This is a genomic window from Teichococcus wenyumeiae (genome assembly GCF_003696345.1).
Taxonomy (GTDB): Bacteria; Pseudomonadota; Alphaproteobacteria; order Acetobacterales; family Acetobacteraceae; genus Pseudoroseomonas; species Pseudoroseomonas wenyumeiae.
Map to the genome: position 1 here is coordinate 108123 of NZ_RFLX01000013.1, position 55364 is coordinate 163486.

Here is a 55364-nt window from a genome sequence, read left to right on the forward strand (position 1 = left end):
CGCTGGTGCCGGAGATCCCCACCATCGCGGAATCCGGCCTGCCGGGCTTCGAGTGCTCCTCGCAATTCGCGCTGCTGGCCCCGGCCGGCACGCCGGAGCCGATCGTGCGCAAGCTGCACGCGGCCCTGACCGCCGCGATGAAGGATGAAGGGGTGCTGGCCCGCCTGCGGCAGGCCTCCAACTTCCCGACCCCCAGCGCGCCCGAGGAATTCCCCGCCTATCTGGCGGCCGAGAGCGCCAAGTGGGGCGAGGTCATCCGCACCCGCGGCATCACCGCGGAGTAAGCCGCGTGGCGCCGGCGCGACAGCCAGCGTCCCCGGTGGTATCCTGCGGCTTTGTGCCCGCCGCAGGATACCCCCCGTTGCCGCCAGAGCAGGACCCCCCGCCCCCTTCCCGCCGCTCCCGGAAAATGGACGCGGAGCGGACGCGGCAGGAGATCCTGCGGGTGGCGCGGGAGGAATTCGCCGAGCACGGGCTCAGCGGCGCCCGCGTGGATGCCATCGCCGCGCGCACCCAGACCTCCAAGCGGATGATCTACTACTACTTCGGCAGCAAGGAGGGCCTGTACCTGGAGGTGCTGGGCCAGGCCTATGCCGGCATCCGCGCGCTGGAGCGGGAGCTGGACCTGCAATCCCTCTCCCCGCTGGATGCCATCCGGCGCATCGCCGAATTCACCCTCGACTACCATGACGAGCACCCGGATTTCGTGCGCCTCGTCAGCATCGAGAATATCCACCACGGCCGCTACATCGCGCAGTCCGAGATCATCCGGAACCTCAACAGCACGGTGATCGAGGTGCTGGGCGCCATCCTGCGGCGCGGGGAGCGGGAGGGGCTGTTCAAGCCCGGCATTGACCCGGTGGACGTGCACCTGATGATGAGCGCGGTGAGCTTCTACCGCGTCTCCAACCGCCACACCTTCGGCCGCCTCTTCGGGCGCGACCTGGAGGATGCCGGCCTCAAGCAGCGCCACAAGCAGATGCTGGGGGATGCGGTGCTGGGCTATGTGCTGCGCGGGGCGGGCTGAAGCGCGCCGTCAGACCATCCGGCTCAGCGCGCGCGCCGCTTCCAGCACCGGGCCGATGAAGGCCTCCTGGTAGCGGTTGCCCGGCATGGTCAGCGTCACGGCGGCGGCCAGGGTGCCATCGGCGTGGAAGACGGGGGCGGAGATGCCGGCCACTTCCGCGAGCCGGTCCCCCACCGCGGCGTGGTAGCCGCGCTGGCGGATCTGGGCGAGCAGCTCCCGCTCCTCCGGCTCCAGCGGCAGCAAGGGCGCGGAGAAGGCCAGCAGGACCCGCCCGCCGGTGCCGCTGCGCAGCGGCAGGATGTCGCCGGCCCGGATATGGTCGCGGATGGGATGCGGCGAATCCACCCGGTAGAGGCAGACCCGCACCGCCTCCGCCCCGCTGCCCTTCAGCACATGGTAGGCGGCGCTTTCCCCGGTGCGCCGCACCAGTTCCTCCAGCACCGGCAGCACCGCGCGGTCCAGCCGGAAGGAGGCAGCATAGGCGGCATGGAGCCGGCCGCAGGCGGCCCCCAGGCAATAGGTGCCATCCGGCAGGCGCTGCACGAATTGCGCATGTTCCAGCGAGGCCAGGAGCCGCAGCGTGGTGCTCTTGTAGAGGCCGGTGCGCGCGGCCAGCTCGGCCAGGCCCTGCTGCGGCCTCTCCGGGGTAAAGGCGTTCAGGATGCTGAGCGCGCGGTCCACCGCCGCCGTGCCGCCGGGGGCGGCATTCGCCTCGGCACTGGATTGGCGCTGGGATTTCTTCGGCATGGCGAAGGGGCGGTGCCTAGACCACGCCGTCCTGGCGCAGCCGCGCGATCTCGGCCGCGTCATAGCCAAGCTGCGCGAGCCAGCGGTCCGTATCGGCCGAGAGCTGCGGCGCCGGCGCCTGCGGGGCCGGATTGGCATCGCCGAAGCGGAAGCCGGCGCGAGTGACGCGCTGCACCCCATCCGGGGCCTGGAATTCCGTCACGAAGCCCCGCTCCCGCAGCTGCGGCTGTTGCATCACCTCCGGCACGCTCAGCACACGCCCGGCAGGCACGCCGGCGGCGACCAGCAGCGCCTCCCATTCCGCGGCGCCGCGGGCGGCCAGGGCCGCCTCCACCGCCTCGGTCAGCGCGGCGCGGTTGACCTTGCGCGCCTGCCGCGCCGCGAAGCGCGGATCGGTGACCAGATCTTCCCGCCCGATCAGGCCGCACAGGGCGGCGTATTGCCGGTCCTCGTTGGCGGCGATGTTCAGCAGCCCGTCGCCGGTGCGGAAGGTGCCGGAAGGGGCGGCGGTGAAATTGTCGTTGCCCATGGGCACCGGGTCGACGCCGGCATTCAGATGGTTCGAGACCACCCAGCCCATGCTGGCCAGGGTCGCCTCCAGCATCGAGACATCCAGATACCGCCCCTGCCCCGTGGCGCGCGCGCCGAACAACGCCGAGACGACCGCGAAGGCGGCGGTCAGGCCCCCGGTGGTGTCGCTGACGGGGTAGCCCACGCGCAGCGGAGCGGATTGCGCGTCGCCGGTGACGCTCATCACCCCCGAGATGCCCTGGACGATCTGGTCATAGGCCGGGCGCCCCGCCATCGGCCCATCGGCGCCGAAGCCGGAGATGGCGCAATAGACCAGGGAAGGCCGCCATTCCGACAGCACGCCCCAGCCGAGGCCCAGGCGGTCCATGACGCCGGGGCGGAAATTCTCCACCACCGCATCGGCGGTGCCGACGAAGCGGCGGAAGGCTTCCTTGCCCTGCGGATGCTTCAGGTCGAGCGTCACCGACTGCTTGCCCGCATTCACCGCCACGAAGGAGGCGCCCATGCCGCGCGCCGCGGACTCGGGGTCGGCGCCCAGGCGGCGCGCCAGGTCGCCACGGCCGGGCTGCTCGATCTTCACCACCTCTGCGCCCGTCAGGGAGAGCAGGTAGGTGCAGAAGGGACCGGCCAGCACATTGGTCAGGTCCAGCACGCGCAGGCCGGAAAGCGGCAGGGCGGCGGGTTCGGAGCGTTCGTTCATAGCCTTGGTCCCTGCACCGGGAGGCGGCGCCACAGGCCTATCCGCTCCCATCCATCGCTGTTCTGTTGTTCAGAACGGCGTTGCATGCATGAGAACCGAAAGGCCTGTGAGGGTCAAGGCGGGCAGAGCAACGGCGGAGAGGCCATCTCCCGGGACCGCCGTGCCCGCTATCCCTGTGCGGGGCGGCTCGTGTGGCAGATCAGCACCCCGCAAGGCCCAAGCCTTATCTGGCCGCGGCCACCATCATCCCGCAGTTGCGCCGCATGGCTCCAGGCCGGTTCCAGCCTTTCCTCGAAGGACAGTTCCAGTTCCTGCGGCTCCATGCTCAGGTTGAAGATGCAGAGCAGGGCCTCGTCGCCCAGCAGGCGCCGGAAACACACCAGCGGCGCCGGCGTCTCGACATGCTCCACCGTGCCCTGGACCATCGCGGGGTGGTTCTGCCGGAACTGCAGGAAAGCCCGCCAGGCATTCAGTGTCGAGCCGGCCTCCCCTGCCTGGGCATCGACGGCGAGGGTCCGGTGCGCTTCCGGCAGGGGCAGCCAGGGCCGTGTTTCGGAGAAGCCGAGATGCGCGCCATGCCGCCGCCAGGGCATGGGGGTGCGGCTGCCGTCGCGCCCCTTATAATCCGGCCAGAAGGCGATGCCGAAGGGGTCCCGCAGGTCCTCCTGGCGGAGTTCCGCTTCCGGCAGGCCGAGTTCCTCGCCCTGATAGATGCAGATGCTGCCGCGCAGGCTCAGCAGCAGGGCCATCAGCAGGCGCAGGAATTCCGGCCGGGGCTGGCCCGGCGGCTCCCCGGCAGGGCCCCAGCGGGAGGCCACCCGCTCCACGTCATGATTGCTGAAGGACCAGCAGGGCCAGCTATCCTGATGCTCCGTCATCCAGCGCAGCGTGGAGATGACGGTCTCATGGCTCAGGTTGCCCTTCATGAAGCGAAGGGTATAGGCCATGTCGAACATGCCCTCGCCGGTGTAGCGCCGCAGCCGGTCGAAGGCGCCATCCTGGCTTGAGACCTCGGCCAGCGTCGTCGTGCCCGGATATTCGTCCTGCAGGCCGCGGATGCTGCGGATGACCTCCAGCGTGTGCGGATGCAGCAGGTCGTGCTGGTGTAACTGCATGCCGAAGGGCTTGGCGGGGATGGGCTGGCCCGGCTGATGGGCGCTGGGATTGTTCCGCAGCTCCGGGTCGTGGCACATCCAGTCCACGGCATCGAGGCGGAAGCCATCCACGCCCCGGTCCAGCCAGAAGCGGCCGGCCTCCAGCAGCGCCTCCACGACCACCGGGTTGTGCAGGTTGAAGGCGGGCTGGCTGCTGAGGAAATGGTGCAGGTAATACTGGCGGCGGCGGGGCTCCCAGCTCCAGGCCGGGCCGCCGAAGACCGATAGCCAGTTGGTCGGCGCCGTGCCGTCCGGCGCGGGGTCGGCCCAGACATACCAGTCGGCCCTGGAATTGTGGCGGGAGGCGCGGCTTTCCAGGAACCACGGGTGCTGGTTGCTGGAATGCGACCAGACCTGGTCCATCAGCACCTTCAGCCCAAGCTGGTGCGCCCGGGCCAGGACGCGGTCGAAATCCTCCAGCGTGCCGAAGAGCGGATCGACGTCGCAGTAATCGGAGACATCGTAGCCATAGTCTTCCTGCGGCGAGCGCTGGAAGGGCGAGATCCAGATGGCATCGACACCCAGATCGGCGATGTAATCCAGCTTTCCGAGCAGGCCGGGCAGGTCGCCGATGCCGTCGCCATTCCCGTCGGCGAAGCTGCGGGGATAGACCTGATAGATCACCGCCCCGCGCCACCAATCCGCCGAAAGTCCGGGCCGGGAGAGAAGCTGGTCAGCCTGCAGCAAGCGGAATTCAGGCGTATCGAAGCCAACGGTGGCGTGGTTCAAAAGACGGTTCCTCACCCCTGCCCAAGAATCACTGGCGACTTGGCCGAGGGGCAGCCTTGTCGGTTTAGGGAAACGGACGCGTCAGGGTCAATCACATTCTCACGGTTTCGTGAGCGTTAGGAAATCAGCCACTGCGGGATAAAGGAGGCCCTTTGGCGGCAACGCGTTAGCATCTGCCGGGCGGCACCGCGATCTGCTATGGCAGATCTTCTCAGGACGGCGCAGCTCGCCTAGCCTGCAAGGCATAATCACGGGAGAAACGCGCCATGCTGCGCCTCGCGGCCTTGCTCTTCTGCGGGCTGATCAGCGTCGCCCAGGCCCAATTGCCGGACCGACCCGTCCGCATCGTCCTGCCCTCGCCGCCCGGCGGTACGGCGGATATCGTCGCCCGCCTGCTCGCCGAGACCGCCGCGCCGCATCTCGCCAAAGGCGTGGTGGTGGACAACAAGCCCGGCGCCAATGGCAATATCGCCCTGGCCGAGGCCGCGCGCGCGGCACCGGACGGCAGCACCCTCTTCCTGTGCGCCTTCGGCCCCTGCGGCGCCAATCCCTCGTTGTATCCGCAGCAAGGCTTCGACCTGCGGAAGGATTTCGCCGGGCTCATCCTGGTCGGCACCGTGCAGAATGTCATGACCGTGCGGCCCGGCCTGCCGGCGGCGACGCTGCAGGAGGTGCTGGCGCTGGTGAAGGCGCGGCCAGGGGCGGTCAGCTTCGCTTCCTCCGGCGTCGGGGCCTCGAACCACCTGGGGCCCGAGATGCTGCGCGGCCGCTTCGGGCTGGACTGGGTGCATGTGCCCTATCGCGGCTCCGGCCCCGCGACCACCGACCTGATCGCGGGCAATGTCGATGTCTTCTTCGACAATGTCCCCTCCATCCTGCCGCATCTGCGCAGCGGCGCGGTGCGGCCCATCGCCGTGCTGTCGGCGCAGCGCGCGCCGGAACTGCCGGAGGTCCCGACCTTCGCCGAAGCCGGCGTGCCGGGCGTGGTGATCGAAAGCTGGTTCGGCCTGATCGCGCCGGCGCAGGTGCCCGCCGGCACCCTGGCCAGCCTCAACGCCGCCTTCGGCAAGGCGCTGGCCAACCCGGCGCTCCGCCGCCGCTTCACCGAGCTGGGCGTGGCGCCGCTGGGCGGCAGCACGCAACAGGCCACCGACCACATGCATGCGGAGATCGCCCGCTGGGCCGAGGTGATCCGCCAGAACGGCATCCGCGCGGAGTGACGAAGATGAGCCGCATCACCAAACTCCGCACCATCCGGCTGCCGGAGCGGCCCAACCTGATCTGGGTGGAGATCGAGACCGAGGACGGGCTGACCGGCCTGGGCGAGGCCTTCCGCGGCGCCCAGGCGGTCGAGGCCGTGCTGCATGAGCAGGTGGCCCCCTGGCTGCTGGGCCGCGACGCGCGGCGCATCGAGCAGGTCTCGCGCCACCTGCTGACGCCCTATGTCGGCTTCGGCGCCTCGGGCGCCGAGACGCGGGCGGCGGCGGCGGTGGATATCGCGCTCTGGGACCTCGCCGGGCAGCGCCACGGCATTCCGCTGCACGAGGCACTGGGCGGCGCCAGCCGCGATGCCATCCGCGCCTACAACACCTGCGCCGGCTACGACTACAACAGCCGCGGCGCCCAGCGCGTCATCGGCGCCGGGGACGCCCTGGCCGGCCCCTATGACGACCAGGTGGCTTTCAACCGCGATGCCGGCGTGCTGGCCGAATCCCTCCTCTCGGAGGGCTATTGCGCCATGAAGATCTGGCCCTTCGACCCTTTCGCCGCCGCGACGCAGGGCCAGTCCATCGGGCTGGAGGAATTGAAGAAAGGCCTTGAGCCCTTCGAGAAGGTTCGCAAGGCGGTGGGCGGCCGCATCGAGATCATGTGCGAGATGCACTCGATGTGGTCCGCCCCCGCCGCCGAGCGCATCTGCCAGGCGCTGGAACCCTTCGGCATCTACTGGGCCGAGGACCCCATCGGGAAGATGGACGACATCAAGGCCCTGGCCGAGCTGCGCCGCCGCACCCGCGTGCCGATCTGCGCCAGCGAGACGCTGGGCGGCAAGCGCGCCTTCCGCGACCTGCTGGCGGCGGAGGCGACGGATATTGTGATGCTCGACCTGTCCTGGTGCGGCGGGCTGACCGAGGCGCGCAAGATCGCCGCCCTGGCCGAGGCCCATGCCAAGCCGCTGGCGCCGCATGACTGCACCGGGCCCGTGGCGCTCTGGGCCGGGCTGCATTTGGCGCTGCATGCGCCCACGGCGATCTTCCAGGAAGTGGTGCGGGCGGCGATCAGCACCTGGTACCGCGACCTCGTCACCGACCTGCCGACGCTGCACCAGGGCATGATCGCGGCGCCCGATGCCCCTGGCCTGGGCACGAGGCTGGCGCCGGGGCTGAAGGAGCGCCCCGGCACCATCACGCGGGAAGCCGCCGCGAGCTAGCCGGCCGGATGCGCCGTGGCCCACTGGCGCCACGGCGCCTCAGGAAGGCAGATCCGCCCTCCGGCGGTCGGCGAAGGACCAGGGCGCCATGCGCTCCTCATGCGGGTCCAGGGCCAGCCGGTGTTCCAGGGGTGGAAAGGCCCGGCTGCGGCAATCGGCGCGGTCGCACAGGCGGCAGGACAGGCCGATGCCGACGCGGCATGTCGCCAGATCCATCCCATCCGCATAGACCACCTCCGCCGCATGCGAGATGTCGCAGCCGAGCGTGACCACATGCCTCGGCTGCGGCTCTCCCCAACGCATCGCGGGGCCGGTGATGGCGCGGGCAAAGCACAGAAAGCTGGCGCCATCCGGCAGTTCCGCGATCTGGACCTGCAGCCGCTCCGAACTGGCGAAGGCGGTATGCGGCAGCCAGCGTGGGCAGGAGCCGCCGAAGCGCGCGAAAGGAAAGCCCGCCGCCGAAAAACGCTTGTCCACATTGCCCGCCGGGTCGGTGCGCAGGAAGAAGAAGGGCAGGCCGCGCTGGCCTTCCCGCTGCAGCGTGCACAGGCGATGCGCCACCTGCTCGAACCCCTGCCCGAAGCGGGCGCGGAGACGGTCGAGGTCGTGGCGGACGTCTCGCGCGGCAGCCAGGAAAGGCGCATAGGGCATCAGGAGTGCCGCGGCGCCGTAATTCAGCAGGCCGATGCGGATCAAGGCGGCAGCCTCGGGCGATGACGGGGCGGCGGGCGCCAGTATCTCCTCCACAACGCCACGTGCTTCCAGCAGCATCAATTGGAAGGCCATCTGGAAGCCACGGCTGCCGCGCGGCAGGGATTCGGAAAGTTCCAGCAGACGAGAGGAAGGATCGAAACGCCGCAGGCTTCCCTCCAACGGCGTCACCCGCACCACCAGGCCGTGCCGCTGCCGCAGCCGCTGGGCGATGGCATGGTTCACCTCGGCCGGCGCCGCGGCCATCTCGGCGCCGATCTGCTCCGCCACGCTTTCCAGCGCCGGGAAATGATTGGCGCGGTCCTGGAAGAAATCGCGGGCTTCCTCGGCCGGCAATTGCAGGCGGCGGCCGCTTGGCAGCGCCAGGCCGCTGGCATCCTCGCGCGCCACTCGCCAGGCACGGTAAAGCGCGAGAACCGCCCGTGACGCATTCGGCGCGCTGCCGGCCATGGCCTGCAACTCGGCCTCCGGCACATCTTCCAGCCCCAGCATCGGGTCGGTCATCACCTCCCGCAACCCGGCCTCGAGTTGCCGCTCGGACTGGCCCGAGAGGATCGCCAGCTCGACCTGCAACACGGCGGTCAGCTTCAGCAGGAGCGAGGCCGTGACGCCGCGCTGATCGGCCTCGATCAGGTTCAGGTAGCTGGCGGAGATGCCCAGGCGCTGTGCCAGTGCCTGCTGCGTCAGCCCCCTGTCCTGCCGCAGCCGGCGGATCGTGCGGCCGATCAGCGGGCGGGACATTTACAAGCTTTACACATTGACGATCTCCGCAGTCAAAGACTGCACATCATTGCAATGACTTAGGGAGAATGGGCCGTGCAAGCCGGGGGTGCAATGTGAATATTTGACTCGTCGAAGCCGCCGAAGGAGAGCCTCATGCGCCCTGTCCCAACCCCCACCCTGCAGCCGGACGGAAGCACCGCCGGCACGCCGGGCCCCGACCGTTTCGCCGGCATCCGGCGCGACTATGCTCCGGAGGAAGTGGAGCGCCTCGCCGGGTCGTTCCGCGTAAAGCACACGCTGGCCGAGATGGGCGCCCGCCGGCTGTGGCACCTGCTGCAGACCGAGCCTTTCGTGAATACGCTGGGCGCGCTGACCGGCAACCAGGCGCTGCAACAGGTCAAGGCCGGCCTGAAAGCCATCTATCTCTCGGGCTGGCAGGTCGCGGCGGATGCCAATTCGGCCGGGCAGATGTATCCGGACCAATCGCTCTATCCGGTTGATTCCGTGCCCAAGGTGATCAGCCGCATCAATGCCGCGCTGCGCCGCGCCGACCAGATCGCGCATCTGGAGAATGCCGGCGACACCACGCATTGGATGGCGCCGGTCATCGCCGATGCCGAGGCCGGCTTCGGCGGCCCGCTGAATGCCTATGAGTTGATGCGCGCCATGATCGAGGTCGGCGCCGCCGGCGTGCATTTCGAGGACCAGCTGGCCAGCGAGAAGAAATGCGGCCATCTCGGCGGCAAGGTGCTGGTGCCGATCTCGCAGCATATCCGCACGCTGAATGCCGCGCGCCTGGCCGCCGATGTGGAAGGCGTACCTACTCTCTTGCTGTGCCGCACCGACGCCGAAAGCGCGCAGCTGCTGACCAGCGACGTGGACGAACGCGACCATCGCTTCATCAGCGGCGAGCGCACGCCTGAGGGCTTCTTCCGCATCAAGCCTGGTGTCGGCAAGCAATATGCCATCGCGCGCGGGTTGGCCTACGCGCCTTACGCCGATCTGCTGTGGTGGGAAACCTCCGACCCCGACCTGGACGATGCCCGTGCCTTCGCGGAGGCCATCCACCGGGAATTTCCTGGCAAGCTGCTGGCCTATAACTGCTCGCCTTCCTTCAACTGGAAGCGGAAGATGGGCGTGGAGGCCGCGGCGAGGTTCCAGCGCGAGATCGGCGCCATGGGCTACAAGTTCCAGTTCATCACCCTGGCCGGTTTCCACAGCCTGAACCATTCCATGTTCCAGCTCGCGCGCGGCTACAAGGAACGCGGCATGGCGGCCTATTCTGAGTTGCAGCAGGCGGAGTTCGCCGCCGAGGCCGAGGGCTACACCGCCACGCGGCATCAGCGGGAAGTCGGCGTCAGTTATTTCGACGCCGTGGCCACCACGGCCTCCGGCGGCCGCTCCAGCACCACCGCCATGGCCCATAGCACCGAGACCGCGCAGTTCCACGAAGCCCCGGCCGCGCCCGAGACGGCGGCGGCGAAGTAAGGAGAGCAGTCATGTCCGAAGACGATTTCGACGACGGCCTCGTGCACAACCACATCTGGGCGCAGGAGCCGGCGGTGATGCCAACCGGCCTGGTGCCAGTGGCCCAGGCCGCCAGCGTACCCACCCCGAGCACCGTGCTGCACGATGACCGGATGGAGCAGCAGGGCTGATCGCCCCCGCTGGCGCCGGCGAGAACCGGGCAGCGATGGAGGCAGATGCCGCGCAGGGGCAGGCTGGCCCGCCATCATCCCGTTGATGGCAGCGCCTGCCTAGAGATCCTGAAGCCGCTGTGAAAGATCAGCGGCTTCCCTGCGCAGCACGGTGCCGATGTCGGTCAGGCCCTGCCGGCGAAGTTGCTCGCTGACGCCAACAACAACAATGGAATGCGAGACGCGGCCGCGCAGCATCACCGGCGCCGCGATCACCGTGACGCCCGCGATATAGCGCCCTTCATCGACGGCATAGCCGCTCTGCTGCGTCGCATGCACGTCGGCGCGCCACTGGTCCAGGCTGGGCGGATCTTCCCAGCGCAGCGTGTGGAAGCGCCGTTCCATCTCCAGCCAGGAATGGCCGCCAAAAGCCGCGACGCAGCGGCCGGTGGCGCTGATCAGCGCCGGGTAGCGGCTGCCCACGTCCACCTGCAGGCGTAGCGCCTGGCTGGGCCGGGCGATGGCGAGAACCACGATGTGGTCCAGCCCCGCCGCCTCCACGCCGATGGCGGTGGTGCCGTATTCCGCGGCCAGCCGGTCCAGCACGGGCTGGGCGAGGTTGCTGAACGGGTCGTTCCGCAGCATCCCACGCGCCAGCGCGACGACGCCGCTGGCCAGCGCGTAGCGCTTGGTGGCGGGGTCCACCATCAGCATCTCCTCCGCGACCAGGGCCCGCAGGATATGCAGGCAGGTGCTGGGCACAATGCCGAGCGCCCGTGCGATGGCCTGCACGCCAAGCGGGGTCTCGCTGCGTGACAGCATCCGCAGGATGGCCATGGCCCTCGTCACAGCAGGAACGGCACGGGTGGCCTCCGCCCTTGAGGAAGACGAAGGCTGATCTGCGCGGGGGTTCATGTTGTATCTATACAACAGATAATTCTATTTGACAACACGGCACCCCATTGGCCTGAATGTGCCAACGGCCCAAAAGCCGAGGGAGACAACGTCCGATGACACGGCTCGCCGATAGCTGTGACTATGCCTTCGCGCAGGCCCACTACACGCCGCAGCGGCTTTGGGACTTCTTCGATGGCGACCGGGCGCGCTTCAACATCGCCCATGAATGCATCGACCGGCACGCGGCGGAGCCTGCCCGACTGGCGGTGCGCGTGGCGCATGCCGATGGCCGCGACGAGTTCATCACCTTCCGCGCCATTGCCGAGGCATCCTCCCGTATCGCGCATTGGCTGCGGGCCCGAGGCGTCCAGCCAGGAGACCGCGTGGCGGTGATGCTGGACCCTTCCCTGCCCTTCTATGCCGCCATGTTCGGCGCCATGAAATGCGGCGCCATCGCGGTGCCGCTGTTCACTTTGTTCGGGCCGGATGGCGTGCGGCTGCGGGTGGCCGACTGCGCGCCCCGCGTGCTGCTGACCAATGCCGAGAAGGCCCCGGCGGGCGCGGGCATCGCAGGCACCGAGACGGTGATCGCCGATGCAAGCTTCATGGAGGCGCTCGCGGCCTTCCCCGGTACCTACAAGCCGGAAACCGGCGCCGATGACTTGGCGCTGTTCCAGTACACCTCCGGCACCACGCGGGAACTGCCGGCGGCGGTGAAGCACACGCATCGCTCGGTGGTGGTGCTGATGCTGGCGGCGCTCTACGGCACCGGCGTCCGGCCGGGGGACGAGTTCTTCTGCCCTTCCTCCCCCGCCTGGGGGCATGGGCTGGCCCATGGCACCCTGGCGCCGCTGGCGATGGGCGTCACCACCGGCACCTATGCCGGCCGCTTCGACCCCGTGCGGCTGATGCAGGCGCTGCAGGATTACGGCATCACCAACCTCTCCTCCGCCTCCACGCATTACCGCATGATGCGCACCAGCGGCGCCGCAGGCCGCTTCCGCTTCGCCATCCGCAAGCTCTCCTACACAGGCGAGCCGATCGATGCCGAGACGCTGCGCTTCATCGACGAGACCTTCGGCGTGCCGGCCTGCAGCATGTACGGCACCACCGAGGTCGGCGTGGCACTGGTCAATTATCCAGGTGCCAGCGACTTCACGGTCAAGCCCGGCTCCTTGGGCAAGGCGGTGCCGGGGCTGGAAGTGCAGGTGCAGCGGCCGGACGGCAGCCCCGCCGCGCCGGGCGAGATCGGCGAGATCCGCCTGCTGCGCCGGGGCGAATGGGTGCCCACCAAGGATCTCGGCCGCATCGACGAGGAAGGCTATTTCTACCATGCCGGCCGCGCCGACGATGTCATCATCTCCGCCGGCTGGACCATGAGCGCAGTGGAGATCGAGGATGTGCTGATGCAGCACCCCGATGTCCGTGAGGCCGCCGCCATCGGCGTGCCGGACCCGGTGCGCGGCCAGGTGGTGAAGGCCTTCGTGGTCAGCCCGCGCCAGGGCGACGAGGATTTCGCGCGGGAGCTGCAGGATTTCACCCGCGCCCGCCTCAGCCAGCACGAATATCCGCGTCAGGTCGCCTTCACGGCGGAACTGCCGAAGACGCCGGCTGGCAAGATCAATCGCAAGGCCATCCGCGACGCCGAAGCGGCGCGCCGCGTGACCGCCTGAACAGCAAGAACCCAGAGAGGAACACGCATGTCTGCCTCAGTGCTGGAGCAGCCGGGGACCCGGCTCTTCCCCAAGATCACCCAGCAGGCGCTCGACGACCTGCGCGCCCGCATCGGCAAGCCGATCGAGAACACCGTCGAGCCCTGGAACCATGAGGCGACGCGGGACAATATCCGCCACTACGCCCATGGCATCGGTGACGACAATCCGCTGTGGTGCGACCCGGCCTATGCCGAACGCAGCAGCCAGGGCGGCATCGTCGCGCTGCCGAGCTTCCTCTTCACCACCAGCCGCATCATCTCCGGCTATGTAGGCGGCTTGCCGGGCGTGCATGCCATGTGGTCGGGCGCCGATTGGCGCTGGCACCGCTGGGTGCGCCGCAACGAGACCATCCGCACCGAGGCGCATCTGGCCGACCTCGTGGAGCATGACACCGGCTTCGCCGGCCGCGCCATCCGCCAGGTCTACCATGTCGATTTTTATGGCGATGGCGGCGACAAGGTGGCCGAGGCCGAGAGCTGGTGCTTCCGCACCGACCGCGACGCGGCGCGCGAGCAGGGCACCAAGTATCGCGATGTGAAGAACAAGCCGCCCCGCGTCTATACCGAGGAAGAGCTGCAACGCGTCTACAAGCTCTATGAGGCCGAGGAAGTGCGTGGTGCCACGCCCCGCTACTGGGAGGACGTGCAGGTCGGCGAGGCCCTGCCGACCATGGCCAAGGGCCCGATGACGGTGACCGGCTTCGTCGCCTTCGCCCAGGGCTGGGGCGGGCTGTATATTCGCGCCAACAAGCTGGCCTGGCGGCAGATCCGCAACCATCCTGGCCTCGGCATCAAGAACCGCTTCGGTATCCCCGATTGCCCCGAGCGCGTGCATTGGGAGCCGGAGATGGCGCTGATGGTCGGCGCGCCCGGCGCTTACGACTACGGGCCGGAGCGTTGCTCCTGGCTGACCCACCAGATGACCAACTGGATGGGCGACGACGGCTTCCTGGTGCGCGCCACCAGCAAGCTGCGCCGCCACAATCCCGAGGGTGACCTGCTGTTCATCGACGGCAAGGTGACCGGCAAGCGCCAGGAAGGCGGCCGTCACCTCGTCGATATCGAGCAGCAGGCCGTCAACCAGGATGGCGAGCTTTCGGTGCTGGGCACCGGCACCGTGGCGCTGCCGAGCCGCGGCCACTGACGCGGCGGCGCCCGGGCAGCGGGCGCGGGCCCTGACCAGCCGGGGGCGGCGCACCGCCCCCGGCCTCGCGACCGTCCAAGAACCAGAAGAAAACACAGGGAAGGACACGTCATGCACAGGAGGACCATGCTTGCTGGCCCGCTGGCACTTTTGGCGTGAGCGAGTGTCATGGCGCGCGGGGCCAGCGCGCAGAATTTCCCCAGCCGGCCGGTCAGGCTGATCGTGCCCTATGCCGCTGGCCAGGGTTCAGACCTCTTCGCCCGGCGCTTCGCCGAATACTTCCAGAAGCATCTCGGCCAGCCCTTCGTGGTCGAGAACCGGGCCGGCGCGGGCGGCAATATCGGCACGGCCGCCGCGGCGCGCATGGAGCCGGACGGCTATTCGCTGCTCTGGGGCACCAATGGCACCCATGCGGGCAATGAGTTCATGTATGCCTCGCTGGGCTTTGACCCGGTGAAGGATTTCGCACCCATCGCCGGCGTGCTGCGCTTCGGCATGGTGCTCAACACCAACAGGAACAGCCGCTACACCAGCGTGTCTGAGCTGATCGCGGCGGCGAAGCAGCGGCCGGGGCAGGTCTCGGTCGGCTGCCCCAGCACCACGGCGCGCGTGCTGGTGCAGATGATCCGCGACAAGGCGGGCGTGGACCTGCTGGCGGTGCCCTATAACGGCAGCGGCCAGGCGCTGACGGGCCTGCTGCGCAATGACGTGCAGGCATCCATCGACACCATCACCGCCGCCCTGGGCCCGATCCGCCAGGGCCAGGTCAGCGCCATCGCGATTTCCACCGACAAGCGCTCAGAATCCCTGCCGGAGGTGCCGACGCTCAAGGAATCCGGCGTGGATGTGACGCTGGAGGCCTGGAACGCGCTCTATGGCCCGCGCGGCACACCCGCCCCTGTGGTGCAGATGCTGAACCGTGCCGTCAATGCGGCGCTGGGCGACGAGGTGATCCGGGCCGGGATGGTGCAGGATGGCGCGGACCCGCTGGGCGGCTCGCCCGCCGACCTCGCGGCGCTGATGCGGCGTGACCGCGCCATCTGGGAGCCCATCGTGCGAGACCTTGGGCTGACAGCGCAGTAGCCTGAAGCCGGGAGGAAGCCGCCATGGATCAAGTGACGCAGCCATCCGCCACCACGGCACCGGAGGCCACCGCCTGGAAGGGCCCCTTGGCCGGATTGCGGGTGCTGGACCTGACGCGGGTGCTGGCCGGCCCCCTGGCCACCCAGTTCCTGGCGGACCTGGGGGCCGAGGTCCTGAAGCTGGAGGCGCCGGAGCGTGGCGACGAGACCCGTGGCTTCGCCCCCTTTGTCGAGGGCGAGAGCCACTACTTCCTGGCGCTGAACCGCGGCAAGCGCAGCATGGTGGTGGACTTGCGCGAGGCTGAAGGGGCTGAGATCCTGCGCGGGCTGGTGGCCGGCGCGGATGTGCTGATCGAGAACTTCCGCCCCGGCGTGATGGAGCGCCTCGGCCTCGGCGCCGAGGCGCTGATGGCGATCAACCCCCGGCTGATCTACTGCGCCATCAGCGGCTTCGGGCTGACCGGCCCGCTGGCCGGCGCCCCTTCCTTCGACATCGTGACCCAGGCCATGACCGGCGTCATGAGCGTGAACGGCGCGCAGGGCGGGCCGCCGGTGAAGCTCGGCCTGCCGATCGGCGACATGTCGGGCGGCATCTTCGGCGCCCTCGGCATCCTCTCCGCCCTGCATGAGCGTTCGGTGACGGGACGCGGGCGGCTGGTCGATGCCAGCCTCTACGACGGCACCATGTCGCTGCTGGGCTATCTGTCGCAGCTCGCCTTCATCACCGGGCAGGACCCGCAGCCGATGGGCTCGGCGCATCCCAGCGTGGTGCCTTACGACGCCTTTCCGGCCTCGGACGGCTCCATCGTCATCGCCTGCCTGGCCGACCATTTCTGGCCGCGCCTCTGCCGGGCGCTGGACTGCCCGGACCTCGGCGCCGATCCCGGCCTTGCCACAATGGCCCAGCGGCGGGCGCGGCGGGACGAGATCGAGCCCCGCATCGCTGCCATCACCCGCAGCCGCAGCGTCGCGGAATGGCGGCGCATCCTGGAAGCGCATGATGTGCCCCATGCCCCGGTGCTGAGCGTGCGGGAGGCGCTGGCCCACCCCCATGCCCAGGCGCGGGACATGGTGGTGGAGGTGGAGCATGAGCGGCTGGGCACGATCCCGGTGCTGGGACGCCCCATCAAATTCCCCGGCAGCGCGCAGGTGCCGCTGACAGCGCCACCGGTGCTGGGGCAGCACACGGCCGAGATCCTGCGGCGCGAGCTGAATTATTCCGAGGAAACGATCCGTGACCTCCGCGAACGGGGCGTCATCGACAGGGGCGCCGCGCGTTGATGGCGGATGATCCCGTCCGGCGGGCAGTGCCGGGAAAGGCTTGCTGGGTCATGGCGGAGAAGAACTGATGGCGGTGCTGCAAACAGCCCTGGATGCCCGCTCTCCGGAGGGTATGCGGAATGCGGCCGAGATGCGCCTGCTGGTCGAGGACCTGCGCGCGCAGGCCGAGGCGGTTCGCCTCGGCGGCGGGCAGGCATTGCGGGATCGGCATGTCGGGCGCGGCAAGCTGCTGCCCCGCGACCGCATCCGGGCACTGATCGACCCGGTCTCCCCCTTTCTGGAGGTGGGGCAACTGGCGGCGCATGGGATGTATGGCGGCGAGGTTCCCTCGGCCGGCATCATCACCGGCATCGGCCGCGTTTCCGGCCGCGAATGCATGATCGTGGCGAATGACGCCACGGTGAAGGGCGGCACCTATTTCCCGCTGACGGTGAAGAAGCACCTGCGCGCGCAGGAGATCGCCGAGCAGAACCGCCTGCCCTGTCTCTATCTCGTGGATTCCGGCGGCGCCAACCTGCCGAACCAGGACGAGGTCTTCCCCGACCGCGACCATTTCGGCCGCATCTTCTTCAACCAGGCCAATATGTCCGCCAAAGGCATCCCACAGATCGCGGTGGTGATGGGAAGCTGCACCGCCGGCGGCGCCTATGTGCCGGCGATGTGCGACGAAAGCATCATCGTCCGCAACCAGGGCACGATCTTCCTGGCCGGCCCGCCGCTGGTGAAGGCGGCCACGGGCGAGATCGTCTCCGCCGAGGAACTGGGCGGCGCCGATGTGCATAGCCGCATCTCCGGCGTCACCGACCATTTCGCGGAGAATGATGCCCATGCGCTCGGCATCGCCCGCCGGGCGGTGGCCAGCCTGAACGGCATGAAGCAGCCGTCCCTCGCGCTCCGCCAACCCGCGCCGCCGCTCTACGACGCGGAGGAGCTTTACGCGGTGGTGCCGGCTGACCGCCGCACGCCCTACGAAGTGCGGGAAGTCATCGCGCGCCTCGTGGATGGCAGCGAATTCGACGAGTTCAAGCGCCTCTACGGCCCCACCCTGGTCTGCGGTTTTGCTCATATCTGGGGCTATCCGGTCGGCATCGTCGCCAATAACGGCATCCTCTTCTCGGAATCGGCGCAGAAAGGCGCGCATTTCATCGAGCTTTGCGCCCAGCGCGGCATTCCGCTGGTCTTTTTGCAGAACATCACCGGCTTCATGGTCGGCAAGAAATATGAGGCGGGCGGCATCGCCAAGGACGGCGCCAAGATGGTCACCGCCGTCGCCACGGCCGCCGTGCCGAAATTCACCGTCATCATCGGCGGCAGCTTCGGCGCCGGCAATTACGGCATGTGTGGCCGCGCCTATTCCCCGCGCTTCCTGTGGATGTGGCCTAATGCCCGTATTGGCGTGATGGGCGGGGAGCAGGCAGCCTCCGTGCTGGCGACGGTGCGGCGCGATGGCATCGAGGGCCGTGGCGGCACCTGGCCAGCGGAGGAGGAGGAAGCCTTCAAGGCGCCGCTCCGGGAGCAGTATGAGCGCCAGGGCCATCCCTATTATTCCAGTGCCCGGCTGTGGGATGACGGGGTGATCGACCCGGCGGATACGCGGCGCGTGCTCGCGCTCGGCCTGTCCGCCAGCCTGAACGCACCGATCGAGGAGACACGCTTCGGCGTGTTCCGCATGTGAGGGCAGGCCGATGAGCAGCACCTTCCTGGAAGCGGTGGACGCGCGCGGCATCGCCACGCTCACCCTGAACCGCCCCGACCGCCACAATGCCTTCGACGACAGCCTGATCGCGGAACTGACCGTCGCCCTGAAGCGGCTGGGTGAGGATGGCGCGGTGCGCGCCGTGGTGCTGGCCAGTAGCGGCCGCAGCTTCTCGGCCGGGGCCGACCTGGGTTGGATGCGGCGGATGGCCGGCCATTCCTTCGAGGACAACCTTGCCGATGCGGCCGGCCTAGCCGGGCTGCTACATACCCTGGACCGGCTACGGAAGCCGACCATTGCTCTGGTGCAGGGTGCCGCCTATGGCGGCGGCGTGGGGCTGGTCGCCTGCTGCGATATCGCTCTGGCCACCGAGGGCGCCAGCTTCTGCCTCAGCGAGGTGAAGCTCGGGCTCACCCCTGCCACCATCAGTCCCTATGTGGTCAATGCCATCGGGCCGCGCTGGGCCCGCCGCCTCTTCCAGACCGCCGAGGTCTTTGATGCCCTGCGCGCGCGGGAGATCGGGCTGGTGCATGAGGTGCTGCCGCCGGAAGGGCTCGCGGCGCGGGGCGAGGAGATCATCCAGGCGCTGTTGCAGGGCGCGCCGGGCGCCCAGGCCGATGCCAAGGATCTGGTCTTCCTCTGCGAAGGGCGCCCGGTGGATGCCGCGCTTTCCGCCGAGACGGGGCGGCGCATCGCGCAGCGGCGCGCCTCCACCGAGGGGCAGGAAGGGATCGGCGCCTTTCTCGACAAGCGCGCGCCCGCGTGGCGGCACCAGGGCTGAGGGAGACCATGATGTTCCGCAAGATCCTGGTGGCCAATCGCGGTGAGATCGCCTGCCGGGTGATCGCCACGGCCAGGCGGCTCGGCATCGCCACGGTGGCCGTCTATTCCGAAGCCGATGCCGGTGCGCGCCATACGAGGCTGGCCGACGAAGCCTGGCCCATCGGCCCCGCCCCCGCGCGCCAGAGCTATCTGGTAGGCGAGCGCATCCTGGAGGTCGCCCGCCGCTCCGGTGCCGAGGCGATCCATCCCGGCTATGGCTTCCTTTCGGAAAATGCCGATTTTGCGGCGGCCTGTGCCGAGGCCGGCATCGTGTTCATCGGCCCGCCGGCCTCGGCCATCCGCGCCATGGGTTCCAAGGCGGAATCCAAGGCGCTGATGGAACGTTCCGGCGTACCCCTGGTGCCGGGCTATCATGGCGAGGCGCAGGACCTGCCGCTGCTGAGGGCGGAGGCGGCGCGGATCGGCTATCCCGTGCTGATCAAGGCTTCGGCTGGCGGCGGCGGCAAGGGAATGCGCGTCGTCACGGAGCCAACGGAGTTTGAGGCTGCGATCGAGGGTGCCAGGCGCGAGGCGCTCGCCTCCTTCGGCGATGATCGCGTACTGATCGAGAGGTACCTCACCAGGCCAAGGCATATCGAGATCCAGGTCTTCGCTGATAGCCTCGGCCAGACCGTCTCGCTCTTCGAGCGCGATTGCTCCATCCAGCGGCGGCACCAGAAGGTGATCGAGGAAGCGCCAGCCCCGGGCATGGACCCGGCGCGACGCAAGGCGATGGGCGAGGCTGCCGTCGCCGCCGCGCGGGCCGTGGGCTATGTCGGCGCTGGCACGGTGGAATTCATCGCGGAAGGCGATGCCTTCTACTTCATGGAAATGAACACCCGCCTGCAGGTCGAGCATCCCGTGACGGAGATGGTGACGGGGCTGGATCTGGTGGAATGGCAGCTCCGCGTCGCCGCGGGCGAACCCCTGCCGCTGCCGGAGGAGAAGCTCGCCCTCCATGGCCATGCCATCGAGGCGCGCGTCTATGCCGAGGACCCGGCGCGCGACTTCATGCCCGCCGTGGGCACCCTGGCCCATCTGCGCCAGCCGCGCGAGGTGCTGGGCCATGTGCGGGTGGATACCGGCATCCGCCAGGGCGACACCATCACGCCGAACTACGACCCCATGATCGCCAAGCTGGTCGTCTGGGGCGAGGACCGCGCCGCCGCCGTGCGGCGCCTCGCTACGGCCCTGGCGGAATACGAGGTCGTCGGGCCGCAGACCAATCTGGACCTGTTGCGCACCATTGCCGGCCACCCGGCCTTCGCGGCGGCGGAACTGGATACCGGCTTCATCGCCCGCCATGCCGGGAGCCTCATGGGCAGCCCGCCGCCGGAAGCCGATGCGGCGGTGGTCTGGGCGGCGGCAGCCCTGGCCGCGTTGCGGGAGCAGCAAGGGCAGGTGGCGGCGGAGATGCGGGAGACAGGCGACCGCTGGTCCCCCTGGGCGCAGGCCGATGCCTGGCGCATGAACGGTGAAGGCTACCAGGACCTGCATTTCCGCCGGGCGGAGGAAGAGCCCGTCACCATCCGCGCGCATCCGCTGGGCCAGGGGCGCTTCCGCCTCCGCCTGCCGGGCGGCACGGTGGAGGCGGAACTGGCCGAGGACGAGGCCGGTCCGCTCCTGCTGCTGGATGGCGTCTCCCGCCGCCTGCGGCTGGTGCGGCGGGGGGATGAACTGACGGTGGTGCTGGGCGGGCGGAACCATGCCTTGCATCGCATCGACCCGCTGGCGCCGCCCCGGACGGAAACGGCGGGCAACGACCGCGTCCGCGCCCCCGTGCCCGGCCGGGTCAGCCGCGTGCTGGTGCGGCCCGGCGAGGTGGTGGCCAAGAACGCGCCGCTGGTGGTCATCGAGGCCATGAAGATGGAACTGACGCTGCGCGCCCCCATGGACGGGCGGGTCGAGAGCGTGCCCCACCAGGTGGAAGAGATGGTGGAGGAAGGCACGGAACTCGTGACCTTCGAGATGGAGGCCGCCGCGCCATGAGCTATCCCGCGCGGGTGCGTGTGGTCGAGGTCGGGCCGCGCGACGGCTTGCAGAACGAGAAGGGCGCCATTCCCGTCGGCATCAAGGCGGCGTTGATCGAGCGGCTGCTGGCGGCCGGGCTGACCACCATCGAGGCCGGCAGCTTCGTCTCACCCAAATGGGTGCCGCAGATGGCGGATACGGCGGAACTGCTCGCCATGCTGCCCGCCCGGCAGGGTGTCAGCTATCCCGTGCTGGTGCCGAACCTGCGCGGGCTGGAACAGGCCCTGGCCACCGGCCGGGTGGAGGAGATCGCGGTCTTCGGCGCGGCCTCGGAGGCCTTTTCCCAGCGGAACATCAACTGCTCCATCGACGAGAGCCTGCGGCGCTTCGAGCCGGTGGTGGCGCGGGCGCTGGAACATGGCCTGCGGGTGCGCGGCTATGTCTCCTGCGTGCTGGGTTGCCCCTATGAGGGCGAGGTCGATGCCGCTGCGGTTACGCGGGTGGCGGCGGCCCTGGCAGAGATGGGCTGCTACGAGATTTCCCTGGGCGACACCATCGGCACGGGCACGCCGCTGAAGGCCCGCCGGATGGTGCAAGCCGTGGCCGCGAAGGTGCCGGTCGGCCATCTGGCGCTGCATTTCCACGACACCTATGGGCAGGCCCTGGCCAGTATCCTGGCCTGCCTCGAGCTCGGCGTCTCGGTGGTGGATAGCGCGGTGGCCGGGCTGGGCGGCTGTCCCTATGCCCAGGGCGCCACGGGCAATGTGGCGACCGAGGACGTGGTCTATATGCTCCACGGCATGGGCATCGAGACAGGGCTGGATCTCGACCGGCTCTGCGAGGCCGGGGCCCTGATCTCCTCGGCCCTGGGGCGGGAGACGGCCTCACGGGTGGCCCGGGCGCGCGGGGCTGTGGGAGCCGGCTGACAGCCGCCGCGCCGCTGCACTACATCACGGCCCACCTGACGCCTGCCGGCGCTATGATGCCCGAACCAGGGCAGCAGAGGGCCACGATGCTCAGATCCGTTGATGCCGGCGTGCTGAAGATCGCATTCGAGGAGAATGGAAGGCCGGATGGATGGCCCGTGCTGCTGATGCACGGCTTTCCCTATGACGTGCATGCCTATGACGCGGTGACGCCGATCCTGGTATCCGCGGGCGCGCGGGTCATCGTGCCCTGGCTGCGCGGCTACGGGCCCACCCGCTTCCTGTCGCCGGAAACGCCGCGCTCCGGCGAGCAGGCGGCGCTGGGCAAGGACCTGCTCGACCTGCTGGATGCGCTCCAGATCCGCTCCGCCCTGCTGGCCGGGTATGACTGGGGCGGGCGCGCGGCCTGCATCGTTTCTGCCTTGTGGCCGCAGCGCGTGCAGGGGCTGGTCTCGCAGAACAGCTACAACATCCAGGACATCGCCCGCTCCGGCCAGCCGCAGGCCCCGGAAAACGAGATGCGCCTTTGGTACCAGTATTACTTCCATTCCGAGCGCGGGCGTAGGGGATTGGCGCAGGACCGGCGCGCCTTCTGCCGCCTGCTGTGGCGCCTCTGGTCGCCGGAGTGGCAGTTCGATGACGCGGCTTTCGAGAGAACGGCCGAGAGCTTCGACAATCCGGATTTCGTGGAGGTTGTCATCCACTCCTACCGGCACCGGTTCGGATTGGTAGCCGGTGATCCCTTGCTGGCGCCGATTGAGCGCCAACTGGCCGCGCAGCCGCCGATCACCGTGCCGGCCGTCACCCTGGACGGTGATGCGGACGGGGTGCTGGCGCTGGGCGGCACCGCGAAGCACGCCCCGCATTTCACCGGGCCACATGAGCACCGGGTTCTGCGAGGCGGCGGGCACAACCTGCCACAGGAGAGGCCGGAAGCCTTCGCGGCGGCGGTTCTGGACCTCCATTCCCGGCTGCCATCGGGGTAACCGCATGGAGGCAGGCGGGCCCTCGCGGCTCGCGGGACCTGGCGCTGGAATTCAGGCGCCGTGCAGGGACTTTCCTTCAGGCTGCGGCAGAATAGCCGCCGGCCGACCGCAGTCGCTCGACATCGCGGCCTGGTGGCAGCCCGAAAGCGCGCGCGTAGTCACGGCTGAACTGGGAGGGGCTGCCATAGCCCACCTCGAAGCCCGCACTCGCCGCATCCAGTCCCCCCGCGATCATCAGCCGCCGCGCCTCCTGCAAGCGGAGCTGCACGCGGTAGCGTAACGGGCTGAGGCCGGTGACGGTCTTGAAGTGCTGGTGAAAGGCCGAGGGGCTCATGCCTGCAAGGTCCGCGAGCTGCTCAACCGAGACCGGGTCGGCAAAGTGGCTGCGCAGCCAGCGCACCGCGCGGTGCACCTGCTCGCCCCGGCCATCAGCACGCGCCATCTGGCACAGCATCCGCCCCGCCGGCCCCCGTAGCAGCCGCCACAGCAGCTCGCGCTCGATCAGCGGCGCGAGGGGCCCGGCATCCTCGGGCGTATCGAGCAGCGAGAGCAGGCGACAGGCGGCATCCACCAGGGATGGCGTCGTGCCGCCCAGCATGAGGCCCAGCGACGGACGCTCATCGGCGCCAGCCGGCAGCGGGTGCTCCGCCAGCAGATCCGCCAGCGCGGCGAGGTCAAGGAACAGGCAGAGGCACAGATAGGGTGCATCGCTGCTCGCCTGCGTCACGGTGCCTGTCACCGGCAGATCGAGCGCCCCGAGCAGGAAGTTGGCGGCGTCGTAGCGAAAGCGGCGCTCGCCGAGCTGCGCCTCCTTGGCGCCCTGGGCGACCAGACAAAGGGAGGGCGCATAGACCGTCGGCACGGGCGTCGTGACGATGCCGGATCGTATAAGCCTGACACGCGGCAATGCGGTGTCGTGAAAGCCATCCGCCGGCGCATGACGCTCGATCAGTCCGGCGAGATCGGTGATTCCATGCATGGCTTTCCCATCCCACGTCCTCATGCCCCATTCAAGCCGAAGGCGGGGTTCAGGAGGATCGTGCAATCATCGCGGATTACGCGTCTACCACTCCGGCGGCGCGGGCGGGCACAAGCTCTGGCGATCAGTCGTCACCTCAGAAGGAGCTTCCGGCATGTCCGACCTGAACAACCGCGTTATCCTCATCACCGGCGCCAGCAGCGGGATCGGTGAAGCCACCGCCCGCCTGCTTGGCGCGGCCGGCGCCCGCCTCATGCTGGGCGCCCGGCGGACGGAGCGGCTGGAGCAGCTCGCCGCCGATATTGCAGCCAGCGGAGGACAGGCCGCCTGGCAGCGGCTGGACGTCACCGACCGGGCCAGCGTCAGCCAGTTCGTCGATGCTGCGGCGCAGCGCTTCGGCCGGATCGACGTGATGGTGAACAATGCCGGCGTGATGCCGCTCTCGCCCCTGGCCGCGCTCAAGACCGAGGAATGGGACCGGATGATCGACGTCAACCTGCGCGGCCTGCTGCATGGCGTGGCGGCTGCCTTGCCGCGCTTCCTGGCGCAGGGCGGCGGCCAGTTCGTCAATATCGCCTCGCTCGGCGCGCATTACGTCGTGCCGACCGCCGCAGTCTATTGCGCCACCAAATTCGCGGTCTGGGCCATCACCGACGGCATCCGGCGCGAGCACGACAATATCCGCGCGACCATCATCTCGCCGGGCACGGTTGAATCGGAACTGGCGGATAGCATCACTGACCCGGGCACCATCGAGGCCATGGCCGCGTTCCGGGCGGCGGCAATCAAGGCGGATGCGATCGCGCGCGCGATCTTCTACGCCGTCAGCCAGCCCGCTGATGTCGATGTCAGTGAGATCATCGTGCGGCCCACTGCCAGTGACGTGATCTGAGCATCGACATCGCCAGGGCAAAAAGCTCAGCCGGAACAATGCTGATGCTACTGGTGCCCTTCCGCGCAGGAGAAGGCGGATACGTCCGAGGCGCCGGGGCGGAGGGGGCGGCGGCTGGCTCAAACGCGTCGAGGGCCAGCGGCGCTGGTATGCGGTGACGTAGCGTCGATGGGAAAGTGCAGCGCCGCAGCCACGAGCCCAGCCATGGCGGCGGCCACCCAGACCAGGCTGTAGGAGCCGGTGAGATCGAAGATGAGGCCACCGGACCAGGAGCCGAGAAAGGAGCCGACCTGGTGGCTGAGGAAGCACAGGCCGAAGAGCGTCCCGAGGTGCCGCGTGCCGAAAAGCTTCGCCACCAGCCCGCTCGTCAGCGGCACGGTGCCGAGCCACATCAGGCCCATGGCGGCGGCGAAGGCGAAGACCACCGGGCCTGTCTTCGGCGCAAGAAAGAAGGCGAGAATCACGGCGCTACGCAGCAGGTAGAGCCAGCCCAATGCCCACTGCTGGGGGAAGCGCCCGCCCAGCCAGCCGCAGAGCGCGCTGCCAATCATGTTGAACAGCCCGATCAGTGCCAGCGCCGAGGCGCCCGCGCTCGCCGGCATCCCGCACAGCGTCAGGTACGCGGGCAGATGCGTGCCGATGAAGGCCAGCTGGAAGCCGCAGGTGAAGAAGCCGAGCGTCAGGAGGCAATAGCCACGATGCCCGAAGGCCTGGCTCACCGCCTCGCGCAGCGGCATGGACGGCTCGGCCATCTCGCCGGGGCCAGGGGCTTGGTGCAGCAGGACCCCCAGCGGCGCCGCGGCCACCAGGCAACTGGCCAGAACCAGCAGGGAGGCCGCCATGCCGGATTGCTGCGCGACCCCCTGCGCCAGCGGCACGAACAGCGCCTGCCCCAGCGAGCCGCCCGCGCTGGCGAGGCCCATGGCCATGCTGCGCCGCCCGGCCGGCACGGCGCGGCCCAGGGCCGCCATCACGACGCCGAAGCTGGTGCAACTGATACCCAGCCCCACCAGGACACCCATGCCGAGGATCAGCGCGGCGCCTGAGGCGGAGAGCGCGACAAGCGACAGGCCGCCGGCATAGAGCAGCGCGCCCGCCGCCACGACCGGCGCGGGCCCGAAGCGGTCCGCGGCCGCGCCGGCGAAAGGCTGGGCGATCCCCCAGGTGAGGTTGTGCAGCGCGATGGCGAAGGCGATCAGGCCAAGGGAATGCCCGTAGCCGCCGGCCAGCGGTTCGAGATAAAGCCCGAAGCTCTGCCTCGTGCCCATGGCCACGCTCATGATGGCGCCGCCGGCCAGGACAACCACCATCGCGTGGCGTGAGGGCCGCCCGGTCATCTCCGTCCTCCCTGCAGCAGGCGGTCCAGCAGTTCCATGATGCGCGGGTCCGTGCTGCGCCCGATGTTGAAGCGGAGATGGCGGCTGGGTTGCCGGCAGGGGCGGAACAACGCGCCGCCCGCCAGCACCAGCCCATGGTCGCGCGCGGCGAGAACAAGGTCGTCCCGCGCTTCCAGCGGCGCCTCGGCCCAGAGGAACATCCCGTCCTCCCCACCCGCCACGGTGAAGCCGAGCCCGCGCAGCCGCCCCGCCACCAGGCCGCGCGCGGCGGAAAGCCGCGCCCGCAGCGTCTCCAGGTGCCGGCGGTACTGGCCGGAGCAGAGCATCTCCAGCACCAGTTGCTCCTCCACGCCCGAGCCGGTCAGGGCGGTGGTGATCCTGGTGCGCAGCAATGCCTGCACACGCTCCGCCGATGCCGCCAGGAAGCCGACCCGCGTGCCCTGGCCGATCAGCTTGGTGAAGCTGCCGACATGGATGACGGAGGCTCCGCCATCGAGCTGCATCAGGCGCACCGGCTCGCCGCCATGCAGGTCGCCATGCGCGTCATCCTCCACCAGCAGCAGGTTGTGGCGCTCAGCGATGCGGAGCAGGCGATGGAGATGGGCGGCGGAGGCGGTCCATCCCGTCGGGTTGTGCAGCACGGGCTGCAGGAAGAAGGCCTTGGGCGCCTCCCTGCGGCAGGCCTGTTCCAGCGCCTCCAGGCAGGGGCCATCCGGCCGCCTTTCCACCGGCACCAGCCGCAGCCCGCGCTGCTCCAGCATCGGAAAGAGCATGAAATAGCCAGGGTCCTCCACCAGCACCGTGTCGCCGGGCGAAAGGAAGGCCTGCGCCACCAGTTGCAGCGCCTGGGTGCCGCCTGCCGTCATCAGCACGCCATCCGGCGGCACGGCGATGCCGCGCATCGCCAGGCGTTGGCAGACATGCTCGCGGACCGCCGCGCCACCCTGCGGCGGCGCCACGCGCCGCAGATGCGCCGGCAGATGCCGGTGGAAGCGGGACAGCACGCCGCCCTGCCAGGCGCTCTCCGTCCAGGCCTCCGGCAGCACGCCGCTACCCGGGCAGAGCACATCCTCCCGCGCTTCCAGCATGGCCATGGCGATGCCCTCGGCGGCGGTGGGATCAGGGGTGGGGAGCGGCGCCGCTGGCGGCAGCTCCGCCGGGCGGATCACATAAACGCCGGAGCCGGAGCGGGACACGGACAGACCCATCGCCGCGAGCCGCGCGTAAGCCTCCACCACGCTATGCACGCCGATGCCGGTGCGGCGGGCCAGGGCGCGGATGGAGGGCAGCCGCGTGCCATGGGGCAGCGTGCCGGCGCGGATCAGTTCCGCCAGCCGGCCGGAGATCTGGTCGGCGAGCGGCACCGGGGCCTGGCGGTCGATCTCGATGGAAAGGCGCGCATGCCCGCCAAGGACAAGGCGCAGCGCCGGCCGGGCCGGTGTGGCGGGGACGGGGCTCTGGGCCATGGCGGCGCCTCCCTGGAACGCGTGCCACCGAGCATCGGGTGCCACGGGGCGGCGAACAAGGCCAGGCGTGACGGCGCGCGCACCAACTGTGCCGCCCGCAGGGCGGCACAGTTCGCGGGCGGCGTGGCTGGCGCATCCGCCCGGCGGAGGCGGAACATGGGCGCTGGTTCCAGAGGATCGGCAATGGACAGCATCTGGCCGCTGCTGCTTTTCGCGGCGATCTCCACCGCCACGCCGGGCAGCGCCACGGTGATGGCGGTGGCTTCCGGGGCGCGCTTCGGCTTCGTGCCATCCCTGCCGCTGGTCGCGGGGCTGGCGCTTGGCATCGGCGTCATGGCCGCGGCGGCGGCGGGCGGCCTGGGCGCGGTGCTGCTGCTGCTGCCCTCGGCGCAGGTCGCGCTGCGGCTGGCCGGCACGGCCTATCTGCTCTGGCTGGCCTGGCGCATCGCGCGCAGCGGCGCGCCGCGCCATGGCGGGGCGGCGGCGCCCGGCGGGCTGCTGCTGGGCCTGCTCTTCACCTGCCAGAACCCCAAGGCCTGGGCGGTGACCCTGGGGGCCGCGGCCTCCTTCTCCGGCCTGGCCGGGAGCCCGGCGGGGCTGGCGCTGCTGCTGGGCTGCACCTTCGCCGGCTTCGCGCTGCTGGCCCTCTCCGCCTGGTGCGCCGCCGGCGGCGTGATGGGGCGGCGGCTGCGGACGGAACGGCACTGGGCCGTGGCGAATGGCCTGCTCGGCGCCCTGCTGGCGGCATCGGTGGTGCCGATCTGGTGGTCATGAGCGGAGGCTGCCCTTGCCCCGATCGCCTCCCATCGCCGTCGGGGATGGATTATAAGCAGCCCAGGCGCCGCTGAGGAGAATCGCCATGGATCATCCCATCTTCCTGTCCGCCGCCGCGGCCGCGCCCCGCAGCAAGCCTTCCAATTACCCGCCGGTCTTCGCGGCGCGGATGGAGGGGCGCATCAAGCGCCAGTTGGGCGATGCCTTCGGCCTGCGCAACTTCGGTGTGAACCTGACGGAACTGCGGCCCGGCGCCTGCTCCGCGCTGCACCACGCGCATAGCCATCAGGACGAGTTCATCTTCGTGCTGGAAGGGGAGCCCCTGTTGGTCACCGGAGAGGGCGTGGAAAGCCTGCTGCGCCCGGGCGACTGCGCCGGCTTCCCGGCCGGCGGCCCGGCGCATCACCTGGAGAACCGTACAGGCAACCCCGTGCGATACCTGGAAATCGGCGACCGCACGGAAGGCGACACCGCCTCCTATCCCGCCGACGACCTGATGGCGCTGCGCGAGGATGGCGCCTGGCGCTTCTGCCACAAGGACGGGAGGCCCTGGTGAAGGACCAAGCCGGGCGCATCGCCCGCTTCCACGCCCTGCATGCGGGGCCGGATATGCTCTTCACGCCGAACCTGCCGGACCTCGATGCCGTGGCGGAGGCCTTCGTCCATGCCGGGTGAAGAGGCCGTCCTCATCGCCTGCGCCGATGGCCTGCGGCTGGGCGGCCATCTCTGGCCGGCCCAGGGGCCTTCGCGCGGCGCGGTGGTGGTGAATGCCGCCACCGGGGTGCTGGCGCGCTACTACCACCGCTACGCCCGCTTCCTGAGCGCCCATGGCTTCGATGTGCTGACCTACGATTACCGTGGCATCGGCGCGTCCCGCCCCGAGAAGCTGCGCGGCTGCGGCTACCGCTGGCACCAATGGGGCACGCTGGATTGCGATGCGGCGCTGCGCTTCATGCAGCAACGGCGGCCGGGCCTGCCGCTGCATGTGGTGGGCCACAGCATTGGTGGCTTCCTGCCCGGCTTCGCCGCCGGCGCGCCGGCCATCGACCGCATCCTCACCGTCGGCGCGCAATATGCCTATTGGCGCGACTACCGGGCCGCCGAGCGGGCCCGCCTGTTCCTGAAATGGCATGTGGCGATGCCGCTGATGACGACGCTCTGCGGCTATTTTCCCGGCCGCCGCCTCGGGTGGCTGGAGGATCTGCCGGCGGGGGTGGCGAATGAATGGAGCTTCCGCCGCGCGCGCATGGAGCTCAACCTGCCGCCGCCGCAGCGCCAGCCGGTCCTGGCCCGCTTCGCGGCCGTGACCGCGCCGGTCCTGGCGGTGATCGTCGCCGATGACGCGCTGGGCACGGCGCAGGCGATCCGCCGCGGCCTGCGCTACTACCGCAATGCGCCACGGCAGGAGGTGGTGCTGGCGCCGGCGGATCTCGGCGTGGCCCAGGTCGGCCATTTCGGCCTCTTTCACGCGCGCTTCGAGCGCAGCTTCTGGGCCGATAGCCTGGCTTGGCTTCAGCACGGCACCAATCCCTGGGCGGCGGGGGGCCAACCCGGCCGGGCAGCATGATCGTCCGGCCATGCCGCCGCCGTGTCGTCCTGGCCGGCCCGGCGGGATGGCCGCGTCAGTCCATCCGGGCGCCGCTGGCCCGCACGGCGGCCGACCACTTGCCGCGTTCCGCAGCAACAAAGCCCGCGAAGTCGCCAGGGGATTCGAGGGGCACCACCTCCGCGCCGCGCTGGCGCAGCCGGTCGATCATCCCTTCCTCCCGCATGCCCTTCCTGAAGGCGGCATTGACCGCCGCCACCACCGGCGCGGGCGTGCCGGCCGGCGCGAAGATGCCGTCCCAGGCCGCGACCTCGAAGCCCGGCAGCACCGAGGCCACGGTGGGAAGATCCGGATGGGTTGGCAGCCGCTCCAGGCTTGTCACCGCCAGGGCCCGCACGGCGCCGCCCTGGAGCAGCGGCGCCGCGGCCGGGATCAGGTCGATCGCCATGTCCACGCGCCCGGCGGCCAAGTCGGTCATCGCCGCCGCATTGCCGCGATAGGGGATATGGACCAGCTCCACCCCCGCCGCGCCCCGGAACATCTCCGAGGCAATGTGCCCCGTGGTGCCATTACCGGCGGAGGCATAGGTGAGCTTGCCCGGCTGCGACTTCAGCAGCCTGACCAGTTCCGGCACCGTCTCCACCGGCAGGTCCTTGCGCACCACCACCACCAGGGCGATGCGGGAAAGGGCGGCAACGGGGATGAAGTCGGCATCGGGGCGGAACGGCAGCTTCGGATAGAGCGCCTCGTTGATCGCGTGGGTGCCGTTGGTGCCGTAGAGCAGGGTGTAGCCATCGGGCACCGCGCGGGCGACGGCCTCGGCACCGATATTGCCGCCCGCGCCCACCCGGTTCTCCACCACCAGCGGCTGGCTCAGATGCGCCTGCGCCGCCTGGGCGGCAAGCCGGCCCAGCGTGTCGCCCCCGCCGCCGGCGGCGAAGGGCACGACGAGCCGGATGGGCCGTTCAGGCCAGCCCTGCGCCCGCGCGGTGCCAGAAGTGGCGGCCAGCGCCGCCCCCGCCACCAAGAGGCTCCGCCGTTTGATTGCTGCGTTCTTCATGGACGCCCCTCCCCTCGTGGCCCGTCAGATCGGGTAAGCTTCGAGAAGCTCGACCGGGTCGCCATAGGTCTCGGCCAGGGCGCGGACCTTGGGGTCGCGCAGGGACATCAGGTAGCCATCCTCGACCAGCGTGCGGTTGCCGGCCACCACGGTGCTGTCGAAGGTGACGAGGTCCATGTGGATATGCGGCTCCTCCCAGTTCGGCATCACCCGGCGCAGGTATTCCGAAGGTTGCAGCGCATTGATGCCGAAATGCAGCGCGCCGGGGGAATTCGGCCCGGCGGGATAGATGTCGAAGCGCGGCGCCTTGGGGTTGTGGCCGCAGCCCACCTCTTCCAGCGTGCCGCCGATCAGGTAGTCGCGCATCACCTGCGCTTCCCAGCTGTCGCCATGCACGGCCTTCACCACGTCCTGCTCGAACTCGACGCCGACAGGCTCCTTGAACGGTTCGTCGAAGCCCACGGCCCATTGCGGCCAGATGGTGCCGGTGACGCCGATCTTCTCCTCCGGCTGCAGGCCAACCATGCCGGGCTCGAAGAGATTGGGGCCATGCGTCGGCAGGTAATGGACGTAGCAGCCATCCTCATCCGCCACGTTGTGGCCGCGCCAGCGATTGTGGCGGCGCAGGTGCTGCAGCATCTTCTCGCTGAAGGGCACGCGGAAGTCCGTGCCGCGCGGATCGGTGACGCGCAGGGTGAAATCGCCGGCCTCGGGAAACATGCGGCCGGTGGCGCGGATGATCTCGCCCAGCAGCTCCACCGGGAACTGCGCCTGCGGCGTGTGCAGCAGGTCCAGGTCGCGGAAGAAGGTGATCTTGACCCAACGCTGGCCCTTGTTGCGCCGCAGCCCGATGCAATAGGGGTCCAGAACCGAGGCGAACCAGGTGGAGACCACGAAGGTCGCGCGCTCCAGCAGCGGCTTGGCTTCCTCGGGCACCGTGACGTAGCGGGTGGAATCGCCTATGTAGGAGATGAAGGTGGCGCCGCGCCCACGCGCCAGCCCCTGCACCGCCTGCACCACGCGCGGGTCGATCAGCGGGTCCGTCAGCATCACCACATGGTCGCCGGGGCGGATCGCCATGACGCGGCAGAAATTGTCCACGCCCTTCATGTAGTCGGCGGTGCTCGCCGGCTTGTGCTCCACCTTGCGCGGCAGGCCGCGGCGGGTGGAGGAGGCCATGATGTCCGGAACCTGGTTGAGGAAGCCCTTCATGATCGTTTCCTTCTTTTCCGTTGTCAGAGCTTGAAGGCTTCCAGAGAGGCCGGGTGGAACAGTTCCTCCGGCGCCAGCTTCCGCGAGGATAGCCCCTGCTGGTGATGCGCCGTCAGGAAGGCCTCCAGCACATGCCGGTTCCCTTCCAGCCCATAGGACCAGAAGTCATGGCCCATGAGTTGCCGCGCCTGCTGCAGCCGCTCCTCGACGAAGGGCAGCGTTACCTTGGTGGCGGCGGTATTGGAGAGCTTCCGCATCGCGACCTCCTTGGCTTCCTCGAAGGCTTTCACAAGCGCGCCCGGCAGGTAGCGGTGCTGCTCCACCACATCCTTGCGTACGCCCAGGATGTGCATGATCGGGAACATGCGGTGCTTGCCGTACCACTCGGAAGCGGCGCCCACCGGGTCAGGCCAGAGCCGCCCGACCTGCGGATGCCCGCGGTCGAAGCAGGACGGCGCGCGCGGGCCCACCACGGCATCGATGGTGCCATCGGCCAGGGCGGAGGAGAGCGTGGCACCCGGCGGCAGGCTTTCCAGCCGCACATCGGGCGGCAGCTTCAGCGTGATCTTCTCCTCCCGCGACGGGTCCTCGTAGCCGCCCCGCACCCAGGTCACGTCGGAGGGATGGACGCCGTATTCCTCCAGGATCATCCGCACCCAGACATTGGCGGTGAGCTGGTATTCCGGCAGGCCGATGCGGCGGTCCTTCAGATCCTCCGGCCGCGCGATGCCGCGATCGGTGCGGATATAGACGGAGGTGTGGCGGAAGGCGCGGGAAGGGAAGACAGGGATGCCGACATAGGGGCAATCCCCGTTGGCGGTCTTGACCGTGAAGGAGGAGAGCGACAGCTCACAGATATCGAAATCGGCGTATCTGAAGGCGCGGAAGAAGATCTCCTCCGGGTCCAGGATCGAGAAGACCGGATCGACGCCATCGATGCGGACGGTGCCATCCACCAGCGGGCGGATGCGGTCGTAATCGCCGATGGCGAGGGACAGGCGCAGAGAGGACAAGATATGCGGCTCCTAGCTGTTACGCGCGGTGCTGGCGGCGGCGGCCAGGATCGCCACCACATCATTCTCCGCCGCGGCGGCGGATTGGTAGCGCGGCTGCGTCGTCACATAAGGCGCCGGCGCGTCATGCGGGCTGTAGATCTCCAGGTAGTAACGGCCGGAGCGCTCATCCCGCACGGGTTCGATGCGGATCAGGGGCATGGGGAACTTCCTTATTCGGGGCGGATGCCGGCGGCCCGGGCGATCTCGCCATTGCGCGCCTGCTCCCGTTCCGTCAGGCGGCTGAAATCCTCGCTGCTTTCCACGATGGGGGCGCAGCCCAGGGCCGCCAGGCGCTGCACGATCTCAGGGTCGCGCAGCGCCTGGGCCGTGGCGTCATGCACGGCCGCCACCTTCTCCGCCGGCAGCCGGCGCGGCCCCCAGATGCCGGTCCAGCCCTCGAAGACCATCTCGGGGTAACCCAGCTCCACCATGGTCGGCACCTCCGGCAGCAGCGGCACCCGCTCCGTCGCGGTGACCGCGAAGGCCTTGAGCTGGCCGCTCTCGATCAGCGGCTGCACGGCGCCGAGCGGCGCGAACATGAGGCTCACCGCGCCCGAGACCAGGTCGTTCACCGCGGGGCCCGAGCCCCGGTAGGCAACGATGGTGAATTCCGTGCCCAGCTTCTGGCCCAGGGCCGCCGCGCCCAGCTGGCCGACGGAGCCGAGGGTGGAGCCGGCGAAGGTGAAGCGATTGGGCTCCCGCTTCACCGCCGCCAGCAGCGCCTTCGCATCGGGCTGCCGGATGTGGTTCGCGCCGCCAACCAGGACATAGGGAATGCGCACCGTGCGCACGATGGGGGTGAAGTCCGCCAGGGCATCGAAGGGCACGCCGCGCTGCACGAACTTCAGGACGAGATGCACCTCGTTCGAATACAGCAGGTTCAGCCCGTCCGGCGCCGCGCGCGCGATGTCCTGCGCGCCGATCGCGCCATTGGCGCCGGAGCGGTTCTCGATCACCCAGGTCTGGCCCAGCCCTTCTGCGATGCGGTTGGACAGGAGGCGCGCGGTGACATCCGTGGTGCCGCCCGGCGCATAGGGCACGACCAGCCGTGCCACGCTCCGCCCGCCCTGGGCGCGGGCCGTGGTAGGCAGCCCCAGTGCCGCCGCGGCAGCGAGGCGGAGGGCGTCACGGCGCCCCCAGGATCCGATGGCCATAGCTTTCCTCCCACTGTGTCATGGCCGTTTGTGCCGGCCCTTGGTGCTTCAGCGTCACGTCCCGCCCGCTGCGCGCGGATTCGAGCAGGGCAAGGCAGATCTCGGCCGTGGCCAGGCCCCATTCGCCGCTGTGCAGCGGCGGCACGCCATGCATCACGGCGGCGTGGAGTTCGTCGATGACCTCGGCACGCGGGATCTGGGGTGGGGGCAGCGGTTCGAAGCGGCGCTCGTCGTCGCCATAGACCAGCACGCCGCGCGCGGTGGGGCGAAGGTCGGCCTTCTCGCAGGAGGCGATGACCAGGCCGAAATGATTATAGGCCGGCGGCGGCGGCCCCTTGCGCGCCTCGGCGGCGGCGCTGCCGCGGCCATAGGCCCGCTGTTCCTTCAGCGCCGCTTCCTCCGCCGGGGAGGCAACGCGGCGCAGGGCCGCACGCGCGGTGCCATAGGCGGCGGGGTCACGGAGCGTGCCCATCTCGCCCGTCCAGTCCTGGAACTCATCGGTGTCGAAATGGCCGTGGCCGTTGTAGGTCAGCGTGGCGGAAAGGCCTTCGCCGAAATCCAGCAGCGCGTTGTAGGCGCCTTCCGTGCCGCGCGCGGGGTCCCAGACGGAGGCCGCGGCGCGGATGGCGCGGGCCGGGCGGCCGGCCAGCAGGCGCACCACTTCCACCTGATGCGGCGCCTGGGAGAAGATCGCGCCGCCGCCCCGGGTCGTATCCAGTTCCTCCGGCCGGCGAGGGCGGTAGAGATAGTCGGTGAAGTTCAGCGCCGTCACCATGCGCACCGCGCCGAAGCGGCCGGAGCGGATCATCGCCCGCGTCTGGAGGTAAGGCGCGTCAAAGGAATGGCTGTGGCCGACGATCAGGTGCACGCTGGCACGCCGCGCGGCGGCCACCATGGCGAGGCAATCCTCCACGGCCAGCGCCATGGGCTTTTCCACCAGCACATGTTTGCCGGCGCCGGCGGCGATGCGCACATGCTCGACATGGAACTGGTGCGGCGAGGCGACATAAACCGCGTCCAGCCCGGGATGGGCGCAGAGCGCCTCCACCGTGTCATAGCTGCGGGCGTCGAAATCCGCCTCGAACCGCGCCCGGGCCTCAGGCCGGGGATCGGCGGCGGCCACCATCCGGATGCGCGGGTCCTGTGCCAGCGTGGGCAGCATCAGCATGAACGCCCGGCCGAGGCCCGCCACGCCCAGCCGGATCGGCGCCTCCGCCACCCTCAGAGGTCCAGCACCAGCGTGTCGGACTTGGCCCGAGAGACGCAGATCATCAGCGCGGATTTCCGTTCCGCCGGCGTCAGCGCCATGTCGCGGTGATCCACCTCGCCGGACAGGTAGCGGGTGCGGCAGGTGCCGCAGGTGCCGCTCTCGCAGGAGGAGGGCAGCTTGCGGCCATGGGCGCGCAGCACCTCCAGGATCGTGGTGCCCACCGGCACCTCCAGCGGGTCTCCATCGGGCCCGAGCTTCACCGCGAAGGGGGCGTCATCGGCGCGCGGGCGGACGAGGTCTGAGCCGAAATCCTCGAAATGCACGGCCTGCTCCGGCCAGTGCCCTGTCATGTCGCGCACGGCATCCATCAAGGGGCGCGGGCCGCAGCAATAGATATGCGCCTTGGTCGGTTCCTCGAAAACCGGCCAGAGGTCATAGGCCTTTTCCGGGTCGCCTTCGTCGTGGTGGATCACGACGGCATCCGCATCGGCGAAGCCGGGGGCCGCGATCTCGTCACAGAAGGCGGTGCCGCTGGCGGCGCGGGTCAGGTAGAAGAGGCGAAAGGGCTTGCCGCCTTCAGCCTGGAGGTAGCGGATCATCGCCAGGATCGGCGTGATGCCGATGCCCCCGGCGACAAAGATGTATTCCGGCGCGCGCAGGTCCAGCTCGAACAGGTTGCGGGGCGCCGAAACATCGAGGCTGGCGCCGGCCGGCGTGCCGTCGATCAACCCGACGGAGCCACCCCTGCCCCCTTCCTCGCGCTTCACGGCGATGACGTAGCGGTCCCGTTCATGCGGGTCGTTGCAAAGGGAATAGTTGCGCATCGCCCCGGAGGGCACGCGGACCGACAGATGCGCGCCCGGCGTGAAGGGCGGCAGATCCGCCCCCTGGGGGTGGCGCAGTTCGAAGAGCTGGATGCCATCGGCGGCGGGCTCGGCCCGTGTCACGCGAAGGGTCATCAGCTCCGCATCCGCTTCGGGCGCGTGGAGCATGGAACAGTTTTCCTCGGACGGTCTTCCGATTGCCGTCTGTGGTTATGGTTAGATATCTAAGTTTGTTGGCGCAAGCGTTTTGTGAGGCTTTATTCAGCTTCGGCCTTCATGGGCGAGACCAGACGGTATTCGCAGGTCAATCTATCCCGATCCGGACAGAACACAAATGTCTTGACGCCGCCGCCGCACCTCAGAACATTAGGGATCTAAGCTTTTGCCGGTGCTGTCGCCAGCCAGCACCCGGTCAACGGGAAGGACACGTCAACCATGCTGACCGCCGAGGAGAACGAAACCCTGTGCCGTGTGGAGGGCGACGCCCCCATGGGCCAGCTCATGCGCCGCCACTGGGTGCCCGCCCTGCTCTCCGAGCAGCTGGCGGAGCCGGATGGCAAGCCGGTGCGCCTGACCTTGTTCGGTGAGAATCTGGTCGCCTTCCGCGACAGCGACGGGCGGCTCGGCGTGCTGGGCGAGATGTGCCCACACCGCAAGGCCTCCCTGGCCTTCGGACGCAACGAGAACTGCGGCCTGCGCTGCCTGTATCATGGTTGGAAGTTCGACGTGGAGGGCAATGTCGTCGACATGCCGTCCGAGCCCAAGGAAAGCGGCTTCGCCGAGCGGGTGAAGCACAAGTCCTATCCCGCGCGGGAGGCCGGCGGCTTTGTCTGGGTCTATATGGGCCCCGCCGATGCCATGCCGGAATTCGAGCCGCCGCCCTGGGCGCCGACGCCGGAGGCGCATGCGGCCATCGTGCGCATCCAGCTGCCCTGCAACTGGGCGCAGATCATGGAAGGGCAGATCGACAGCGCCCATTCCTCCTCCCTGCATTCCTCCGACATGCGGCCCGCGCGGGGGGAGGCGACGGCGCTGGATACGCACTGGGTGCGTCCTTCCACGGACAAGAACCCGCGCATCCAGGTGCAGGTCACGAATTACGGCATGCGCTATGCCGCCATCCGCCGCCCCATCATGAACGCGGCGACGCAGGATTATGTGCGGATCACCACCTTCGTCGCGCCCTTCACGGCGCTGATCCCGCCCAATGCCACCTACAACGTCGCCAGCGTCATCGTGCCGCGCGACGACACCAGCAGCTACTTCCACTTCATCGCCTGGCACGAGAGCAGGGAGGCCATCTCCACCGCCGCCTGGCGCAAATTCTGCGTGGCCGAGGTCGGCGTCGATCTCGACGAGAACTTCCGCCCCATGAAGCGCCATGCTTGGAACGACTACCTCCAGGACCGCGCCCTGATGAAGACAGGCGATTCTTTCACGGGCATCCCCGGCATTCCCAACCAGGACATCGCCATGTGGGAGTCGATGGGCGCGATCGCGGACCGGACCTCGGAGCGGCTCGGCGCCAGCGACATCGCGGTGATCCAGTTCCGCCGGATCATGCTGGATGCGGTGGCCCGACACAGCTCAGGCGCCGCACCGATCGGCCTGGAGGCGCCGCACCTGCCGCAGGCCAAGCTGCGGTCCTACCAGGGCGTGGTGCCCAAGACGGAGAACTGGCGCATCCTCGGCGCCTCGGAGGAGGAAGCCGTCTATCTCGGCGGCATGGAGGAGGAAGAGGACGAAAAGGCCATGTCCCAGGCCGCCCTGGCCTGAGCACCGCTCCGATGGCGCCCTGGCTGCCCGGCCGGTTACCGGCCGGGCTGTTTTTGGTGTAACCTGCGCCATGCCGACGCCGCAGGACACAGCCCTGACCGACCCCCTTCCCTTCGACCAGAGTGTGGGCTTCCTGGTGCGGGACCTGAACCGCGCCATCCAGCGGCATTTGCAGGCCAAGCTTCAGCAGCATGGCGTGGCACTTGGCGCCTGGTACTTCCTGCGCGTGCTGTGGGAGAAGGATGGCCTGACGCAACGCGACCTCGCGCGCCGCGTCGGCATGATGGAACCCACCGCCGTGGCCGCCCTGCGGGGCATGGAGACGCAAGGCTGGATCCGCCGAGTCCGCTCCGAAACGGACAAGCGCAAGGTTTTCCTGTTTCTCACGCAATCCGGGCGCGACCTTCGGGAGCGGCTGGTGCCCGAGGCGCATGCCGTCAATCTCGCGGCCGTCGGGAACATGTCCGAGGACGAGGTGCGGATCTTTCTGGCGCTGCTCCGGCGGGCCAGGACGAATTTCCCGCCCTGAGCACTCACAAGGGCCGGTGATCCGCTTCCCTTGCGGCTTGACGCCGCCCGCCCTGCGGCACGTTTCTCAGGAGCCATAAGGCCCCGCCTGCTGTCCTGCTTCCGAAAGGCAGCGGTTCAGGCGGCCTGCCTCTGGCGCGTGCTGTGCCCCTGCCACCAGAGGGCGAAAACCGCGATGGAATACAGAACCCGGCCATGGTCGTGCAGCCCGGAGGCGTGCTGATGAAACAACCGATCCACGGCGGCAGGGTCCAGATAGCCCGCCTGCTTGGCGCCGCTGTCATGCCAGACCGCCTGGGCATAACGGCCGAAGTCGCCACGGAACCATTGCGCCAGCGGCATCTTGAAGCCCTGCTTCGGCCTGTCCAGTAATCCGGCGGGAAGCCACGGCTCCACAGCCTTCCGCACCACATACTTGCCCGTATTATGGCGCAGCTTCATCGACAAAGGCATCGTTGCGGCCCAGTCCACCAACTTGTGGGACAGGAAAGGCACGCGCACTTCCAGCGAATGCGCCATGCTGGCGCGGTCCACCTTGGTCAGCATCTGCCCTGGCAGTTGCAGCAAGGTATCGGCCAGCAGGAACTGCTCCAGATCGTCCTGAGGATCACCGGTCCCGCTGGCAAAGAACTCGTCGCGAAGGTCGGAAAAACTGCCGCGGCTGGCCTGCCCGGCCCGGTAGGAGGGTTGGTAGATGGCCTCTCGCAGTGCGGTGGAGGTGATCTCGGTCCGGGCAAAGAAGCGGCAGTAGCCGTCGGGCAGCTTTGCTATCTCGCAATGACGGGCCAAGCTTCGCCGCAGGCGCGTGATCTGGCGCGACGGCAGGTCCGGCAGCGCCTGCAACGCACGCGAGAGCGGCCGCAATGCCGGCAGCCAGGAGGCCTGGCGCAGCAGCCGCGCTTCGCTGGCATGGCGGCGATAGCCGGCGAAGATCTCATCCCCGCCATCACCGGCCAGCACCACTTTCACGTCCCGTGCCGCCATCTCGGCCAGGTACCAGCTGGGCACGGCGGCGGGATCGGCGAAAGGCTCGTCGTAGCAATGCTGGATACGGGGCAGCAGGTCCTGCGCCGCCTGCAGGTCCACCACGCGCACGACATGCTCGCAACCCAGATGCCTCGCCACGTCGCGCGCATGCGCGGTCTCATCGAAGCGGGCTTCCTGGAAGCCGATGGTATAGGCTTTCACAGGCTGCCCGCCGACACGCGCCATGGCGGCCGTGACGGCGGAGGAATCCACTCCGCCGGAGAGAAAGGTCCCAACCGGCACATCGGCCTGCATGTGGCGGCGCACCGTCGCAAGCCAGATCTCGCGGAACTGCGCGATCCAATCAGCCTCGCTCTGCCGGGGGCCTTCCTGAAAACGCAGGGCCCAGTAGGCGCGGCTGCGCGCCTCGCCTTCCGGGCCGATGGTCAGGACATGCCCCGGCGCGAGCGACCGCACCTCCCTGTAGATGGAGCGCGGCGGCCGCACATGGCCGAAGCGGAAGTAGTCATGCACCGCGTCCGGGTTGATGCTGAAGCCATGCCGGGGTAGTGGCAGCAGCGCCTTGATCTCCGAAGCATAGGCCAGGCCGCCCATCTGCTCCGTGATGTAGAGGGGCTTGATGCCCAGCGGGTCCCGGACCAGCGTCAACTGGCGGCGGGAACGGTCCCAGAGCGCGATGGCGAACATGCCCTCCAGCTTGGCCCAGGCCTCGTCGCCCCATTGCATCCAGGCAAGCAGGATGGTTTCCGTGTCGCTGGCGCTGCGGAAGCGGTGCCCCGCGGCTTCCAGCTCCCGCCTCAGCTCAAGATGATTGTAGATCTCGCCATTGAAGGTTACGGCGCAGGAGCCATCCTCCGACACCACGGGCTGCTGCCCGCCGGCAATATCGATGATGCTGAGCCGCCGCATGCCGAAGCCGAAGTCGCCATCCAGCAGCAGCCCCCCTTCGTCCGGGCCGCGATGCAGGATGGCCTCGCATTGCGCGGCCACCGCTCCATGTTCCACAGGACGGCCTGACCGACGGTACCAACCAGCGATGCCACACATGGCCCCGGCTTAGTCCAATTGCTTCGGCTGGTCGAATCCTCAGTTCGGATCAGGTGGCCGTTCAGCCGCCGGCTCAGTCATCCCTCAGCAGGCTGTGAACCCGTAGCAGGTCATTCCGGCAGCACCCTTGCCTCGGCAATTGAACGCTTCAGCAGGTTGTTCCACGTCCTGGCGATTACGATCCGGTTGAGCAGCGGATGGCGGCAGCTCAGGCGAAGCTTCTCGGGGTGGCGGCATACACCTGGCCTGGAGTCACCTGCCTGAAACTCCCGACGCAGCCTTCGCTGTCTGCCGCCACTGTCCAACCGGCTCACATCGCGGGCAAGGGAGTCGACCGGTCCAGCTCGCGGGCGGCCAGGGAGGTCGCATATGCCGCCTGGGGCAGCCGCGGCAGGTTTGAGAGGCGCGAGAGCGTGGCCTCACCGCCGCCAATGAACAGGGGCGGCTGAAGGGCACGCCGCGCTGCCTCGACATCGTTCGCGTTGAGGGCGCGCATGGCGGCATAGAGTGCATTCACCACGCTTTGAGCCGGCGCGCTGGGGGCGATTCCGACGGCATTCCGCACCTCCGTAAGGCCCTTGCGCAGTTCCACGCCTACCAAAGGCGAGAAGGTGTACCAGTCGGGGCTCTGTGGAATGTCAGTTGCAAGATATTCGTAGTTCGCCACAGCCCGGGCAGCCTCGGCCGGGCGTCCGACCAAGGTTTGGGGATTGGCGAAGGCATAGGAGGTTTCGATGACGGCTGCCCGCTGTGGGTCACCCGCGCCCTGGACGGAACCCGGGGGCAGATTGACGGTAGGTCCTGGTGGTTCAGAGCTGCCACACCCGCCGAGCAACGGCAGGATAGCCAGCGCCATCCACAGGAGCCGACGCCCACCTTGGGCTCGATCGCTGACAGAAGCCGAAACCATTTCTGATGACATAAGCGCCTCGCGGGAGTTCAGGTGTTGGTCTTCACTCAGTACATGGCCGCCCAGCGAGACTTATCCTGCCATGTAACAGCGCCGCCGTCTCGTCAGACCAGCAGAAAACGCATCCTTCATACTGAGATGTGATAGCTGGCGCAGCCATGCCTTTTGCAGACATGGCCCTCGCGGCTGCACACCATGCCTGCGTGTTCCAACGGCCGCCAGCCGCGCAGCGCGGCGGCCAGAGGCATGCTGCAGGCGCGGGAGGCGCGTCGCCCAGGGGAAGCGATACGCTTTTCATTCAGGCCTTTGCAGGCCAGGATCGGATCAGGATCTCAGGGCCAGGGCGCCAGACCTGCTGGCATCCACAGACTGCCGGAGAAACGAGAGAAGGCGGGAATCACTCGCATAGGCGACATTCACCCGCATCATCGCGGGATGCCGGCCACTGGACCGGCCCGGGCGAAAGATCGAGCCAGGCGCCAGAAAAATTCCCTGTGCCGAGGCGCGGTGGCACAGATCCGCCTCGTCGACGCCCTCCGGAAGCGGGACCCAGAGGTAGAAGCCGCCTCCGGGCGGCATCGAAACATGCCAGCCTGCGGCGGCCATATTGGCAACGGCGGTGGCCGTCGCGGTGTCGATGCGGCTTCTCAGGCGGCGGAGATGACGCAGGTAATGCCCGCCATTGATAAGATGCGCGATGAACTGCTCGGCGAAGCTGGAGGTTGAAACCACCGTCAGCATCTTCAGGTCGTTCAGCGCCTCCACGACGGAGGGCGCCGCTGCGACATAGCCGACGCGCAGCGATGCGGACAAAGTCTTCGAGAAGGTCCCGACAGAGATCACGCGCTGCAACCCGTCGAGCGCCGCGAGGCGGGGGCTGGCGGCCGGCAGGATATCGGCGAAAGGGTCGCATTCCACGATCGTCGTGCCATGCCGCTCGGCGGCGAGCACCACGCGATGCGCGACAGCGGGTGAGAGGGTGCCGCCGGTGGGGTTATGCGCCAGCGACTGGGTGAAGAACGCCTTGGGCCGGAATTCGGCGAGCTTCGCCTCCAGGTCGTCGGGGTCCGGCCCATCCGGCAGCCGCCGCACGCCGACAGCGCGGACCCGCGCGAGCCGCAGCTTGCCAAAGAGCGGGTAATAGCCCGGGTCGTCGACCAGCACGGTGTCGCCGAGTTCCGTCAGGTGGCGGATGACGATGTCGAAGGCGTGGTTCGCGCCGAAGGTGAGCAGGATCTGCTCCGGGGAGCAGGAGATCCCCCGCTCGACCATGGACAGAGCAATGCGCTCGCGGAGCGGCAGGAAGCCCCAGGAACTGCCATAGCCATGCTCCAGGCTGCCCCCGGGCCGCCACTTGCCGCTGGCGAACTGGGCGGCCAGCTCGGAACCCTCCATCCAGGAGGGCGGCGGACGCCCGTCTCCCGGCCGCACCTCGTGCCGGGCCTCCAGTTGCTCCCGCAGGAGGGATACCGTGTCGATGGCCTCCGCCAGGTGCGGCGGCACGCGGGCCCGCGCGGGCCGGGGCGCGGGGGAGGCGAAATAGCCCGCGCCCCGGCGTGCCTCCAGATGGCCCGAGGCGACGAGCCGGTCATAGGCCTCGGCCATGGTGTTCTTTGAGACGCCATGGTCCACCGCCGCACGCCGGACCGAGGCGAGGCGCTCCCCAGGCTTCAGCAGCCCGCGCTCGATCGCATCGGCCAGCCGCTGCACGATCTCGTCCACGCGGGTGGGGGGCCGCCCCGGGCGTCGCGTCTTCACCTGCTGCAACATCCACTCCCATGGGGCCTGGCTGCGCCGCATGGGCGAGCCTGGGCCCAGGTTACCCCAGCGCGAGCGCGACCCGCGAGCCCGTCGGCCGGCCCAGGGCCGCGCAGATGGCGGCGCCCGCCGCGCGAAGGCGGTGGAGGTCCAGGCCCGTCTCGATGCCCATGCCATGCAGCATGTAGACAAGGTCCTCGGTGGCGACATTGCCGCTGGCGCCCCTGGCATAGGGACAGCCGCCCAGCCCCGCGACGGAACTGTCCAGCACCGAGACGCCGAGCTCGAGGCAGGCCAGGATATTCGCCAGGGCCTGCCCGTAGGTGTCGTGGAAATGCAGCGCCAGCCGCTCCACGGGAACAGCCTCCGCCACGGTCTCCACCATCAGCCTGGCCTGCCGCGGCGTGCCGGTGCCGATGGTGTCCCCGAGCGAAACCTCGTAGCAGCCCATCCCCGCCAGGGCGGCGGCGACCGAGCGCACAGCGCCCGGGGCCACCTCACCCTCGTAAGGACAGCCCAGGACGCAGGACACGTAGCCCCTGACCCGCAGGCCTTCGGACAGGGCCTGCCGGACAACCGGCGCGAAGCGGTCGAGGCTCTCGGCGATGGAGCAGTTGATGTTCCTGCGCGAGAAGGTCTCGGAAGCCGCGCCGAACACCGCGACCTCCTCCACCCCCGCCGCGAGCGCCGCCTCCAGCCCCCTGACATTCGGCACCAGCACCGGCAGGCTGACGCCGGGGAGAGGCCCGAGCCGGGCCAGCACCTCGGCCGTTGTCGCCATCTGCGGCACCCAGCGGGGCGAAACGAAGCTGCCTGCCTCGATCGTCCGCAGCCCGGCCCCGGCCAGAGCCTGGTTCAAGGCCACCTTCGCTGCGACGGGGACGGTCGCGGCCTCGCTCTGCAGGCCGTCCCTGGGGCCGACCTCGACGATCCGCACAGCGGCAGGACATCCCACGGCCAGCCCCCTCAGCCCGCGCGGAGCCTCGCGAGCTCTTCCGCCGCGACATCGCCGCGCACCTGCCTGCGCCCCACAAGAACAGCCGCGAGCTTCTCGACCTCCGCGCCCACCGCGCCGGCGGCGATGGCGACATTCTGCGCGTGCAGCGCCATGTGGCCCTGCTGGATGCCGACGGTCGCGAGCGCCTTCATCGCGCCGAAATTCTGCGCGAGGCCCACGGCCGCGATGATCCGCGCCAGTTCCGCCGCCGTTTGCACGCCGATGACCTTGAGGCAGGCCTGGGCCGTGGGATGCACCTTGGTCGCGCCGCCGACGAGGCCGACCGGCATGGGCATCTCCAGCGTCCCCGCCAGGGCGCCATCGGCCGTGACCTCCCAGCTCGTCAGGCTGGTGTAGCGGCCGTTGCGGGCGGCATAGGCATGGGCACCGGCCTCCACGGCGCGTGTGTCGTTTCCGGTGGCGAGAACAACGGCGGAGACGCCGTTCATGATGCCCTTGTTGTGGGTCGCGGCCCGGTAGGGATCGGCCTCGGCGAAGTGGTAGGCGGCGATCATGCCGTCGCGCACCGCCTCGCCGCCGATCGCCGCGGCCGGCCACACAGCCCGGGCGCGGGCCAGGCGCCGGTCCGCGAGGTTCGACAGGATGCGCAGGAAGACCTTGCCCCCGGTCCAGCCCTCGATCGTGGGGGCGAGGGTCTCGGCCATGGTATTGACCGTGTTGGCGCCCATCGCGTCCCGCGTATCCACGATCAGATGCGTCACCACCATCGGCCCGCCCTTCGAGGACACGACCCGCACCTCGAGGTCGCGGAAGCCGCCGCCGAGGCGGACGAGCAGCGGGTCGCAGCCATCGCAGATCGCGGCGATCTCCTCCCGATGCTCCAGAATGCGGATGCGCGCATTCTCGGGGTCCGTCACGCCCACGAGCTGCACCTGGGCGATCATCAGATTACCCGAGACGGAGGTGACGAAGCCGCCGCTCTCGTAGCACTGCCGGGCGGAATTGCAGACGGCGGCGACAACGGAGGATTCCTCCGTCGCCATCGGCACGAGCAGGTCGCGGCCATCCACCTTCATGTTGGTCGCGATGCCGACAGGGATCGAAATGGTCGAGACGGTGTTCTCGATCATGTGGTCCGCCAGATGCGTGTCGATATTGCCGGCGCGGCCGAGCTGCGCGACGGCCGCGGCATCGAGGCCGGAGAAGGCCTCCACGGCGGCGAGCCGCTCTTCCGTGCTCATGCGGTGGAAGCCGGAGATGCGGGAGGTCAGGTTGCTGATGGGCATCGGTGGTCCTGTCGGGGTGTCGGGGGCGTGGGAAGAGGCCCGGGCCTCACTCCAGGCGGATATTCGCCTCGCGGATCACCGAGCCCCAGCGGGCGGTATCGGCGGCCAGGGCCTGCCGCAGCACGCCGGCATCGCCCGAGATGAGCTGCACGCCCTGCTCGGCGAGGCGCGCGCGGATCGTGGGGTCTTCCGTGGAGGCGCGAAGGGCCGCCGCGGCCCGCGCCACGACAGGCGCGGGCGTGCCCGTCGGAGCGAAGAGGCCCTGCCAGAAGAACACCTCGAAGCCCGGCAGCGTCTCTCCGATCGGCGGCAGGTCCGGGTAGTCCGGCAGGCGGAAGGGCGCGGTCACGGAGAGGCCGCGTGTCGCACCCTCCCGCAGGGTCGCGGCTGCCTCCTGCGGCGCCTGGAACATGGCCTGCACACGGCCCTGCCTGAGGTCGAGCGCGGCCGGCGCGCCTCCGCGATAAGGAACATGGAGGATATCGATGCCGGTCCGCGCCTTGAACAGCTCCAGGCAAAGATGGCTGACAGCGCCGGTGCCGGGCGAGGCGAAGCTCAGCTTGCCGGGATTGGCCTTGGCGTAGTCGATCAGCTCGGCGGTTGTGCGCACCGGCACCGAGGGATGCACATGCAGGATGAAGGGGGTCTGGAACACCATGCCCACCGGGTCCAGCTCGCGGCCGGGGTCCTTCGGGGTCAGGTTGGGCTGCAGGGTCGGGTTGATGGCGAGGGTCGTCGTGCCCATCACCAGCGTGTAGCCATCCGGCCGGGCGCGGGCGACGGCGGTCGCGGCGACGGAGGTGGCGGCACCGGGGCGGTTGTCGACGACCACGGGCACACCGAGTTCCTGCGTCATGCGCTCGGCGACGGCGCGGGAGGCGAGATCGGTGACGCCGCCCGGCGGATAGCCTTCAACGATGGTGACGGCACGGGCTGGCCAGGCGGCGGAAGCGTTCTGGGCTTGTGCCCGGCCAGCCGGAAAGAGTGCCGGCAGAGCCAGGCCGGCGGTGAGGACCATGCGGCGCTTCATTGGGCGTCCCTCCATGTTTTTTAACTGATTGGAGAGAAAGTGTCCCAGCAGGCCGCAGAGCAGAAGGGACAGTTCGACCGATTCTTCCTGGGACAGTTTCGGAGACCCGGCAAAAGAACAGAGATCAAACCAGGCAACGGTGCGCATTACGGCATGCGCCGGGCCGGGCCGCTCGATGAACCGCAGGCCGGCTGTTCGCCCCCTTCGCCATCATCAGCCGCCGCGCCCCACTCCGGCGCAACCGCTTCCGGAGTTGCATGGGCGCCAGGGAAGCCTCGCTGCGGAAGTGCCGAACGAGTTCGCAAGATCCGCGAGTCAAGCTCCAGCACCAGTGACGGAAAAGCTTGGCCACACTGGTGGGATGAGACGCCTCCACACCCCGCCCTTCCCTTTCGACGCCATTGAGTTATCGTGCCGGAAAAGAAACATCATGGGAGGAGAGGCATGCCTGTCATCATGCGGCGCACCATGCTGCGCAGCGCCTTCGGGATGTGCGCGGCTCTCGGCATGACCCCGCTGCTGACATCGCCATCCCTGGCTCAGGGCACATCGGCCAGCAGCCCAGCCGCCGGCGAGGCTGCCGCGGCCATAGTGCCTGAATTCCAGGTCGATCCCTTCTGGCCGAAGCCGCTGCCCAACAACTGGATCATTGGCGCCGTCGCGGGCGTCGCGGTGGACAAGCGCGACCACATCTGGATCGTCCACCGCCCCGGAACCATCGCCCCGCGCCAGCTGATGGCGGAGCGCAACCCGCCGGAGACGAGCTGCTGCGTCCGCGCCCCCGCCGTGCTGGTCTTCGACAAACAGGGCAATCTGCTGCGCCACTGGGGCGGGCCCGGCCCGGGATACGAATGGCCGGAGGTGGAGCACGGCATCTATGTGGATGCCAATGACTTCGTATGGCTCGCCGGCAGCGGGGCAAAGGACCACCAGCTGCTGAAGTTCACCCTGGACGGCAGCTTCGTGATGCAGATCGGCCGCTCAGGTCAGTCCAAGGGGAATGCCGATACCGCCAACCTGAACCGCCCCGCCGATGTCGAGGTGGATACCGAGGCAAGGGAGGTCTATGTCGCCGACGGCTACGGCAACCGGCGCGTCATCGTGTTCAACAGCGAGACCGGCGCCTATAAGCGGCACTGGGGTGCCTATGGCCAGCCACCGGTGGATGGCGGGCCTGAGGCCTATGGCGGCACAGCCGCCTATACGCCGGGCCAGCCGCCCTCGCGGCAGTTCGCCAGCCCGGTGCATTGCGTGCGGCTGACGAAAGACCGTCAGGTTTATGTCTGCGACCGCACCAACGATCGCTATCAGGTCTTCCGGCCGGATGGCACCTTCGTGGCGGAATACTTCATTGCGCCGCAGACGCGGTTGAATGGCTCGGTGGCCGATCTCGTGCCGTCGCGCGACCCATCACAGGATTTCCTGTTCAGCGTGGACAATTCCAACGGCGTGGCACGGGTCATCCGGCGGCGCGACGGCGAGGTGCTCTCCACCTTCGGGCGGCCCGGGCGGTATGCCGGGCAGTTTCATGTACCGCACAACATCGCACAGGACAGCGAAGGCAGCCTCTATATCACCGAAGTGGATAACGGCCAGCGGGTGCAGCGCTTCATACGCCATACCCCCTCCTGACCAGTCCAATCTTTCCAGGCTGGCGTTGGAAAGTCTGCTTACTGCTCCACCGGCGTATTCCAGACCAGGGGCCGGCTTCTCTGACGGCCCAGGCGAGCAGACAGGAATTCTGCGTTGGCCAAGCTCAGGCCACGCAGCTTCCCGACGAAAAGGTGCAGCAGGCTATGGCACGCAAAAATCACCGGCCGGCTGCCAAGCAGGAAAAGCGGTTCCCCGTCACGCGCGCGGCCTCCAGGCGCCGGGCGGCACATGCCCAGGGGAGACATAGGCATAATCCAACGCGTCTAACTGCGCCCAGAGCACGCCGCATTTGAAGCGCAGCGCATCCAGCACGGCTTGCTGCTGCTCAAACGTGCGGGCGTGTTCCTTGACGTAATCCAGCGCGAAGGCGACGTCCTTCGGTGCCTGGGTCAGCCGGGGCGTGAAATAGGCCAGGGTCTCCGGCGTGACGAAGTCGTAGTGGCGCAGCATGCCCGACACCCGCTCACTGATGATATTGGGCGAGAACATCTCGGTCAGTGACGAGGCGATGGCCTCCAGGATCGGCCGGTCCCGGACGAAGTTGACATAGGCATCCACCGCATGGCGCGTCCCCGGCAGGATGCCGGCGGTGGAAACCACGTAATCCCGATCCAGCCCCAGCCCGTCGGTCAGCTTCAGCCAGCGGGCGATGCCGCCGTTCTGCTCCGCGCCTTCGGGTTGGATATCGCCGTCATGGTCCTCGATCCGGCTGCGCCACAGGCGGCGCAGCGCCGGGTCCGGCAGGCGCGCCACCACGTAGGCATCCTTGGCGGGGATGCGGCTCTGGTAATAATACCGATTCAGCGCCCAGGCCTGAACCTGCACGCGGTTCAGCTTGCCGCCGTGCAGCGCCCGGTGGAACGGGTGCAGGTTGTGGTAGCGCTCTATCCCGATCTGCCGCAGCGCGGCTTCCAGAGCTTCGGGCGAGAGGAGCGGCGCGCTCACAGCCGCACCTCCATGCCGTCGAAGGCCACCTGCCACCCGGCAGCTTCGGCCTCGGCCCGCTCCGGCGAGTCATCCAGCAGGACAGGATTGGAATTGTTCATGTGGATCAGGATCTTCCGCTCTACGCCCAGTTCTGCGAAGGCAGCGATCGTGCCTCCCGCGCCGCTGACGGACATGTGGCCCATGCGCTGGCCTGTCTTGGGGCCGAGCCCGGCCAGGATCATCTCATCATCCCGCCACAGGGTACCGTCGAAGAAGACCAGCGCGGCACCGCGCAGCAGTTCCGCCAGCCCCGGTGTCATGGCGGCACAGCCGGGGATGTAGATCATCCGCCGGCCATCGGCCTCCAGCGCCACGCCCACGGTGCTGCCGTCGTCTTCCTCCAGCGCCAGAGCCCCGCCGGAGGTCGGCTCCATATAGAGCGGCACTTTGCCGGGCACGGGGAAGAGCATGGCTGTCAGGCCGGTGGGCGCGCCGGCGGCGGCCAGCAGCGGGAACCATTGCCGCAGCGGCACGCGCTGGCGCGTCACCACCTCGCGCGACAGGGCCTCGAAGATCGGATTGCTGTCCAGCAGGTTGTGCACGGCATCGGCGGCGACCAGCCGCAGGGGCTGGCGTTCCCTGAGGGTCAGGAGCCCCGTGACCGCATCGACCTCGCCACCCGTCAGCAGCACGCCGGCGATGGGCGTGGAGCGGAGGCCTTCCCGCGCGTGCAGGCAAGGCGTGGCGAGGATCTGCTGGCGCAGGTCCGGCGAGGCATTCAGCAAGTACCAGGCTGTGCCATTGGCGCTGACCGCCAGCGAGGCCTGGCTGCGCGCCAGGGCCGCGGGGTCGCCGGCCCGGGCGCGGCGGCATGCCGTTGTATTGGAGTTCCATTGCGGAAAGCCGCCGCCAGCCGCAGATCCAAGAACCACAGCCTGCATCATAGAAAAACCGGTGTCCTGGGCATGCGCCTTGCTCGCCAGCGGCAGGCAAGGCTGGCCTTCACTGCGCGGCGCCGCAGATGCAGCGCGCGGTCGCGGCACCAGGACAAACGCCTATCTGCGAGGCTTTCCAGCGCATCGTCCTACGCACCATGAATGAGTGACGGGAGATGGGATGCGAATCTGCGCCCATGCCTTTCCTATAGGACACCGCATTCATTCTGTCACCAGATCATGATCCGTGTGGAAGGCGTCCTGCCGGTTCAGCGCAGGGCGCGCGTCCAGGATGCCACATCTCCATGCACCGCCTTGGCGAAAGACAGCGAAGAGCGTCCTTCCAGATCCGCCGGCGGGCGCGCTAGTCTTGGCATCAAGAAGAGCCAAAGGGAGGATGCACGCTTGCTGCCCCGAAGGACTTTGCTCGCCCTGGCCGGGCTGGCCTGTGCGGCACCGCGCCCTGGGCTCGCTGACACGGGCCGCAGCCTGCGGATTGGTGTTCTCCGCTTCGGCACCCTGGCCTGGGAACTCGACACCATCGCGCGGCACGGCTTGGCGGCGGCGGAGGGTGTCAGGATCGAGACCGTCGCCCTGGCCTCGAACGAGGCTGGCCGCGTGGCGCTGCTGGCAGGCTCCGCCGATGTCATTGTCAGCGACTGGCTCTGGGTCGCCCGCCAGCGCGCCGAGGATCAGCCGCTGCAATTCGCGCCCTTCTCCAGCAGCATCGGCTCGGTGATGGTGCCGGCCGGCTCCGCCATCACCGATCTTGCCGGGCTGCGTGGCCGCCGCATCGGCGTATCGGGAGGCCCGCTCGACAAGGCTTGGCTCCTGCTGGTCGCCCGCGCCCGCCGCGACGGGATCGACCTGCCTGCGGTGGTCGAGCCGGTCTATGGCGCACCGCCGCTGCTGGCGGAACAACTGCTGCGCGGAAGGCTGGACGCCGCGCTGGTCTTCTGGAACTTCGCCGCCCGGCTGGAATCCGAAGGCGCGCGCACCCTGCTGGCGGTGGAGCGGATCGAGCAGGACCTCGGCGCCGAAGGGCCGGTGGCCATGCTGGGATATGTCTTCAACCAGCGCTGGGCCGAGGCCAACCGTTCCGCGCTGGACGGCCTGTTGCGGGCCTCCGGCCGGGCCAAGGCCATCCTGCGTGACGACGACGCCGAATGGCAGGCGCTGCGGCCCCAGATGCAGGCGGATTCGGAGGCCATGTTCCTGCGGCTGCGCGACCATTTCCGCGCCGGCATCCCAACACGGTCCGTGGCGGCCGAGGAGGCCGATGCCCGGCGCCTCTATGCCATCATGGCGGAGCTGGGTGGCCCGCGTCTGGTGGGGCCGGCCACGGCACTGCCGGCGGGCAGCTTCTACCGCCCTGCCGGCGCGCCGCCATGACGCAGGGGGTGCCGGATGCCCGGCATCATACCGGTTACCGGGCGTTTGCCCTGGAGCATACTCCGCTGCTGCTCCGCGCCGGCTCGGCGGCCTGCTTCCTGCTGCTGTGGTGGATGATCGCCATCTGGGCCGCGGACCGCGCCCTGCCGGACCCACCGGCCGTGCTCCGCGCCGCGGCGGCGGCCGTGGCGGATGGCAGCCTGCCGCAGGCGCTCGGGGCCACGCTGGCGCGTGTTATGGCAGCTTTCCTGCTGGCCATGGCGGCGGGCAGCGTGATCGGCATCCTGATGGGGCGCTCCCGCCTGGCGGATGCCGCGGGCGACTTCTGGCTCGTGCTGCTCCTCAATCTCCCGGCGCTGGTGGTGATCCTGCTGGCCTATATCTGGTTCGGGCAGACCGAGGCGGCCACGGTGGTCGCCGTCGCCCTGGTCAAGCTTCCGGCCGTGTCGGTGACGCTGCGGGAAGGCGCGCGCGCGCTCGACCCGCAACTGGATGAGATGGCGAAGGCCTACCGCTTCAGCCTGACGGCGCGCTGGCGGGACGTGATGCTGCCGCAGTTGCAGCCTTATCTGGCAGCGGCGGCGCGGGCGGGGCTTGCCACGGCCTGGAAGATCGTGCTGGTGGCCGAGCTGCTGGGCCGCCCAAGTGGCGTAGGCTTCGAGATGAACCTGCGCTTCCAGGTTTTCGACGTGGCCGGGTTGCTGGCCTATGCCCTGGCCTTCGCCGCGGTGATGCTGGCCATCGAGGCGGGCGTGATGCGCCCTGCCGAGCGGCGCGCCCGGGCCTGGCGGAACCTTGCCTGACTTGCAGCCCGCGCCACTGATCCTGGACATCCGCAGCAAGCGGTACCGCCGCGCGGGCTATCCGGCCACGGAAGCCTTGCGCGACCTGCGCCTGGTGTTTCCGCCCGGCAGCGTCACCGCCGTGCTCGGCCCCTCCGGCTGCGGCAAGACCACCGCGCTGCGCATCCTGCTTGGCCTCGACACCGCCTTTGAAGGAGAAGTGCGGCACCGGCCGGACCGCATCGGCGTGGTGTTCCAGGAGCCGCGCCTCCTGCCCTGGCGCAGCATCGAGGCCAACCTGCGGCTCGCCGCCACGGCGGCTGGACGGCCGCATGACCAAGTGGCGCCCTTACTGGAGCGGGTCGGGCTGGGCGGCTGGGGCAGCCGCTTCCCCGGGGAGCTGTCACTCGGCATGGCGCGGCGCGCGGCCCTGGCACGGGCTCTGGTGGTGGAACCGGAACTGCTGGTGCTGGACGAACCCCTCGTCTCCCTGGATGACGCCACGGCGTCCAGGCTGCGCGTCCTGCTGGGCGAACTGATCGCCGAGTGCGGCATCACCACGGTTCTCGTGACCCATCAGCTGGAGGATGCGCTGGCGATGGCGGATCGCATCGCCGTCTTCGGGCGCCCTCCCCATTCCTTGCGTGGCGTTCTGGAGAAGCCAAAAGGCAGTGCCGGCAGCCTGGCTCTGCTGCGCCGTGAGTTGGCCCGGCGCTTTCCGGAGCAGGCCGGGTGAGCGGATGGCTGTTTTATGCTTGAGCGCGGGCGTGATACGGCTTCATGCTGAATCCGGAATAAGAACAAGCCAGCTGCGGGAGGAAAGCAGAGCCATGCCGATATGTCTGAGCCGAAGATCAGTGGTGGCTGCGGGGCTGGCCATAGCCTGCGCGGGAGCATGGGACAGCCGGCCCGCATCGGCGCGCGGCGATCTGGCGACCCGGGCCCAAAGGCTGGAGCCCCTGATCATGGGCTCCACTGAGGATGACTTCACCCTTTCGCAGCGCGAATACCGCCTGGAGACAGGCCGCTACTACCGCTGGCGCATCGCCTCCGCCGGCCGGCGCGAATACAATCTGGTGGCGCCGGAATTCTGGCGCAATGTGTGGATCCGCCAGGTCGCGGTCGGCAAGACGGAGATCAAGACCGGCATCCTGGAAGAGCTGGATTTCGACGATGTCGGCGAGGTCGAAGTCTTTTTCGTGCCGGTGCGAACAGGGAATTTCACCTTCCGCGTGAGAGGGCTGGAAGAGCGTGGCATGACCGGCAACCTGATCGTCGAATAAGGTCAGGAGCCCCGGAAACGGGCGGCTACGCCAAGCCGCCCGCTGGCTTGCCATGGATCAGGGCGGCGGCACCTGGGATGGCTTGGCGCCATGCGCCGCAATCGCATCCATCAGCGGCGGTGAAAGGCAATCATAGGGTTCCAGGCCGAGTTCCTTGAGGCGCGCGCGCAAGGCCCCCATGCGCTCCGGACTATAGCCGGATTCAATGACCGAAGAGACGAAGGCGGCGAATTCCGGCGGCGCCCAGCCGGCTTCCTGGAAGAGTTCCGGATGGATGAAGTCGAAGCCGTAGAACGGATGATTCTTGTTCTCGATACGCCCGTACATATGCACGCCACATCCTGTGCAGGCATAGCGCTGGATGGCGGCCGTGTCATCGACGATGGCCAGCTTGTCGCCGTTCTCGATCACCTCGAGCTTGTCGCGCGGCACCACCGCGACAATGGAAAAGAGGGCTCCAGCCGGTTTCCAGCATTTCGTGCAGCCGCAGACGTGATCATGCGCCACCTTCGAGGAGATCCTGATCTTGACCGGCCGCTCCGTGCAATGACAGACCAGCGTCCCGCCGGTGAATTGCGCCGACGACGCCTTGAGGCCCTGGTCCACCAAAGGATGAATCCTGATCGTCTCGGACATCTTTTTTCCTCCCTGCCGGTTGATGGTCTGGTCGCGAATTCCCTCTAGTCCGCAGGCACGCATGATGATGCGAAGTCGAAACTATGCTATGAGCATGAGCCAAACATTGGGAGGTGGTAAAGTGCAATCAGCAGCGGCCTGCCACCGATTCAACCTCCCGGCAGAAACACGGGGAGGCAGTGAGCCAAAGCCCGCTTGTTGCGGCGCAACAGACCGGTGGCGGAGCCTCGCGCACTATCAGTAGAACGCGAGCCATGGCTCCTCAGCGTGTTAACCTTGGCTTTGGCCCCACAAGGCGTTCTATCGTGATCTGACCAAGAAGGCGTGAAAGCGCTTTTAAAAAGCAGGAGGACGCACATGAAGACCACAGCCACGGGTTTGGGCCTGCTCGTCTCGCTCCTCGCCATTTCTCCGGCTGCCCTCGCGCAGGCACCTCAGGGCAGCAGGCCGCAGGGCAATACGCAGTCCGGCGCCGCGATGAACGATGCCCAGAAGCAATCCTCCGGGACCGGGAATACGGGTACTGCGGCGCAGCCGGTACCTCAGACCCATAGCCCCCGCCCCCCCGGCGCCAGCAACACGCCCGCCACAAGGAGGCCGGAAGGCAATCTGGGATCGGGGGCGGCGATGACCGGCGCCCAACGGAATTCGGCCGGCGCGGCGGCGACGGGCGGAGCTCCGCCGCCGCAGCTGCCATCCACCACCGCTCCTGCTCCCTCACCGGGCACGGGCAGCCAGCCACGGTGAGCGCGGCGCCGGCGTGGCGACAGGATGCCATGGCGCAAGGGCAGACTTTCCGCCCAGGCAAGCGACGTGTCCCAGGCAAGGCTGGAGGCAGAGCGAATGTTCTGAATGCCGGCCGGCTCTGGATCATGGTCAAGAACAAGAAACGGAGGAAGCGCCAGGATGAAGACACGCGCCGCAGTTGCCTGGGAGGCCGGCCAGCCGCTCTCCATCGAGGAGGTGGACCTGGAAGGCCCGCGCGAGGGGGAGGTGCTGGTGGAGGTGAAGGCCACCGGGCTGTGCCACACCGACAAGTACACGCTCTCGGGTGCCGATCC

The 55364-nt window shown here is 68.9% G+C and carries 51 protein-coding genes and 1 pseudogene (1 of these 52 only partly in view); 28 read left to right on the plus strand and 24 right to left on the minus strand.

What is annotated here, in order from left to right; all coding sequences use genetic code 11:
- A protein-coding gene (locus EBE87_RS17140) for a Bug family tripartite tricarboxylate transporter substrate binding protein (RefSeq protein ID WP_120639533.1) crosses the window boundary here: on the plus strand, positions 1-284 show its 3' end. 712 nt of this gene lie to the left of the window's left edge; the window shows 284 of its 996 coding nt (coding positions 713-996); its start codon lies off the left edge, out of view; the stop codon is at positions 282-284.
- A 125-nt stretch (positions 285-409) separates the two neighbouring features.
- Positions 410-1027 carry a TetR/AcrR family transcriptional regulator gene (locus EBE87_RS17145; protein ID WP_120639532.1) on the plus strand — a complete coding sequence of 206 codons (618 nt, stop codon included), beginning with the start codon at positions 410-412 and terminating at the stop codon, positions 1025-1027.
- Between the two features lie 9 nt (positions 1028-1036).
- Here EBE87_RS17145 and EBE87_RS17150 read toward each other — a convergent pair whose 3' ends face one another.
- The 3 genes from EBE87_RS17150 to EBE87_RS17160 all read right to left on the minus strand — a co-directional run bounded on the left by EBE87_RS17150 (position 1037) and on the right by EBE87_RS17160 (position 4888).
- Positions 1037-1774 carry an IclR family transcriptional regulator gene (locus EBE87_RS17150; RefSeq protein ID WP_120639531.1) on the minus strand — a complete coding sequence of 246 codons (738 nt, stop codon included), beginning with the start codon at positions 1772-1774 and terminating at the stop codon, positions 1037-1039.
- Positions 1775-1790: 16 nt separating this feature from the next.
- Complete coding sequence (locus tag EBE87_RS17155) at positions 1791-3005, minus strand: CaiB/BaiF CoA transferase family protein (protein WP_120639530.1); 1215 nt, start codon at positions 3003-3005, stop codon at positions 1791-1793.
- A gap of 167 nt (positions 3006-3172) precedes the next feature.
- Positions 3173-4888, minus strand: a complete 1716-nt coding sequence (locus EBE87_RS17160) for an alpha-glucosidase (protein WP_233553321.1) — start codon at positions 4886-4888, stop codon at positions 3173-3175.
- 266 nt (positions 4889-5154) lie between these two features.
- Between EBE87_RS17160 and EBE87_RS17165 the strand changes: the two genes are divergently transcribed.
- A complete protein-coding gene (locus tag EBE87_RS17165; RefSeq protein WP_120639529.1) occupies positions 5155-6108 on the plus strand; it encodes a Bug family tripartite tricarboxylate transporter substrate binding protein in 954 nt (317 codons plus the stop codon).
- 5 nt (positions 6109-6113) lie between these two features.
- The gene (locus EBE87_RS17170) at positions 6114-7316 is read left to right on the plus strand and encodes a mandelate racemase/muconate lactonizing enzyme family protein (RefSeq protein WP_120639528.1); all 1203 of its coding nucleotides are present in this window, start codon (positions 6114-6116) and stop codon (positions 7314-7316) included.
- A 39-nt stretch (positions 7317-7355) separates the two neighbouring features.
- Here EBE87_RS17170 and EBE87_RS17175 read toward each other — a convergent pair whose 3' ends face one another.
- The gene (locus tag EBE87_RS17175) at positions 7356-8768 is read right to left on the minus strand and encodes a helix-turn-helix domain-containing protein (RefSeq protein ID WP_120639527.1); all 1413 of its coding nucleotides are present in this window, start codon (positions 8766-8768) and stop codon (positions 7356-7358) included.
- A 135-nt stretch (positions 8769-8903) separates the two neighbouring features.
- Between EBE87_RS17175 and aceA the strand changes: the two genes are divergently transcribed.
- Together aceA and EBE87_RS29035 are read left to right on the plus strand one after the other, a co-directional pair.
- Complete coding sequence (aceA, locus tag EBE87_RS17180) at positions 8904-10238, plus strand: isocitrate lyase (RefSeq protein ID WP_233553320.1); 1335 nt, start codon at positions 8904-8906, stop codon at positions 10236-10238.
- A gap of 11 nt (positions 10239-10249) precedes the next feature.
- The gene (locus EBE87_RS29035) at positions 10250-10408 is read left to right on the plus strand and encodes a hypothetical protein (RefSeq protein WP_158600957.1); all 159 of its coding nucleotides are present in this window, start codon (positions 10250-10252) and stop codon (positions 10406-10408) included.
- 99 nt (positions 10409-10507) lie between these two features.
- Here the strand turns inward: EBE87_RS29035 and EBE87_RS17185 are convergent, their stop codons facing one another.
- Entirely contained in the window at positions 10508-11302 is a 795-nt protein-coding gene (locus tag EBE87_RS17185; protein WP_267898263.1) for an IclR family transcriptional regulator, read from the minus strand.
- 95 nt (positions 11303-11397) lie between these two features.
- Here EBE87_RS17185 and EBE87_RS17190 point away from each other — a divergent pair, with 95 nt between their 5' ends.
- From EBE87_RS17190 to EBE87_RS17230, 9 genes are all read left to right on the plus strand, one after another.
- The gene (locus EBE87_RS17190) at positions 11398-12957 is read left to right on the plus strand and encodes an acyl-CoA synthetase (protein WP_120639525.1); all 1560 of its coding nucleotides are present in this window, start codon (positions 11398-11400) and stop codon (positions 12955-12957) included.
- 27 nt (positions 12958-12984) lie between these two features.
- On the plus strand, positions 12985-14142 hold the full coding sequence (locus EBE87_RS17195; protein WP_120639524.1) for an FAS1-like dehydratase domain-containing protein: 1158 nt from the start codon (positions 12985-12987) through the stop codon (positions 14140-14142).
- A gap of 168 nt (positions 14143-14310) precedes the next feature.
- Positions 14311-15225: a Bug family tripartite tricarboxylate transporter substrate binding protein gene (locus EBE87_RS17200; protein ID WP_120639756.1), complete on the plus strand. Its 915-nt coding sequence runs from the start codon at positions 14311-14313 to the stop codon at positions 15223-15225.
- Between the two features lie 23 nt (positions 15226-15248).
- On the plus strand, positions 15249-16505 hold the full coding sequence (locus EBE87_RS17205; RefSeq protein ID WP_120639757.1) for a CaiB/BaiF CoA transferase family protein: 1257 nt from the start codon (positions 15249-15251) through the stop codon (positions 16503-16505).
- A gap of 67 nt (positions 16506-16572) precedes the next feature.
- Complete coding sequence (locus tag EBE87_RS17210; RefSeq protein ID WP_120639758.1) at positions 16573-18180, plus strand: carboxyl transferase domain-containing protein; 1608 nt, start codon at positions 16573-16575, stop codon at positions 18178-18180.
- Positions 18181-18190: 10 nt separating this feature from the next.
- Positions 18191-18982, plus strand: a complete 792-nt coding sequence (locus EBE87_RS17215; protein ID WP_120639759.1) for an enoyl-CoA hydratase/isomerase family protein — start codon at positions 18191-18193, stop codon at positions 18980-18982.
- 8 nt (positions 18983-18990) lie between these two features.
- Positions 18991-21012: an acetyl/propionyl/methylcrotonyl-CoA carboxylase subunit alpha gene (locus EBE87_RS17220; RefSeq protein ID WP_456316290.1), complete on the plus strand. Its 2022-nt coding sequence runs from the start codon at positions 18991-18993 to the stop codon at positions 21010-21012.
- Complete coding sequence (locus EBE87_RS17225) at positions 21009-21920, plus strand: hydroxymethylglutaryl-CoA lyase (RefSeq protein WP_120639760.1); 912 nt, start codon at positions 21009-21011, stop codon at positions 21918-21920. The genes EBE87_RS17220 and EBE87_RS17225 overlap by 4 nt, the downstream gene beginning before the upstream one ends.
- 86 nt (positions 21921-22006) lie before the next feature.
- Positions 22007-22906 (plus strand): alpha/beta fold hydrolase, encoded by a 900-nt coding sequence (locus EBE87_RS17230; protein ID WP_120639761.1) that lies wholly within the window; start codon positions 22007-22009, stop codon positions 22904-22906.
- A gap of 76 nt (positions 22907-22982) precedes the next feature.
- Here the strand turns inward: EBE87_RS17230 and EBE87_RS17235 are convergent, their stop codons facing one another.
- Positions 22983-23885: an AraC family transcriptional regulator gene (locus EBE87_RS17235; RefSeq protein ID WP_120639762.1), complete on the minus strand. Its 903-nt coding sequence runs from the start codon at positions 23883-23885 to the stop codon at positions 22983-22985.
- A 154-nt stretch (positions 23886-24039) separates the two neighbouring features.
- Between EBE87_RS17235 and EBE87_RS17240 the strand changes: the two genes are divergently transcribed.
- The gene (locus tag EBE87_RS17240; RefSeq protein WP_120639763.1) at positions 24040-24777 is read left to right on the plus strand and encodes an SDR family oxidoreductase; all 738 of its coding nucleotides are present in this window, start codon (positions 24040-24042) and stop codon (positions 24775-24777) included.
- A 119-nt stretch (positions 24778-24896) separates the two neighbouring features.
- Here EBE87_RS17240 and EBE87_RS17245 read toward each other — a convergent pair whose 3' ends face one another.
- Together EBE87_RS17245 and EBE87_RS17250 are read right to left on the minus strand one after the other, a co-directional pair.
- A complete protein-coding gene (locus EBE87_RS17245; protein WP_199707673.1) occupies positions 24897-26114 on the minus strand; it encodes an MFS transporter in 1218 nt (405 codons plus the stop codon).
- Positions 26111-27580 (minus strand): aminotransferase-like domain-containing protein, encoded by a 1470-nt coding sequence (locus EBE87_RS17250; protein ID WP_120639765.1) that lies wholly within the window; start codon positions 27578-27580, stop codon positions 26111-26113. The genes EBE87_RS17245 and EBE87_RS17250 overlap by 4 nt, the downstream gene beginning before the upstream one ends.
- A 183-nt stretch (positions 27581-27763) precedes the next feature.
- Here EBE87_RS17250 and EBE87_RS17255 point away from each other — a divergent pair, with 183 nt between their 5' ends.
- The 4 genes from EBE87_RS17255 to EBE87_RS17265 all read left to right on the plus strand — a co-directional run bounded on the left by EBE87_RS17255 (position 27764) and on the right by EBE87_RS17265 (position 29921).
- Positions 27764-28354 (plus strand): LysE family translocator, encoded by a 591-nt coding sequence (locus EBE87_RS17255; protein WP_122140088.1) that lies wholly within the window; start codon positions 27764-27766, stop codon positions 28352-28354.
- 85 nt (positions 28355-28439) lie between these two features.
- Positions 28440-28910 (plus strand): cupin domain-containing protein, encoded by a 471-nt coding sequence (locus tag EBE87_RS17260; protein WP_302466804.1) that lies wholly within the window; start codon positions 28440-28442, stop codon positions 28908-28910.
- A complete protein-coding gene (locus EBE87_RS30340; RefSeq protein ID WP_267898264.1) occupies positions 28907-29029 on the plus strand; it encodes a hypothetical protein in 123 nt (40 codons plus the stop codon). Before EBE87_RS17260 ends, EBE87_RS30340 begins: the two co-directional genes overlap by 4 nt.
- Positions 29019-29921, plus strand: a complete 903-nt coding sequence (locus EBE87_RS17265) for an alpha/beta hydrolase family protein (protein WP_199707384.1) — start codon at positions 29019-29021, stop codon at positions 29919-29921. The genes EBE87_RS30340 and EBE87_RS17265 overlap by 11 nt, the downstream gene beginning before the upstream one ends.
- Before the next feature lie 55 nt (positions 29922-29976).
- Here EBE87_RS17265 and EBE87_RS17270 read toward each other — a convergent pair whose 3' ends face one another.
- The 7 genes from EBE87_RS17270 to EBE87_RS17300 are packed head-to-tail and all read right to left on the minus strand — an operon-like array spanning position 29977 to position 36583.
- Positions 29977-30960, minus strand: a complete 984-nt coding sequence (locus tag EBE87_RS17270; RefSeq protein WP_120638421.1) for a Bug family tripartite tricarboxylate transporter substrate binding protein — start codon at positions 30958-30960, stop codon at positions 29977-29979.
- A gap of 24 nt (positions 30961-30984) precedes the next feature.
- Entirely contained in the window at positions 30985-32172 is a 1188-nt protein-coding gene (locus EBE87_RS17275; protein WP_120638422.1) for a hypothetical protein, read from the minus strand.
- Between the two features lie 23 nt (positions 32173-32195).
- Positions 32196-33185: an ABC transporter substrate-binding protein gene (locus EBE87_RS17280; RefSeq protein WP_120638423.1), complete on the minus strand. Its 990-nt coding sequence runs from the start codon at positions 33183-33185 to the stop codon at positions 32196-32198.
- 12 nt (positions 33186-33197) lie between these two features.
- Complete coding sequence (locus EBE87_RS17285; RefSeq protein ID WP_120638424.1) at positions 33198-33386, minus strand: hypothetical protein; 189 nt, start codon at positions 33384-33386, stop codon at positions 33198-33200.
- Between the two features lie 11 nt (positions 33387-33397).
- Complete coding sequence (locus tag EBE87_RS17290) at positions 33398-34381, minus strand: Bug family tripartite tricarboxylate transporter substrate binding protein (protein WP_120638425.1); 984 nt, start codon at positions 34379-34381, stop codon at positions 33398-33400.
- A complete protein-coding gene (locus EBE87_RS17295) occupies positions 34353-35600 on the minus strand; it encodes a Gfo/Idh/MocA family oxidoreductase (RefSeq protein WP_120638426.1) in 1248 nt (415 codons plus the stop codon). The genes EBE87_RS17290 and EBE87_RS17295 overlap by 29 nt, the downstream gene beginning before the upstream one ends.
- Before the next feature lie 2 nt (positions 35601-35602).
- Positions 35603-36583, minus strand: a complete 981-nt coding sequence (locus EBE87_RS17300) for a PDR/VanB family oxidoreductase (protein WP_120638427.1) — start codon at positions 36581-36583, stop codon at positions 35603-35605.
- A gap of 267 nt (positions 36584-36850) precedes the next feature.
- On the opposite strand from EBE87_RS17300, the gene EBE87_RS17305 reads away from it, so the two are divergent.
- Both EBE87_RS17305 and EBE87_RS17310 read left to right on the plus strand, forming a co-directional pair.
- Positions 36851-38191 (plus strand): Rieske 2Fe-2S domain-containing protein, encoded by a 1341-nt coding sequence (locus tag EBE87_RS17305; protein ID WP_120638428.1) that lies wholly within the window; start codon positions 36851-36853, stop codon positions 38189-38191.
- Positions 38192-38261: 70 nt separating this feature from the next.
- On the plus strand, positions 38262-38720 hold the full coding sequence (locus EBE87_RS17310) for a MarR family winged helix-turn-helix transcriptional regulator (protein ID WP_120638429.1): 459 nt from the start codon (positions 38262-38264) through the stop codon (positions 38718-38720).
- Positions 38721-38836: 116 nt separating this feature from the next.
- On the opposite strand, the gene asnB is transcribed toward EBE87_RS17310, so the two are convergent.
- The 6 genes from asnB to EBE87_RS17340 all read right to left on the minus strand — a co-directional run bounded on the left by asnB (position 38837) and on the right by EBE87_RS17340 (position 46695).
- Entirely contained in the window at positions 38837-40753 is a 1917-nt protein-coding gene (gene asnB, locus EBE87_RS17315; RefSeq protein WP_120638430.1) for an asparagine synthase (glutamine-hydrolyzing), read from the minus strand.
- 310 nt (positions 40754-41063) lie between these two features.
- Positions 41064-41609, minus strand: coding sequence for a hypothetical protein (locus EBE87_RS28665; protein WP_147426059.1), 546 nt, complete (start codon positions 41607-41609; stop codon positions 41064-41066).
- A 378-nt stretch (positions 41610-41987) separates the two neighbouring features.
- On the minus strand, positions 41988-43421 hold the full coding sequence (locus EBE87_RS17325) for an aminotransferase-like domain-containing protein (protein ID WP_233553210.1): 1434 nt from the start codon (positions 43419-43421) through the stop codon (positions 41988-41990).
- A 61-nt stretch (positions 43422-43482) separates the two neighbouring features.
- Entirely contained in the window at positions 43483-44358 is an 876-nt protein-coding gene (locus EBE87_RS17330; protein WP_456316276.1) for a hydroxymethylglutaryl-CoA lyase, read from the minus strand.
- A gap of 29 nt (positions 44359-44387) precedes the next feature.
- Positions 44388-45665: a hydroxymethylglutaryl-CoA reductase, degradative gene (locus EBE87_RS17335; protein ID WP_120638434.1), complete on the minus strand. Its 1278-nt coding sequence runs from the start codon at positions 45663-45665 to the stop codon at positions 44388-44390.
- A gap of 46 nt (positions 45666-45711) precedes the next feature.
- Positions 45712-46695, minus strand: coding sequence for a Bug family tripartite tricarboxylate transporter substrate binding protein (locus EBE87_RS17340; protein WP_120638435.1), 984 nt, complete (start codon positions 46693-46695; stop codon positions 45712-45714).
- 444 nt (positions 46696-47139) lie between these two features.
- Between EBE87_RS17340 and EBE87_RS17345 the strand changes: the two genes are divergently transcribed.
- Positions 47140-48327, plus strand: a complete 1188-nt coding sequence (locus EBE87_RS17345; RefSeq protein WP_120638436.1) for an NHL repeat-containing protein — start codon at positions 47140-47142, stop codon at positions 48325-48327.
- Positions 48328-48543: 216 nt separating this feature from the next.
- Here the strand turns inward: EBE87_RS17345 and pqqC are convergent, their stop codons facing one another.
- Positions 48544-49293: a pyrroloquinoline-quinone synthase PqqC gene (gene pqqC / locus EBE87_RS17350; RefSeq protein WP_120638437.1), complete on the minus strand. Its 750-nt coding sequence runs from the start codon at positions 49291-49293 to the stop codon at positions 48544-48546.
- Positions 49290-50219, minus strand: a complete 930-nt coding sequence (gene pqqB / locus EBE87_RS17355) for a pyrroloquinoline quinone biosynthesis protein PqqB (RefSeq protein ID WP_120638438.1) — start codon at positions 50217-50219, stop codon at positions 49290-49292. The genes pqqC and pqqB overlap by 4 nt, the downstream gene beginning before the upstream one ends.
- 396 nt (positions 50220-50615) lie before the next feature.
- Between pqqB and EBE87_RS17360 the strand changes: the two genes are divergently transcribed.
- From EBE87_RS17360 to EBE87_RS17375, 4 genes are all read left to right on the plus strand, one after another.
- Entirely contained in the window at positions 50616-51602 is a 987-nt protein-coding gene (locus tag EBE87_RS17360; protein ID WP_158600880.1) for an ABC transporter substrate-binding protein, read from the plus strand.
- On the plus strand, positions 51599-52405 hold the full coding sequence (locus EBE87_RS17365; RefSeq protein WP_233553212.1) for an ABC transporter permease: 807 nt from the start codon (positions 51599-51601) through the stop codon (positions 52403-52405). The genes EBE87_RS17360 and EBE87_RS17365 overlap by 4 nt, the downstream gene beginning before the upstream one ends.
- Before the next feature lies 1 nt (position 52406).
- Complete coding sequence (locus EBE87_RS17370; protein WP_233553215.1) at positions 52407-53120, plus strand: ABC transporter ATP-binding protein; 714 nt, start codon at positions 52407-52409, stop codon at positions 53118-53120.
- Between the two features lie 124 nt (positions 53121-53244).
- The gene (locus EBE87_RS17375; protein WP_147465037.1) at positions 53245-53667 is read left to right on the plus strand and encodes a cupredoxin domain-containing protein; all 423 of its coding nucleotides are present in this window, start codon (positions 53245-53247) and stop codon (positions 53665-53667) included.
- A 57-nt stretch (positions 53668-53724) separates the two neighbouring features.
- On the opposite strand, the gene gfa is transcribed toward EBE87_RS17375, so the two are convergent.
- Positions 53725-54303, minus strand: a complete 579-nt coding sequence (gfa, locus tag EBE87_RS17380) for an S-(hydroxymethyl)glutathione synthase (RefSeq protein ID WP_120638442.1) — start codon at positions 54301-54303, stop codon at positions 53725-53727.
- Between the two features lie 906 nt (positions 54304-55209).
- On the opposite strand from gfa, the pseudogene EBE87_RS17385 reads away from it, so the two are divergent.
- A pseudogene (locus EBE87_RS17385) lies at positions 55210-55364 on the plus strand (S-(hydroxymethyl)glutathione dehydrogenase); the annotation flags it as partial.

Bases quoted from the DNA above. Each gene is read 5' to 3' on its own strand.
- EBE87_RS17145 (WP_120639532.1), top strand. From the start codon at position 410: ATGGACGCGGAGCGGACGCGGCAGGAGATCCTGCGGGTGGCGCGGGAG.
- EBE87_RS17150 (WP_120639531.1), bottom strand. From the start codon at position 1,774: ATGCCGAAGAAATCCCAGCGCCAATCCAGTGCCGAGGCGAATGCCGCC.
- EBE87_RS17155 (WP_120639530.1), bottom strand. From the start codon at position 3,005: ATGAACGAACGCTCCGAACCCGCCGCCCTGCCGCTTTCCGGCCTGCGC.
- EBE87_RS17165 (WP_120639529.1), top strand. From the start codon at position 5,155: ATGCTGCGCCTCGCGGCCTTGCTCTTCTGCGGGCTGATCAGCGTCGCC.
- EBE87_RS17170 (WP_120639528.1), top strand. From the start codon at position 6,114: ATGAGCCGCATCACCAAACTCCGCACCATCCGGCTGCCGGAGCGGCCC.
- EBE87_RS17175 (WP_120639527.1), bottom strand. From the start codon at position 8,768: ATGTCCCGCCCGCTGATCGGCCGCACGATCCGCCGGCTGCGGCAGGAC.
- aceA (WP_233553320.1), top strand. From the start codon at position 8,904: ATGCGCCCTGTCCCAACCCCCACCCTGCAGCCGGACGGAAGCACCGCC.
- EBE87_RS29035 (WP_158600957.1), top strand. From the start codon at position 10,250: ATGTCCGAAGACGATTTCGACGACGGCCTCGTGCACAACCACATCTGG.
- EBE87_RS17185 (WP_267898263.1), bottom strand. From the start codon at position 11,302: ATGAACCCCCGCGCAGATCAGCCTTCGTCTTCCTCAAGGGCGGAGGCC.
- EBE87_RS17190 (WP_120639525.1), top strand. From the start codon at position 11,398: ATGACACGGCTCGCCGATAGCTGTGACTATGCCTTCGCGCAGGCCCAC.
- EBE87_RS17195 (WP_120639524.1), top strand. From the start codon at position 12,985: ATGTCTGCCTCAGTGCTGGAGCAGCCGGGGACCCGGCTCTTCCCCAAG.
- EBE87_RS17200 (WP_120639756.1), top strand. From the start codon at position 14,311: ATGGCGCGCGGGGCCAGCGCGCAGAATTTCCCCAGCCGGCCGGTCAGG.
- EBE87_RS17205 (WP_120639757.1), top strand. From the start codon at position 15,249: ATGGATCAAGTGACGCAGCCATCCGCCACCACGGCACCGGAGGCCACC.
- EBE87_RS17210 (WP_120639758.1), top strand. From the start codon at position 16,573: ATGGCGGTGCTGCAAACAGCCCTGGATGCCCGCTCTCCGGAGGGTATG.
- EBE87_RS17215 (WP_120639759.1), top strand. From the start codon at position 18,191: ATGAGCAGCACCTTCCTGGAAGCGGTGGACGCGCGCGGCATCGCCACG.
- EBE87_RS17220 (WP_456316290.1), top strand. From the start codon at position 18,991: ATGATGTTCCGCAAGATCCTGGTGGCCAATCGCGGTGAGATCGCCTGC.
- EBE87_RS17225 (WP_120639760.1), top strand. From the start codon at position 21,009: ATGAGCTATCCCGCGCGGGTGCGTGTGGTCGAGGTCGGGCCGCGCGAC.
- EBE87_RS17230 (WP_120639761.1), top strand. From the start codon at position 22,007: ATGCTCAGATCCGTTGATGCCGGCGTGCTGAAGATCGCATTCGAGGAG.
- EBE87_RS17235 (WP_120639762.1), bottom strand. From the start codon at position 23,885: ATGCATGGAATCACCGATCTCGCCGGACTGATCGAGCGTCATGCGCCG.
- EBE87_RS17240 (WP_120639763.1), top strand. From the start codon at position 24,040: ATGTCCGACCTGAACAACCGCGTTATCCTCATCACCGGCGCCAGCAGC.
- EBE87_RS17245 (WP_199707673.1), bottom strand. From the start codon at position 26,114: ATGACCGGGCGGCCCTCACGCCACGCGATGGTGGTTGTCCTGGCCGGC.
- EBE87_RS17250 (WP_120639765.1), bottom strand. From the start codon at position 27,580: ATGGCCCAGAGCCCCGTCCCCGCCACACCGGCCCGGCCGGCGCTGCGC.
- EBE87_RS17255 (WP_122140088.1), top strand. From the start codon at position 27,764: ATGGACAGCATCTGGCCGCTGCTGCTTTTCGCGGCGATCTCCACCGCC.
- EBE87_RS17260 (WP_302466804.1), top strand. From the start codon at position 28,440: ATGGATCATCCCATCTTCCTGTCCGCCGCCGCGGCCGCGCCCCGCAGC.
- EBE87_RS17265 (WP_199707384.1), top strand. From the start codon at position 29,019: ATGCCGGGTGAAGAGGCCGTCCTCATCGCCTGCGCCGATGGCCTGCGG.
- EBE87_RS17270 (WP_120638421.1), bottom strand. From the start codon at position 30,960: ATGAAGAACGCAGCAATCAAACGGCGGAGCCTCTTGGTGGCGGGGGCG.
- EBE87_RS17275 (WP_120638422.1), bottom strand. From the start codon at position 32,172: ATGAAGGGCTTCCTCAACCAGGTTCCGGACATCATGGCCTCCTCCACC.
- EBE87_RS17285 (WP_120638424.1), bottom strand. From the start codon at position 33,386: ATGCCCCTGATCCGCATCGAACCCGTGCGGGATGAGCGCTCCGGCCGT.
- EBE87_RS17290 (WP_120638425.1), bottom strand. From the start codon at position 34,381: ATGGCCATCGGATCCTGGGGGCGCCGTGACGCCCTCCGCCTCGCTGCC.
- EBE87_RS17300 (WP_120638427.1), bottom strand. From the start codon at position 36,583: ATGCTCCACGCGCCCGAAGCGGATGCGGAGCTGATGACCCTTCGCGTG.
- EBE87_RS17305 (WP_120638428.1), top strand. From the start codon at position 36,851: ATGCTGACCGCCGAGGAGAACGAAACCCTGTGCCGTGTGGAGGGCGAC.
- EBE87_RS17310 (WP_120638429.1), top strand. From the start codon at position 38,262: ATGCCGACGCCGCAGGACACAGCCCTGACCGACCCCCTTCCCTTCGAC.
- asnB (WP_120638430.1), bottom strand. From the start codon at position 40,753: ATGTGTGGCATCGCTGGTTGGTACCGTCGGTCAGGCCGTCCTGTGGAA.
- EBE87_RS28665 (WP_147426059.1), bottom strand. From the start codon at position 41,609: ATGGCGCTGGCTATCCTGCCGTTGCTCGGCGGGTGTGGCAGCTCTGAA.
- EBE87_RS17335 (WP_120638434.1), bottom strand. From the start codon at position 45,665: ATGCCCATCAGCAACCTGACCTCCCGCATCTCCGGCTTCCACCGCATG.
- EBE87_RS17340 (WP_120638435.1), bottom strand. From the start codon at position 46,695: ATGAAGCGCCGCATGGTCCTCACCGCCGGCCTGGCTCTGCCGGCACTC.
- EBE87_RS17345 (WP_120638436.1), top strand. From the start codon at position 47,140: ATGCCTGTCATCATGCGGCGCACCATGCTGCGCAGCGCCTTCGGGATG.
- pqqB (WP_120638438.1), bottom strand. From the start codon at position 50,219: ATGATGCAGGCTGTGGTTCTTGGATCTGCGGCTGGCGGCGGCTTTCCG.
- EBE87_RS17365 (WP_233553212.1), top strand. From the start codon at position 51,599: ATGACGCAGGGGGTGCCGGATGCCCGGCATCATACCGGTTACCGGGCG.
- gfa (WP_120638442.1), bottom strand. From the start codon at position 54,303: ATGTCCGAGACGATCAGGATTCATCCTTTGGTGGACCAGGGCCTCAAG.